Below are 57,671 nucleotides of genomic sequence, written 5' to 3' on the forward strand. Positions count from 1 at the left end.
GACGCTTCCGCCGCGGCGCTGGCGTCCCTCGCCGCGGCGTCCGGAGCCGGAATGTCCCGCTCGGACGCGCGTCGCCACGCGGACCGGCTGAAGGAGTTGGAGAAGCTGGCGGGACCAGTGCTTCCGGCACTGCGAAAGGCGGTCGCGGGTCGCCGGGCAGCCCGGATCGCGGCGTTCTCCGGCGGTTCCGGCGGCTGACCGACAGTTCGGCCGCCGCCGAAGCGTGGACGTCGTACCGTGGCGGACATGACCTCCTTCGCCGCGTTGCACGTCCCGGGCCGTCCGCTGTTGCTGCCGAACGTCTGGGAGTTCGGCTTCGCCGCCGCCCTCGCCGCCGCGGGACACCCGGCGGTCGGCACCACCAGCCTCGGCGTCTCGGCCGCCGCCGGGCTCGCCGACGGGGCCCCGGAATCCCGCGCAGCGACCGTCGCGCTGGCGAAATCGCTGACACCGCTGGACATCCTGGTCAGCGTCGACCTCGCCGACGGCTTCAGCACCGACCCCGAGGAAGTGGCGGACCTCGTCGCGGAACTCGCCGACGCGGGAGTAGTCGGCATCAACCTGGAAGACGGCCGAGCCGACGCGCTCGCTCCGATCGTCGTCCAGGCCGCGCTGCTGGCCAAGGTGCGCGAACGCGTCCCGGGCATGTTCCTCAACGCCCGCACCGACACGCATTGGCTCGGCGTCGGCCCGGTCGCGGACGCCATCACCCGGGTCCGCGCGTACGCCGACGCCGGTGCGGACTGCGTCTTCGTCCCCGGCCTGCACGAGCCAGCGGACGTGGCGGAGCTCGTCGAAGCGGTCGAGGTGCCGGTGAACCTCCTGCACCTGCCCGGGAAAGCCACTTTCTCCGAATTGGCCTCCCTCGGCGTGGCGCGGGTCAGTCTCGGCTCAACTCCCTACCGGGTAGCACTTTCCGCCGCACTGTCCACAGTAGACGCAGCGCGGGAAGGGACCGAACTGCCGATGAAGCCGCCTTCGTACGGCGAAATCACCGCATTGCTCCCGTAATCTGGGGGACATGATCTTCGGAGGAAACACCGACTTCGCTGTCCCCGCCGGATACCTCAACACCCCCAGCATCGGAATCCCGCCGACGCCGGTCGCCGACGCGGTCGAGGCCGCGGTCAGCCGGTGGCGCACCGGCAAGGACACCCCGTCGGACTTCGACGAGGCGGTCTCCCGCTCCCGCGCCGGATTCGCGCGGCTCGCCGGGGTCCCGGCGGACCGGGTCGCGATCGGCGCCTCGGTGTCGCAGCTGGCGGCGAACGTCGCGGGCGGACTGGCCCCGGACGCCCGCGTCCTGGTCGCCGAGGGCGAGTTCACCAGCGTGACGTTCCCGTTCGCGCAGCGGGCGAACGTCACCGAAGCGCCGCTCGCCAAGCTGGCGCAGCACGTCGAAGGCCACGACCTCGTCGCGGTCAGCCTCGCGCAGTCCGCCGACGGCGCGCTCCTCGACACCGCCGCGCTGCGGGCCGCCTCCGAAGCCGCGGGCGTGCCGGTCATGATCGACGTCACGCAAGCCGCGGGCTGGCTTCCGCTGGACGTCGGGTGGGCGGACTGGATCGTCTGCGCGGGCTACAAATGGCTGTTCTCGCCACGCGGCTGCGCCTGGCTCGCGGTGCACCCGCGGGCGCACGAACGGACCCGCCCGGTCGCCGCGAACTGGTATGCCGGCGACGATCCGTGGTCCTCGGTATACGGAATGCCACTGCGCCTGGCCGGAAACGCGCGCGGATTCGACCTTTCGCCGGTGTGGCTGTCGCACGTCGGCGCCGCGGAAGCGTTCGACTACTTCGCGTCACTGGACCTCGCCGCGGTGCGCGACCACAACGCCGGACTGGCCGATTCCCTGCGCACCGCGGCCGGACTGGAGCCGCAGGGGAGCGCGATCGTGGCACTGGAAGCCGATCCCGCGCGGCTCGCCGAAGCCGGGATCGTCGCGAGCGTCCGCAACGGGCGGGTACGGGTCGGTTTCCACCTCTACAACGGCCCTGACGACGTCGAACGCGTGCTGGACGCCCTGGGCGCAGCGTCTGGCTGAAGGCCGCACGGGCGGTGAACTACGGTGTTCGCGTGTCCCATCCGCACTTCACCCCCGGACCCTCGGACACGGCCCCGATCCCGGCCGTGCCCGCGCAGCCGGGTCCGCCGCCCGGGCCGTCGCGCAACCGCGCCCTCCTGCTGCGCGGCGCCGGGCTCGTGGCGATCGCCGTCGTGGCCGGGCTCGTCTGGTACCTGATCCGGCACGACAGCACGCCGGACGAGCCGGTCGCCGAACCCCCGGCGACCACGGCGAAGCCCGCGTTCGACTACAAACTGGCCGAAGGCCCGGTCAAGGCGACCGACTGCGCCGCCAACGCGTACTCGGGCGCGAAGAAGTTCTTCCAGGACAACCAGTGCAAGTCCTTGGCCCGGGCGCTGTACACGGTGCAGTCCGGGGACGCGAAGGCGCTGGTGTCGGTGGTGCTGGTGACGATGCCGGACGCGGCGAAGGCGACCGAGCTGAAACAGCTCACCGACCGCGACGGCACCGGCAACGTGAGCGACCTGGTCCGCGACGGCACCTTCCACGACACCGACGCCCCGAAACTGAGCGGCAACGAGGCGGAGTACGAGTCGAAGGCCACCGGAGCCGAGGTGACGATCGTGCTGACCGACTTCTACTACGGCCACCACGACAAGCAGCTGCTCAACCGGATCGCGAAGAACGCTCTGAAGCTGTCCGGGAAGCTCCGCTGAGCTTCTCGTGAAGCGCGCAGGCTCGGGTTCGGCCCGGCCTGCGCGCTTTTGCTACGAGGGCTGCCCAGGGAGGGCAACGGCAGCAGGCTTCAGGCCCGCCTCCTGCCGCCAGGGCATCCCACGCCGCGCCGCCGCGATCACCGCCTGCAAAGCCATCCCGCGCAGCCCCGAATCGTCGGTATGCGTAAGCACGGCAAGCCAAGCCGCCGCCGTGTCCGCCTCCGCGCTCGCCACCAGCGCAGCCGCCGAAGCGGTGTCGGTAACCGGCTTAGGCGGCACGTACGCCGCTTCAGGAGCCACCGGCGTCGCCGACACCGACGTGATCATCTGCGTGACCACGTCCCGCCGCGCGGTGTGTTCCGCGCGTCCGGCCTTCACCGCTTCCCCGAAATCACCCGGCAGGAACGCCGTCACCAACCCGTACACCCACAGCGACGCGTGCTCGGCCGCCAGCGCCTTCTGCAGCGAATCCACCGCTTCCTTCGGCACCGACGACGGCGCGGCCGCGGCCTTCGCGTCGGCCCCCGGCCCGAGTTCCGGCGCGACCCGCTGCAGCCCGGCGCAGCCGGCGGCCACCGACGCGACGAGCCCGGCCCGGTACGCCGGCAGCGCGGGCACCAGGTCCTCCGCCTGCTTGCGCGCGGCGGCGAGCCGGTCCTTGAACCCGGCGAGATCAGCCGGCGCGGCGGGGACGTCCGCCGCCTTCTTCGGCCGGTTCAGCCGGTCCACCTCGGTCTTCAGCGCGGCCGCCTGCGCGGCTCTGGCGTCGGCGACCTGTCCGGCCGCGTCGCCGCCCGCGGGCAGCTTCCTGGCCGCGGCGGCGTCCGCCTCGGCCGTCGCCAGCAGCGGGGCCAGGGGATCAGGGGCGTCGTCGTAGCCGCCGGAGCAGGCGGCGAGCGGCACAGCCGCGGCGACAGTGGCGCTCAGCGCGCCCAGACGCAGCACGGCGCGCCGGGAAAGGTCTGCGGTCACGTCGGCCCATCCTGCCAGGCCGCCCGGGTGCGCCGCCGCTCGCGCGTCTTCGCGGGGGCGCAGGATAAGCTTGACCTTCACCGACCAACAGGCCGAACAGGAGTGCTCCACGTGCCCAACGAACTCGCCAGCCGGCTGGAGCCGATCGTGGCCGAAGCCGTCACGACCGCGGGTTTCGACCTCGACTCGCTCGAGGTGCAGCAAGCCGGAAGGCGACAGCTGGTGAAGGTGGTCGTCGACTCCGACGACGGCGTCGGCCTGGACGAGGTCGCCGAGGTCAGCCGCACCGTCTCGGCCGCACTCGACGAGAACGAGCACGTCCTGGCGAGCGCCTACACGCTCGAGGTCACCTCGCCCGGCCTCGACCGGCCGCTCACCCAGCGCCGGCACTGGCGGCGCGCCCGGTTCCGCCTCGTCAAGATCACGCCCGTCGAGGGTTCGGCCTACCTCGGCCGCGTCGGCCACGCCGGCGAGAAGGGCGTGCGCGTCCTCGTCGACGGCCGGATCAAGGACGTGCACTACCAGTCCGTCGCGAAGGCCGTGGTGGAAGTCGAATTCAAGCAACCGCCCGCAGAAGACCTCAAAGCCCTGACCGCGGACGAGAACGAGAAGAAGGAGGAGTCGAAGTGAACGTGGACATCGCCGCGCTGCGGGCGATCGAACGGGACAAGGACATCCCCTTCGACACGGTCATCGAGGCCATCGAGACCGCGCTGCTCACCGCGTACAAGCACACCGAGGGCCACCAGCCGCACGCCCGGATCGACATCGACCGCAAGACCGGCCTCGTCCGCGTCCTCGCGCACACCCTCACGTCCGAGGGCGAGGTCGACGAGGAATGGGACGACACGCCCGAGGGCTTCGGCCGGATCGCCGCCACCACCGCGCGCCAGGTCATCCTGCAGCGGCTGCGCGACGCCGAGCACGAGAAGACCTACGGCGAGTTCTCCGCGAAGGAGGGCGAGATCGTGGCCGGGGTGGTGCAGCGCGACGCGCGCGCCAACGCCCGCGGCATGGTCGTGATCCAGGTCGGCGACACCGAGGGCGTGCTGCCGCAGGCCGAACAGGTCGCGGGGGAGTCCTACGAGCACGGCACCCGGATCAAGGCGTTCGTGTTCGGCGTGTCGCGCAGCAACCGCGGCCCGCAGATCATGCTGTCGCGCTCGCACCCGAACCTGGTGCGCAAGCTGTTCGCGCTGGAGGTCCCGGAGATCGCCGACGGCACCGTCGAGATCGCCGCGGTCGCCCGCGAACCGGGGCACCGGTCGAAGATCGCCGTGCGCTCCACCATCCCGGGCGTCAACGCCAAGGGCGCCTGCATCGGCCCGATGGGCGCGCGCGTGCGCAATGTGATGAGCGAGCTGGCCGGCGAGAAGATCGACATCATCGACTGGTCCGACGACCCGGCCAGGTTCGTCGGGAATGCATTGTCGCCGGCGAAGGTTGTTTCGGTACGTGTCGTGGACGAGCGCGCCAAGACGGCGAGGGTCGTCGTGCCGGACTTCCAGCTGTCGCTGGCGATCGGCAAGGAGGGCCAGAACGCCCGCCTCGCCGCCCGGCTCACCGGCTGGCGGATCGACATCCGCAGCGACGCGGCCCCCGCCGAGTCGGCCGGTCCGGCGCAGGGTGAGCAAGACCACGCCGGCCAGGCGCGGCCCGCCGCGGCGACCGGTTCGGCCGACTGAAGGTGCAGGCGCTAGACTCGACAACGGTTCAAGTCCCGCGAAGGGCCACTGGGGACACCCCCGACCTCCCGCGTCACCGGCACTCGCCGGTGCGCACGTGTGTCGGCTGCCGGAAACGGGACTTGACCGGCGAACTGCTGCGCGTGGTCGCGGCGGACGGGCGGCTGGTCGTCGACGAACGTCGGCGGCTGCCGGGACGGGGTGCGTGGCTGCACCCGGGACCGGGCTGCCTGGCCAAAGCCGAGCGGAAGCGGGCGTTCCCCCGGGCCCTCCGGGCCCAGGGCGCGCTCGAGGCCGCGGGACTGCACCGCCACGCGGCGTTCGCCGAGGACAACGACGCCGGGACGCTCCCGGGGTCGCGGGAAACAAGGAAGCAGGTCGACCCGTCATGAGTCAGCCGTGAAGCTGAAGCCATGAACGCGCGACGATAAGGACGAGGTCAGCGGGTCCCCGCCTGGCCTCCCCTAGATGAGGAGAGCTGTGCCAGGCAAGGCCCGTGTACACGAGCTCGCTAAGGAGCTCGGCATCACCAGCAAAGAAGTTCTCGCCAAGCTGAAGGAGCAGGGCGAGTTCGTGAAGTCCGCGTCGTCCACCGTCGAGGCGCCCGTCGCCCGCCGGCTCCGCGACGCGTACCCCGCCAAGGGCGGGAAGAAGCCCGGCCCCACTCCGGGACCGCGGCCCGCTCCGGCCCCGAAGCCGCCCGCTCCGCAGCAGCAGAGCGCCGCTTCGCAGGCCCCGTCCGCTCCGGCCCCCGCGCCGCAGCAGGCCCCGGCCGTGAAGCCGGGACCGCAGGCCGCCAAGCCGGCGGCGTCCCCGGGCCCGAAGCCCGGCGGCCCCCGCCCCGGCCCGCGTCCGCCCGCCCCGGCCCAGCCGGCCCCGGCGCAGGAGGTCCCGGCCGCCAAGGCCGAGCCCGCCGCGCCCAAGCCGGCCCCGAAGCAGCAGGACTCGTCGTCCGCCGGTTCGGTCGTGCCGCCCAAGCCGCAGGGCCCCAAGCCCGGCGGCCCGAAGCCCGGTCCGCGCACCCCGCGGGTCGGCAACAACCCGTTCGGCGTCGGTTCCGGTTCCCCGGCCCCGCGCCCGCCCGCCTCGCGTCCCGGCCCCGGCCAGGGCGGCGACAACCGTCCTCCGCGTCCGGGCGGCGGCCAGGGCGGCGGAGAGCGTCCGCCGCGTCCCGGCGGGCAGGGCGGCGGCAACCGGCCGAGCCCGGGCAACATGCCCCCGCGCCCGAACCCCGGCATGATGCCGGGCCGCGCCCGTCCGGCCGGACCGGCAGGCGGCCGAGGCGGTCCCGGCGGCGGCGGTCGTCCCGGTGGCGGCGGCGGTCGTCCCGGCGGCGGCGGTGGCGGCGGCTTCCGCGGCGGCCCCGGTGGCGGCGGCGGTGGCGGCGGTTTCCGTCCCGGTGGCGGCGGCGGTGGCGGCTTCCGTCCGGGCGGCGGCGGTGGCGCCCCGGCCGGCGGCGGCGGTTTCCGCGGCGGCGGCGGCGGTCGCGGCGGCCCCGGCGGTCGCGGCGGCACGGCCGGCGCCTTCGGCCGTCCCGGCGGGCCCTCGCGCAAGGGCCGCAAGTCGAAGCGGCAGAAGCGCCAGGAGTACATGGACAACATGCAGGCGCCCAGCGTCGGCGGCGTCCGCCTGCCCAAGGGCAGCGGCGAGACGATCCGGCTGCCGCGCGGCGCTTCGCTGACCGACTTCGCCGAGAAGATCGACGCCAACCCGGCTTCGCTGGTGCAGGTGCTCTTCCACCTCGGCGAGATGGTCACCGCGACGCAGTCCGTGTCGGACGACATCCTCGAGCTGCTCGGCGGCGAGATGAACTACGTCGTCCAGGTCGTCTCCCCCGAGGAGGAGGACCGCGAGCTGCTGGAGACCTTCGACATCACCTATGGCGAGGACGAGGGCGGCGAGGAGGACCTGCAGGTCCGTCCGCCGGTCGTCACCATCATGGGTCACGTCGACCACGGCAAGACCCGGCTGCTGGACACGATCCGCAAGACGAAGGTCCGCGAGAGCGAGGCCGGCGGGATCACCCAGCACATCGGCGCCTACCAGATCGAGACCGAGCTCGAAGGCGTGCCGCGGCTCATCACCTTCATCGACACCCCGGGTCACGAGGCGTTCACCGCCATGCGTGCCCGAGGCGCGAACTCGACCGACATCGCGGTGATCGTGGTGGCGGCCGACGACGGCGTCATGCCGCAGACGGTGGAGGCGATCAACCACGCGCAGGCCGCGAAGGCCCCGATCGTGGTCGCGATCAACAAGATCGACAAGGAGGGCGCGAACCCGGACAAGATCCGGCAGCAGCTCACCGAGTACAACCTCATCGCCGAGGAATACGGCGGCGACACGATGTTCGTCGAGATCTCCGCACGGGAGAACATCAACATCGACGGGCTTCTCGAGGCGATCCTGCTGACCGCGGACGCGGCTCTGGACCTGCGGGCCAACCCGGACATGGAGGCCCAAGGCGTCGCGATCGAGGCGCACCTCGACCGCGGCCGCGGCCCGGTGGCCACCGTCCTGGTCCAGCGCGGCACGCTGCGCGTCGGCGACTCGGTCGTGGCGGGCGACGCCTACGGCCGCGTCCGCCGGATGGTCGACGAGCACAACGAGGACGTCACCGAGGCGCTGCCCTCGCGTCCGGTCCAGGTCATCGGGTTCACCTCGGTGCCGGGAGCGGGCGACACCTTCCTGGTGGTCGACGAGGACCGCGTCGCCCGGCAGATCGCCGAGCGCCGCTCCGCTCGCACCCGCAACGCGCTCAACGCGTCGCGCCGCAAGCGGGTCAGCCTCGAGGACCTCGACTCCGCCTTGAAGGAGACGAGCAGCCTCAACCTGATCATCAAGGGTGACAACTCGGGTACCGTCGAGGCGCTCGAAGCGGCGCTGCTGCAGCTGGACGTCGGCGAAGACGTCGAACTGCACGTCGTCCACCGCGGCGTCGGCGGCGTGACCGAATCGGACATCGACCTGGCGACCGCGTCCGACGCGATCGTTCTCGGGTTCAACGTCCGGGCGCAGGGCAAGGCGACCGAGCGGGCCACCCGCGAGGGCGTCGACGTGCGCTACTACACGGTCATCTACCAGGCGATCGAAGAGATCGAGCAGGCTCTGAAGGGCATGCTCAAGCCGGAGTACGAAGAGGTCGAACTGGGCCGCGCCGAGGTCCGGGACGTCTTCAAGTCCTCCAAGATCGGCACGATCGCGGGTTGCCTGGTCATGTCCGGCGAGATCCGGCGCAACGCCAAGGCCCGCCTCCTGCGCGACGGCAACGTGGTCGCGCAGAACCTGCCGATCAACTCGCTGCGCCGCTTCAAGGACGACGTGGTCGAGGTCCGGGAAGGGTACGAGTGCGGTCTCACGCTGGGCTCGTACAGCGACATCAAGGTCGACGACGTGATCGAGACCTACGAACAGCGGGAGAAGCCCCGTAGCTGACGGCTTCCGCTGGGGGAGGGGCGTGCTCGCAGGCTGCGCTCGCCCCTCCCCGCCGTCAGCGTGTTGTGCGGGGGTCGAACCCCCGCGCCCCCGCCAGGGGGCAAGCCCCCTGGACCCCCGCGTGGGGTCCAGTCGGGCTGTCCGTCGAGTTTGGTAGGTGCTGACTAGCTTTGTTCGTTGGAGCTTTGGAGCTCGACTTGCTGCTCGACGACGTGCATTCGTTGAAGCAGAAACGATCCGTGGTGCGGCCGGTGGTGGCCGAACTGCGGAAACGCTTTTCCGTCTCGGTCGCCGAGGCGGGACATCTGGACCTGCACCGGCGCGCGCTCATCGGCGTCGCCGCGGTCGCCCCCGACGGCGAGCACATCCGGGACGTGCTCGACGCGTGCGAGCGGTTCGCGGCCGGCCGCCCCGAGTTCGAACTGCTGTCCGCGCGCCGCCGGCTGCTCGGCCCGGACGACTAGAACACCCGGAAATCCGGAGAAGGAGACCTCAGCCATGGCCGATCCCGCTCGGGCACGCAAGCTCGCCAAGCGGATCTCGCAGATCGTGGCCTCGGCGATCGAACACGACGTCAAGGACCCGCGACTGGGCTCGGTGACCATCACCGACGCCCGCGTCACTGCGGACCTGCACGACGCCACGGTGTACTACACGGTGCTCGGCGAAAGCCTCGACGCGGAGCCGGACTTCGCGAGCGCCGCGGCCGCCCTGGAAGCCGCGCGCGGCGTCCTGCGTACGAAGGTGGGACAGGGCACCGGCGTCCGCTACACCCCGACGCTCACCTTCGTCGCGGACAGCGTCCCGGACGACGCCCGCCGCATCGAAGAACTGCTCGCGAAAGCCCGCGAATCGGACGCCGAGGTGGCCCGCCGGGCGACCGGAGCCCAGCCCGCGGGCGAAGCGGACCCTTACAAAGCTCCTCGGACCGACGAGGACGAGGAGCAAGCAGAAGAGGAGACGCGCGGCTGAAGCGATGCGGTCAAAGCCCGGTGTCACGCGACGCGGCCTGCTGTTCGGCAGTGCCGCGGCGCTCGTCTCCGCCTGCACCGGGCGCTCCGCCCCGGTGGTTGCGCCGACCTCGGCTGCCCCGGCCTCCAGCCCGTCGCCCCTGAAGGCGTCCGTCACGATCCACCGCAGGCACTCCGCGGCCCGCGGCCGGGACGTCGACGTCGTGCTCATGACGCCCGACGACGTCCCCAGCACCGGCCTGCCGGTCTGCGTGGCACTGCACGGCCGCGGGTCGAACGCCCGCACGTTCCTGGACCTGGGCGTGCCCGCGGCCCTCACCGCCGCGGTCCGCTCGGGCGCCCCGCCGTTCGCGGTCGTCGCGGTCGACGGCAGCCACTACTGGATGCCCGACGGCGACGACGACCCGCACCGCATGCTCACCGACGAGCTCCCCGGCTGGCTGTCCGAGGCGGGACTCCGCCCGATGACCGGCCTCCTCGGCATCTCCATGGGCGGCTTCGGCGCCCTGAACCTTGCCCTCCACCGCCGCGACGTGACTACCGTGGCCACCTGCAGCGCGGCCCTGTTCCGCACGTGGCCAGAAGCCCGGTCGCGGCACATCTTCGCGTCCGAGGACGACTGGACCGCCGCCGAACCGCTGCGGCACGTCGACGAACTCCCGACCCGAGGCCTCGGCGTGTGGTGCGGCGACGGCGATCCGTTCCTGGCGGCCAACCGGAAGCTGATCACCAGCGCCAAGCCGGAGGTCTCGCGAATCACGGCGGGGAAGCACACGGCGGAGTACTGGCAGGGAGTCCTGCCGGAAGCCCTGCGATTCCTCGGGCCGCGGCTGGCGTAACGGGATCTGCCAGTCCGGCGCGAATTCAGACCGGCTTTCCCGCCACCACGAGATCCCGCACGATCGCCTGGTCCACCCGGTGCGCCAGCTCCTCGTACGGCCCGCCGGACCGCACCGCCAGCCCCGCCCGTTCCAGGATCGCCACCAGGTCCTCGCGCGGCAGCACATGCGTGTTCCACGAGATCCCGATGGCCCCGCCCGGCCGCAGCACTCGGTTCCACACCGGGATCGCCGCCGCGAGGAGGTCGCGCGGGCTGCGGGCCAGACCGGTCTCGCGGTGGCTGCCGTGCTGCACGCCGTACGGCGCGTCGGTCACGATCAAGTCCACTGACGCCGGGCGGAGGACCTCGTCCGTGGTCAGCGTGTCCGCGTTCAGGTAGCTGAGCCGGCGGGTGCGGCCGGACTTGTAGTCGTCCTTGTCGAACGCGTACTCGATGTCCAGCCGGCGGCCGAGGCGGACCTTGTTGCGGCGCAGCTGCCCGGATTCCGCGGTGTGCTTCACGCGCTTCGTGCGCAGCCACGTCTTCACGAACTGTTCGTACGCCTCGAAATCGCGCGCGTCGACGTCGAGGCCGGTCGCGTCGAAGCCGTACATCACGGCCTGGTTCAGCGTCGTCCCGCGCCCGCACAGCGGGTCGAGGACGTGCAGTTCGCGGTCCGGCCAGTCCGCGGGCCGCGAGGTCGCCAGGAGGGTGAGGTTGAGCAGCAGTTTCGTGAACTGCTCGTTGGTCTTGCCCGGGTACTTCTGAATGGTCAGCAGGTCGGAGTCCGCCTTCGCCAGCGGGTGCACGGCGACCGGCCGCAGCACGCCGTCGCCCAGTTCGAACAGGGCGTACAGCGAGGACAGGTTCGACAGCAGCGCCAGGTCGCGCTCGCCGAGCGGGGCGGCGCAGGCGAATTTCACGTACCCGACCCCGCCGAGTTCGATCTCTTCGATCGCCGACACCTCGGCGGACAGGCCGGCGCCGAAGGCCGCCAGTTCGGCGCGCAGCAGCGCCGGCGACGAGGCGGCGTACACGCGGTTGGCGGAAGGCAGAACGAGGATCGCGTACTCAGGCATCCCGCAGAGCGTAGCGTGACACTTCGTGACAGCTTCCCTGGTACAGGACATCGAGGCCGCCGCCGCACTGCTGGCCGGGGCCACCGACGTGACGCTGCTCGGCCACGTGCGCCCCGACGCGGACGCCCTCGGCAGCGCGCTGGCCCTCGGCCACGTGCTGCATCGCCGCGGCGCGAACGTGCGAGTCGCCTTCGGCGAGCCGGACGAGGCCCCGGAAACACTGGCGTGGCTGGACGTCGACGGCCTGATCACTCCCGTCGGCGCCCTCCCTCCGACGGACGGTCTGCTGGTCGCGTTGGACACCCCGACCTTGGCCCGCCTGGGCAGGCTCGCCCCGCGGGTCGCCGCGGTCCGCGACGCGGGCGGCTCGGTCCTGGTCGTCGACCACCACGCGACCAACGCCCGCTACGGCACCCACCACGTCGTGGACGACACCGCCGAAGCGACGGCGATCCTGGTCACGCGGATCGTCGAGGCGATGGGAGTCGAACTGGACGCGGCGGCTGCGCGCTGCCTGTATGCCGGGGTGGTCACCGATACGAGCGGCTTCCGCCGGGCGAGCCCCGAAACGCACCGGATCGCCGCCCGTCTCCTGGAAGCCGGGGCCGACCCGGGCGAGGTGGCCCGCCGCATCGTCGATGATCACCCGTTCGCGTGGCTGCCGATGCTGTCGACGGTCCTGTCCGAAGCCCGGCTGGAACCCGAAGGGGCGCAAGGATTCGGCTTCGTCCACACGGTGGTGCGCGCGGCCGCCGCGGCGACGGTGCGTCTCGAAGAGGTGGAGTCGGTGATCGACGTGGTGCGCGCGACCCGGGAGGCCGGCGTCGCGGCGGTGCTGAAGGAGGCCGGGCCGGGTCCAGTGTGGACGGTCTCGCTGCGCTCGGCCGGCGACATCGATGTGTCCGCGGCCGCCGCGGAGTTCGGCGGGGGAGGGCACCGGATGGCGGCGGGGTGCACGGCGGAAGGTCCGGCGGAGGAGGTGCTGGACCGGCTGCGGAAGGCCTTGGGACGGGCGCCGCTGTTGCGGGCTTCCTGAACCGGGCTGGGCGAGTTCGACGGCAGCATCAGCGCAGCCGCGTCCGGAAGCTTCGCTGGACCCGTGTCGTACTGCTGGCCGGGTCCAGCGCTCGCGGCCGTTCGCGCCTGGTCAGCCTGGTCGGCGCAGGCCGTCCAGCACGAGGGTGATGACGTCGTCGGCCTCGGCCCGCCACCGAGGACGGTCGTGGGCCGCGCCGATGCCGTGCAGAGCCATCATCACGGCCCCGGCATCCACGTCGTCGCGCACAGCACCGTCTCGCACAGCAGCGGCCACCAGGTCGGTGACGGCCTCCTCCAGCGCCTGGCTGCCCCCTGCCAGCGCGTTCGAGCGGTCGGCCATGAGTGTGGCCAGCGTCCGGGCCAGGCCCGCGTGGGCGTCGATGTGGTCGACCATGCCGCGCAGGAAGGTCGCCAGCGCCTCCGCTGCGGGAAGCGTGGCTTGCAACTCGCGGGCGCGGTCGCACAGCGCGGCGACTTCCCCGTGGTAGACCGCCTCGGCCAGCGCCTCCCTGGTGGGGAAGTGGCGGTACAGCGTGCCGGTGCCCACCCCGGCCAGGCTGGCGAAGTCGTCGAAGCGCAGGTCGAAGAACTCGCCCGCGTCGAAGATCTCGCGCGCTTTGGCGACCAGGAGGTCGCGGTTGCGCTGGGCGTCGGCCCGCAGCGGCTTGCCCGCGGTCATGCGCTGCCCTCCCGTCGGCAAGCGGAGATCGTCTCCAATTCAATCGTACTGCACGAGGTGGCGCGAAAACCCTGCTGTCCGGCCGTGGCTGAGACAGCCCGCCGCCCGTGCCGGAGCACGCCACAGAGGACTCCCGCCTCTCCGAGATTCCCTTGCCCGATAAGCGAATCTCGCGTCTTGCTTGCCCGCCTAGGAGTGTCCTCGCGGTCCGGGCCGCCGGAATTGTCGGTGCCGGTAGTTACTCTCCTCCCGTGTCCGAAAACGCCACGACCACCGCCGTAAGCGGTGACCGCATCCCGCCCCGCCGAGTGTTCGGCCTCGCCGTGCCCGCGCTCGGCGTGCTCGCTGCCGAGCCGCTCTACGTGCTGGTCGACACCGCCGTCGTCGGCCATCTCGGGGCGTTGCCGCTCGCCGGCCTCGCGCTGGGCGGCGTGGTGTTGTCGCAGGTCTCCACGCAGCTCACCTTCCTGTCCTACGGCACCACGTCGCGCACCGCGCGGCTGCACGGCGCGGGCAGGCGCGCCGACGCGGTCCGCGAAGGCGTGCAGGCCACGTGGCTGGGCGTGCTGGTCGGGCTGGTGCTGCTGGTGGCGGGGCAACTGCTGGCCGGGCCGATCGCCCGCGCGCTGTCGGGCAGCGACGAGATCGCCGCGGCGGCCGTGTCGTGGCTGCGGATCGCGTTGTTCGGCGCGCCGCTGATCCTCGTCACGATGGCGGGCAACGGCTGGATGCGCGGCGTGCAGGACGCCACCCGTCCGCTGCGCTATGTGCTGGCGGGCAACGGAATCTCCGCCGTTCTGTGTCCGGTCCTGGTGTATGTCGCCGATCTCGGGCTGGAGGGGTCGGCGATCGCGAACGTCGTCGCGCAGGTCGTGTCCGCGTCGATGTTCGTCGCCGCGCTGGTGCGGGAAAAGGTGCCGCTGCGGCCGGATTTCCCGGTGATGCGGGCACAACTGGGTCTCGGCCGGGACCTGGTGCTGCGCAGTTTCGCGTTCCAGGCGTGCTTTGTGTCCGCTGCCGCGGTGGCCGCGCGCACCTCGACCGAGGCGGTCGGGGCGCACCAGGTGGTCCTGCAGCTCTGGACGTTCCTGTCCCTGGTGCTCGATTCGGTCGCGATCGCCGCGCAATCGCTCGTCGGCGCGGCGCTCGGCGCGGGAGCGGCGCGGCAGGCGCGCGGGGTGGCCACGCAGATCACCGGATACGGCTTGATTTTCGGCTGTTTCCTCGGCGTGCTGTTCGCGGCGTTGTGGAGTGTCCTGCCGCACGCGTTCACGTCCGATCCGGGAGTGCTCGGCGAAATCCCGCACGCCTGGTGGTTCTTCGTGGCGCTGCAACCGATCGCGGGGGTGGTGTTCGCGCTCGACGGGGTCCTCCTCGGTGCGGGTGACGCCGCCTTCCTCCGCACCGCCACGCTCGTCAGCGCCGGGCTCGGGTTCCTGCCGCTGATCTGGCTGTCGCTGGCGCTGGGCTGGGGGCTGAGCGGGATCTGGAGCGGGTTGTCGCTGTTCATGGTGTTCCGGCTGGCGGCCGTGGTGGCGCGATGGCGGTCCGGGCGGTGGGCCGTGGTCGGCGCGGTGCGGGAGGCGTGATGGCGTAACGGCGAAACCCGCTCGCCGCCGGCGCCCGGCGGATGCGAGGGTGGGCGCATGCCGAAGTTCACCCAGGTCGACGTCTTCACCGACGAGCTCACCCGAGGCAACGCGCTCGCTGTCGTGCACGACGCGGACGGGCTGTCCGACGAGCGGATGGCGGCGTTCGCCCGCTGGACGAACCTCAGCGAGACCACGTTCCTGCTGGAGCCGTCCGACCCGGCCGCCGACTACCGCTTGCGGATCTTCACGCCGCACGGTGAGCTGCCCTTCGCCGGGCATCCGACGCTCGGGTCGGCGCGGGCGTGGCTGGCCGCCGGGGGAGAGCCGAAAGCCGGGCACCTCGTGCAGGAATGCGGGGCGGGGCTGGTCCGGGTGCGCCGCGACGGCGACCGGCTGGCGTTCGCCGCGCCTCCGCTGCGCCGCGGCGGTCCGGTGGACGAGGCCGACCTCGCCGCGGTGAAACGCGGTCTGCACCTCGGCGACGCCGACGTCCTCGACGCGCGCTGGGCGGACAACGGCCCCGGCTGGGTCGCGCTGCTGCTGCGCGACGCGGCGACCGTCCTCGCCATCGAGCCGGACTTCGCCGCGCTCGGCGAGTTCAAGGTGGGCGTCGCCGGTGCGCAGCCCGCCGGATCCGACACGGCCTTCGAGGTCCGCGCGTTCAGCGACACCGTCGAGGACCCGGTCACCGGCAGCCTCAACGCTGCGCTCGGCCAGTGGCTGATCGGCGACGGCATCGCGCCCGAGTCGTACGTCGCGGCGCAGGGAACGCGGCTCGGCAGGCGCGGGCGGGTGCACGTCGAACGGGACGGCGACGACGTGTGGGTCGGCGGCGAAACGGTCGTCGGAATCCGGGGCGAAGCGGATCTGTGGTGAAGCACACCCCGGTCACGGCTATGTCTCGAGGTTGCTGAGGCGATACAACTATCGAGGCGGCAGCGTCGTCGTCCTCCTAGCCCGACGCTCGCCTGCTTACTGGAGGAACTCTTGACGCCCGCCGGCCGCGCCCCTGTCCGGTCCTGGCTCATCTGGCTCACCGCGGTCACGGTGTACCTGCTCGCCGTTTTCCACCGCACTTCGTTCGGCGTCGCCGGGCTGAAGGCGGCCGAACGCTTCGGCGTCGGGTCCGCCGCGCTCGGCATCTTCACCGTCCTGCAGGTCGGCGTGTACGCGGCCATGCAGATCCCGACCGGCGTGCTGGTCGACCGTTACGGCCCGCGCCGCGTGCTCACCGCCGCCGTCCTGATCCTCGGCTCCGGGCAGCTGCTGCTCGGCGTCGCCGACACCTACGCACTCGGCCTGGTGGCCCGCGGCGTCCTCGGCCTCGGTGACGCGCTCACCTTCGTCAGCGTCCTGCGCCTCGTCGCGGCGCACTTCCCGGCGCACCGGTACGCGCTGCTCGCGTCGTTCACCTCCTGCGTGGGCTACATCGGAAACCTCGCCGCGACCGTCCCGCTCACCCTGCTCCTCGACGGTCCAGGATGGACAGTCACCTTCCTCGCCGTCGGCGCGGTGACGGTGCTCTATGCGGTGCCGGTCGCGCTGCGCGTCCGCGACACCCCCGAAGGCGTACCGGAACGCAAGCGCGAACCCGTGCGCCCGGCGGAACTCGGCAGGCAGGTCAAACTGGCCTGGCGGACTCCCGGCACCCGGCTGGGTTTCTGGGTGCACTTCTCGACGATGTTCGCGCCGAACGTGCTGACCCTGTTGTGGGGCGTGCCTTTCCTGGTGCAGGGCGAAGGTTTGCCCGCGGCGACCGCCAGCGCGCTGCTCACCGTCTTCGTATTCGGCTCCATGGCAGGCGGCCCGCTCCTGGGCGCGGTGATCGGCCGCGCCCCAGTGCTGCGGGTGCCGCTGGTCATCGGCTACCTCGCCGGAGCGGCGATCGTGTGGGCAGTGCTGCTCGGCTGGAACGGCCACATCCCGGTAGGCGTCCTCGTCCCCGCATTCGCCTTCCTCACCCTGGGCGGCCCGGCGTCGATGATCGGCTTCGCCATCGCCCGCGACTACAACCCGCTGTCCCGCGTCGGAACCGCGACCGGGGTGGTGAACGTCGGCGGCTTCCTGGCGACCACCGTGACCGCTCTGCTGATCGGCATCCTCCTCCAGGCCACCGGCGGCAACTTCCGGATCGCGCTGCTGGTCGTCGTGGCCATGCTGGCTCTGGGTGCTTCGCGCATGCTCGTGTGGTGGCGGCGGGCCCGCGCCCACGTTTTCGCCGCGGAAGCCCGAGGCGAAGAGGTGCCGGTCCGCATCCGGCGGCACCGCTGGGACCGCGCCCCGGAAGAGGCCGTGGCCGCCGCCTGAGCCACCCGCGCCGCCCGGTTCGACTGCCCCGGGCATGCGTCCGGGGCGGCCGCCCCGAGCCAGTCGCCCTGCTCAGGTGGCCAGGCCACTCACTGGGGGAGTCCATCTGCGGCGACCGCCCCAGGCTTCGGTCGCCCAGGGCGGTCGGCCGGGACACTCGCCCTGGCCGGTCGCGCAGATCGGCAGCCTTGAGTGCTCGCCCGGTCGGTTCCCAGGCCAGGTCGACTGCCCAGGGCACTTGCCCGGATCGTCCGCCCAGGCTGGTCGGCTGCCCAGGGCGCTCGCCCGAGCTGGTTGCTCGGGCACGTTGTGGCCCAGTCGGTTCGGCTCCCAGGGCGATCGTCCGGACCATCCGCCCGAGCCGGTTCGACCGCCGGGGCGCTTGCCGGGCTCATCCGCCCGAGCCGCCTGCCCAGGGCGCTTGCCCGGATCGTCCGCCCAAGCTGGTCGGCTGCCTAGGGCGAGTGCCCGGCTCATTCGCTGGAGCCGGTCAGCTGCCCAGGGTGCTCGCCCGAGCCGGTTGCTCGGGCACGTTGTGGCCCAGTCGGTTCGACTCCCAGCGCGATCGTCCGGATCGTCCGCCCGAGCCACCCGCCCAGGGCACTTGCCCGGACCACCCGCCCGAACCGCCCGCCCAGCCGACCAACCGCCCGGACCAGCCGCCGAACCCAACCCCCTCCAGCCCCCCCGCCACCCCGCACCCCCGCCCAGAACCGGGCGCCAGCCGCGGAATCCGGTCTAGGTAGGGTTTCCGCCGTGTCTCGCCCGAAAGAACCGCGTCGTCCCGCCCCTCCTCCCGGACTGCTCATCGTCGACAAACCGGCGGGCATGACGTCGCACGACGTGGTCGCGCGGGCGCGGCGGATCATGGGCACCCGCAAGGTCGGCCACGCCGGCACGCTCGACCCGATGGCGACCGGGGTGCTGGTGCTCGGCATCGAGCGCGCCACCAAACTGCTCGGCCACCTCGCCCTCGACCGCAAGACCTATCTCGCCACCCTGTCGCTCGGCCAGTCCACCACCACCGACGACGCCGAAGGCGAACCGCTCGGCGCCGAGGCCGCGCCGGAAACCCTCGCCGCTGTCGCCGACCAGCAGATCGCCGACGGGATCGCCGCGCTGACCGGGGACATCCAGCAGGTGCCCAGCGCCGTCTCCGCGGTCAAGATCGACGGCAAGCGCGCTTACGCCCGGGTGCGCGCGGGCGAGGACATCGTCCTCCCGCCGCGGCCGGTGACCGTGCACCGGTTCGACGTTCTCGGTCTCCGCCGCGAGGACGACCGGATCGAACTCGACGCGATCGTCGAATGCTCGTCCGGCACCTACGTCCGCGCGCTCGCTCGCGACCTCGGCGCCGGGCTCGGCGTCGGCGGGCACCTGAAAGCCTTGCGCCGCACCACAGTCGGGCCGTTCACGCTCGCCCGCGCGCGCACGCTCGACCAGCTCGAAGAGAAACCGGAACTGTCGCTGGACCTCGACGCCGCCGTCGCCGCCGCGTTCCCGCGCCGGGATCTCGACGCCGCCACCGCCAAGGCGGTCCAGTACGGCAGGCGCATCCCGGCCGCCGGGATCACCGGCACGTACGGCCTTTTCGCGCCGGACGGCCACGTGCTCGCGCTGGCCTCCGACACCGAGGGAGTGACCCGTTCGGTGGTGGTCCTCCTGCCCGCATAGGGTGGGAGGCAAAGGCACCTCGCTCGGGGAGAGTTGACAACAGTGCAGCGGTGGCGTGGGCTCGGGGACCTCCCGGGCGGCTGGGGACGGTGCGTGGTCACCATCGGCGTGTTCGACGGCGTGCACCGCGGGCACCAGGAACTGATCAAGCGCACCGTCGCGACGGCCGCCGAACGCGGCGTGCCCAGCGTGGTGCTCACCTTCGACCCGCATCCGTCCGAGGTGCTGCGGCCGGGCAGCCATCCCGCGCAGCTGACGACTCTGCGGCGCAAGGCCCAGCTGGTCGAGGGGCTCGGCGTGGACGTGTTCTGCGTGCTGCCCTTCACCCTGGAGCTGTCCCGGCTCAGCCCGCACGAGTTCGTGCACGAGGTGCTGGTCGACCGGCTGCACGCGGCCGCGGTGCTGGTCGGCGACAACTTCACCTTCGGGGCCAAGGCCGCGGGCAACGTCGCGCTGCTGCGCGAACTCGGCCGCCGCTTCGGGTTCGTCGCCTACGGCGCGGAGCTGCAGGGCCGTTCGCTCGACGACGACCGCGGCGCCAACGACATCACCTTCTCCTCGACGTACGTGCGCTCGTGCATCGACGCGGGCGACGTGGTGGCCGCGGCCGACGCGCTCGGCCGCCCGCACCGGCTGGAAGGCATCGTCGTGCGCGGCGACGGACGGGGCCACGACCTCGGCTACCCGACGGCCAACCTGTCCACCGCGCGGTTCGCCGCCGTGCCCGCGGACGGCGTGTACACGGCCTGGTTCACCCGGCTGTCCGATCCGGACCGGCGCCTGCGCGCGGCGGTGTCGGTCGGCACGAACCCGACGTTCTCCGGGCGCGAGCGCACCGTCGAGGCGTTCGTGCTGGACGTCGACGAGGACTTCTACGGCCAGCACGTCGCGCTGGACTTCGTCACCCGGTTGCGGGATCAGGCGCGGTTCGGCGCGCCGGCCGATCTCGTGCGGAAGATCGACGAGGACGTGGCCCGGACCAGGGAAGCGCTCGGCTCGGACAGCTGAGCGGACCCGGTCCCGGGACAGGCCGGGCGCGGGGCGAATCGGGCGTTCCGGCCCGCGGGGGACGCCCGGAGTGGCAAGATGGGCCGGCGGCGCCGGGCCGGGGAAGCGAAGTGGGCCGGCAGCACCGGGCCGCGGGGACGACAGCGCTAGGGGAGCGGAGCTAGGTGGAGGACCACAAGATCGTCCAGCGGAACATCGCGCTGCAGCGGGAGTGGTACGGGGAGCCGCTGGGCGATCGGGTGCGCAGGCTGGTCGTGGCCTTCGACGTGTCGCAGGCGTTCCTGGCCGAGGTGCTGGGGATCAGCGCGCCGATGCTGAGCCAGGTGATGAGCGGGCGGCGGGCGAAGATCGGCAATCCGGTCGTGCTGGCCAGGATGATCATGCTCGAGCGCAAGATCCTGGTGCCCGAGGTCGCCGCGGGCGACCGCGACGCGATGCAGGCCGCGCTCGAGGACGTGCGCGATTCGCGGCCCACCGTCGGCCGCGACAACATCCCGGTCAACTCGGACGAGAAGATCGTGCTCGCGGGCATCCGGGACGTCGCCGAGGACGAGAACCTGGCCGAGGCGGCGAAGCTGCTCGACGAGGACTTCCCGGCGATCGCCGACCTGCTCCGCCGCGCGGGAGCCGCGGGCCAGTAGCCGATGCAGCTGTTCGCCGCACTGCGCCCGCCCGCCGACGTCGCGGCGGAAATCGCCGACGCGCTCGGCGAACGGGACCGGCTGCTGCGCTGGTCCGATCCGGCTGGCTGGCACATCACGCTGGCCTTCTACGGCGAGGCGGACCCTGCCGGATGCGCCGCCTTCCTCGACCGGGCACTGGACGGCCGAAAATCCGTTGACGTCCGGCTCTCCGGTTCGGGAACATTCCCGGGAGTGCTGTGGTTGGGAGTGGCGGGGGAGGACCTCGCCGACCTCGCCGCGGCCGCCACCATGGGCTCCGGCGAACAACGCCCGTACCGGCCGCACCTGACGCTGGCGCGATGCTCCCGCACGCGGCCGCCGACGGCGTGGACGGAACACCTCGCCGGCTTCCGCGGCCGGGCCTGGACCGCGGACCGGGTCGAGCTGATGGGCGGCGGCAGCCCGTACCGCACGCTGCGGTCCTGGCCGCTGCGCCGCGCGGGAGCCGGCCGCGAGCCGACGCTGCCCAGCTAGCCGCACGCGGCTGAAGCCGCAGTTCAACCGGCTGGTAACCTCGCAATCGGGTCCGGCTGCAGTCCGTGGCGGCCGTGACCGTCTCACCCGGCCGCGTGGCGCGGTGCGGGCCTCACGGCACTAGATGCACAAGGAGCACCACCAGTGGCGCTGTCCACCGATGAGAAGAAGACGATCCTCGCCGAGTACGGGCTGCACGACTCGGACACCGGATCCCCCGAGGCCCAGGTCGCGCTGCTCACCAAGCGGATCATCGGCCTCACCGAACACCTGAAGACCCACAAGCACGACCACCACTCCCGTCGCGGTCTCCTGCTGCTGGTCGGCCGTCGCCGCCGGCTGCTGAACTACACGGAAAAGGTGGACGTGGCGCGGTACCGGGACCTGATCAAGCGTCTCGGCCTGCGCCGATAGCGTGCTGACGAGGGGGAGCGGCTTCGGCCGCTCCCCCTCGCCGCAAGCACACCCCCCCACACGGCGCGAGCGCGCTGGAGGAACGATCTCGCCGGTCCTCGGTAGTGGTTCCCGGGCAACGGACCCGGGGGCTTCGATCGAAGACCGGCCTCACACCTCCTCGAGCGTCCTCGGGCGAACCGGGTCCCACAGTGGGAGACTCTCGCCGTACGAAGGAACCAAAGAGGAGATTGACCATATGACCGACTCCACCGGAGTCACCGTGTTCGAGACCGAAGCCGTTCTGGACAACGGCCGGTTCGGCACCCGCACCGTCCGGTTCGAGACCGGCCGGCTCGCCAAGCAGGCCGCCGGCGCCGTCGTCGCGTACCTGGACGAAGAGACCATGCTGCTGTCGGCGACCACGGCGTCGAAGCACCCGAAGGAGCACTTCGACTTCTTCCCGCTGACCGTGGACGTCGAGGAGCGGATGTACGCCGCCGGCCGCATCCCGGGCGCGTTCTTCCGCCGCGAGGGCCGCCCGTCGACCGACGCCATCCTCACCGCCCGCCTGATCGACCGCCCGCTGCGCCCGTCCTTCGCCGACGGCCTCCGCAACGAGATCCAGGTCGTCATCACCGTCCAGAGCCTCAACCCGGACGACCCGTACGACGTGCTGGCGATCAACGCCGCGTCGGCCTCCACCCAGATCGCCGGCCTGCCGTTCTCCGGCCCGGTCGGCGGCGTGCGCGTCGCGCTGATCGAGGGCCAGTGGGTCGCGTTCCCGACCTGGCCGCAGCTCGAGAAGGCCACCTTCAACATGGTGGTCGCGGGCCGCATCGTGGGCGACGACGTCGCGATCATGATGGTCGAGGCCGAGGGCACCGAGCACACGCTCGACCTGATCGCCGACGGCGGCACCGCGCCCGACGAGACCACCGTCGCGCAGGGCCTCGAGGCCGCGAAGCCGTTCATCCGCGTGCTGTGCGAGGCGCAGCAGCGCCTGGCCGCCGACGCCGCGAAGCCGACCGGCGAGTTCCCGCTGTACCCGGCCTACCAGCCGGACATCTACGAGGCCGTCGCCGCGATCGCGTCCGACGAGCTCGCCAAGGCGCTGCAGATCGCCGGCAAGCAGGAGCGCGACGCCGCGACCGACGAGGTCAAGGCCGCCGTCCTGGAGAAGCTCGGCCTCGGCGAGGGCGAGGCCTTCGAGGGCCGCGACAAGGAGGTCGGCGGTGCGTTCAAGGCGCTGACCAAGAAGATCATGCGCACCCGCGTCCTCACCGAGAAGATCCGGATGGACGGCCGCGGCCTGACCGACATCCGCCAGCTCTCGGCCGAGGTCGCCGTGATCCCGCGGGCGCACGGTTCGGCGCTGTTCGAGCGCGGCGAGACCCAGATCCTGGGCGTCACCACGCTGAACATGCTCCGCATGGAGCAGCAGATCGACTCGCTGTCCCCGGAGACGACGAAGCGCTACCTGCACCACTACAACTTCCCGCCGTTCTCCACCGGCGAGACCGGCCGCGTCGGTTCGCCGAAGCGGCGCGAGATCGGCCACGGCATGCTCGCCGAGCGCGCCCTGGTCCCGGTGCTGCCGAAGCGGGACGAGTTCCCGTACGCGATCCGCCAGGTCTCCGAGGCGCTGGGCTCCAACGGCTCCACCTCGATGGGCTCGGTCTGCGCGTCCACCATGGGCCTGTTCAACGCCGGCGTGCCGCTGAAGGCTCCGGTCGCGGGCATCGCCATGGGCCTGGTGTCCGACGAGGTCGACGGCGAGACGCGTTACGTCGCGCTCACCGACATCCTCGGCGCCGAGGACGCGCTGGGCGACATGGACTTCAAGGTCGCCGGCACGAAGGACATCATCACCGCGCTGCAGCTGGACACCAAGCTGGACGGCATCCCGTCCGAGGTGCTCGCGGCCGCGCTGAAGCAGGCGAAGGACGCTCGCCTCACCATCCTGGAAGTCATCGCCGAGGCGATCGACGGCCCGGACGAGATGAGCCCGTACGCCCCGCGCGTCACGTCGGTGAAGATCCCGGTCGACAAGATCGGCGAGGTCATCGGGCCGAAGGGCAAGATGATCAATTCGATCACCGAGGAGACCGGCGCCGACATCTCGATCGAGGACGACGGCACGATCTACGTGGGCGCGGCCGACGGCCCGTCGGCGGAGGCGGCGATCGGCAAGATCAACGCCATCGCCAACCCGCAGCTGCCGAAGGTCGGCGAGCGCTTCCTGGGCACCGTGGTGAAGACGGCCGCGTTCGGCGCGTTCGTCTCGCTGCTGCCGGGCAAGGACGGCCTCGTGCACATCTCGAAGCTGGGCAACGGCAAGCGGATCGCGAAGGTCGAGGACGTGGTGAACGTCGGCGACAAGATCCGCGTCGAGATCGCCGACATCGACAACCGCGGCAAGATCAGCCTGATCGTCGTCAAGGAAGAAGAGGCGGCGAAGCCCGCCGAGGGCGACGCGGAGGCGGAGAAGGCCGAAGCCAAGTAAGGCTCGCGCCCCGCACAGCTTGGTCCGTGAAGGCCCCCTCTCCGGCCGGGGAGGGGGCCTTCACCGCATGTGAGCAAAGGAATCCATTGGCACGGCAGGTTTCCGGGCACGAGCAGCCCGTCGGCACCACCCGTACGCTCGAGTCCACTTCGGACGGTGCGGTCGTCAAGCGGAGCGTCCTTCCGGGCGGCCTGCGGGTGATCACCGAGCACGTCCCGGCGTCCCGGTCGGCGACGGTCGGGCTGTGGGTCGGGGTCGGTTCGCGGGACGAGCCGTCGCCGGTCGCGGGCGCGGCGCACTACCTGGAACACTTGCTGTTCAAGGGAACCGCCCACCGCGACGCCACCCAGATCGCGGAGGAGATCGACGCGGTCGGCGGCGAATTCAACGCCTTCACCGCGAAAGAGCACACCTGCTACTACGCCCAGGTCCTGGACGCGGATCTGCCGCTGGCGCTCGACCTCGTCACCGACGTGGTCTTCGAAGCGCAGTGCACCGATCGCGACATGGACATGGAGCGCAGCGTCGTCCTCGAAGAGATCGCGATGCGCGACGACGACCCGGAAGACCTGCTGCACGAGGAGTTCGTCAGCGCGATCCTCGGCGACCACCCGCTGGGCCGTCCGGTGCTGGGCACGGAAAAGTCCATCACCGAGATGTCGCCGGTCGCGCTGCGCGGCTTCTACCGCCGTCGCTACACCCTGCCGCGGATGGTGCTCGCGGTCGCCGGGAACGTCGAACACGCCCAGGTGCTGCGGCTGGTCAAGCGCGCACTGAACGATCGCCTGGGCGGCACGGCGACGCCGGTCGCGCCGCGGTCCGGCCGTGCGCGGCTCAAGACGGTGCCGAAGCTGGCGCTGCACCCGGACGACACCGAACAGGCGCACGTGATGCTCGGCTTCCGCGCGCTGCCGCGGCACGACGAGCGCCGGTTCACCCTGTCGGTGCTCAACGCGGCGCTCGGCGGCGGCATGAGTTCGCGGCTCTTCCAGGAGATCCGGGAGCGGCGAGGCCTGGCGTACCAGGTGTATTCGTCGGTGGCGAGCTACGCCGACCTCGGGCACATGTCGGTGTACGCGGGCTGCCAGCCGGAGCGCCTCGGCCAGGTCGCCGGGGTGATCCGCGAGGTGCTCGATTCGGTCGCCGCGGACGGGCTGTCCGACGCCGAGGTCGCGCGCGCCAAGGGACAGCTGCGCGGCGGGCTCGTGCTGGGCCTGGAGGACACGTCGTCGCGGATGTCCCGGATCGGCAAGAACGAGCTGAACTATGCCCGGTACCTGGGCGTGGACGACACGATCGCGCGGATCGACGCGGTCACGACCGAAGACGTGTGTGCGCTCGCTCGCACTCTGCTGCGGCGCCCCGGCGGGGTGTCGTCCGCGGCGGTGGTGGGGCCGTACGCTCACGCCGACGACCTGCCGGACGATCTGCACGAGGTGATCGCGTCATGACCGAGTCCCCGATCCGCGTCGGCGTGCTGGGCGCACGCGGCCGCATGGGCGCCACCGTGGTGAAAGCCGTGGAAGGCGCCGCGGACCAGGAACTGGTGGCCGCGCTGGACGCGGGCGACGATTTCGCCGCGCTCGAGAACGCCCAGGTGGTCGTGGACTTCACGCATCCGGACGCGGTGATGGACAACCTGCGCTGGCTGATCGCGCACGACCTGCACGCGGTCGTCGGGACTACTGGCTTCAGCGAGGAGCGGCTGGCCGAACTGCGCGGGCTGCTGGCGGACAAGCCGTCGGTGGGCGTGCTGATCGCCCCGAACTTCGCGCTGGGCGCGGTGCTGGCGATGCGGTTCGCGGCGCAGGCGGCGAAGTTCTACGCCTCGGCCGAGATCATCGAACTGCACCACAACCGCAAGGCCGACGCCCCGTCCGGCACCGCCGCGCACACCGCGCGGATGATCGCCGCCGCGCGGGCCGAGGCCGGGGTCACTCCCGGCTCGGACGCCACTACGTCCGAATTGGACGGTGCCCGCGGCGCGTCCGTCGAGGACGTCCACGTGCACTCGGTGCGGCTGCCGGGCCTGGTGGCGCACGAGGAGATCCTGTTCGGCGGCGAGGGCGAAACCCTGACCATCCGGCACGATTCGCTGGACCGGACGTCGTTCATGCCCGGCGTCCTGCTCGGCGTGCGCTCGGTGGTGTCGCGTCCCGGCCTGACGGTCGGCCTGGAGAACGTGCTCGACCTGTGAAAGCTCGCAATTTCGCGCTGCTGATGACGGCGGCGCTCGTGGTGTACCTCGTCCTGCTGGCGGACCGGGCCGTGGCGCTGCTGCAGACCGGGACGCCCGCCGGGATCGCGCTGGGCATCGGCGTGTTCCTGCTGCCGCTGCTGGGCGTGTGGATCGTCGTGGTGACGTGGCGCTCCGGCATGCAGATCCAGCGGCTGTCGCGGCGATTGGACGCCGAGGGCGGCCTGCCGGACGTGTCGGACCTGCCGCGCCGCCCGTCCGGCCGCGTGGACCGCGACGCCGCGGACGCGTGGTTCGACGAACGCCGCGCGGAGGTCGAGGCGGACCAGGAAAACTGGCGGCCTTGGTACCGCCTGGCGTACGCGTACGACATCGCGGGCGACCGGCGGCGGGCGCGGGCGACCATGCGCAAGGCGATCGAACTGGAAGCGGCGGAACAGAAGTAGCGCTGGCACCCCACTCCCGCTGATGTTCGTGAGGGGCACCCTGAGGGAATCAGATTCCCTCAGGGTGCCCCTCACGTACGTCTAGTCGCTTATTGCAGCCAGCCGGCGAACATCGCGGGCGAAGCCGCCAGCAGGCTGAACCGCACCCACCGCCCGGCGAGGCCCGCGGCGAGGAACGTCGTCAGCCGCATCCGGACCATCCCGGCGAGCACGCTCGTCGCCATGAACGGCGGCAGCCCGACGAGCGAGCTGACCCCGTAGGTGCCGGTCATCCAGTGCGGATGGCGCTGGCAGCGTTCGCGCAGCGCCTCGATCTTGCCGCGGATCACCTTGGTGCGCAGCTGCCAGCGGACCCGTCGCGGCGTCATCGGGCGTTCGCGGTGCAGCCGGTCGTGGAGGAATTTCGGGAGCCGGATCGAGCCGCGCGCGGCCAGGTAGTACATCAGTTTCCCGGCGATCTGCCCGACCGCTACCGCGCCGCCCAGCCACAGCCAGGGCACGCCGGGCTGGCTCGCGCAGAGGCCGATGACGAAGAGCTCGGCGTTGATCAGCGGCACGATCGCCGAGCCGAAGGCGACGCCGAGGGTGATGAGCACCCATCCCATCGCGCCACCCCCTCCGTGTCCGTGCTCACTCCAAGCTATCAGCCATCACGAAAAGATCACGGGGGTTAACCCCACTCTTTCCCCGGGAGCCAACCCCAGAAGATCACCTGGCCGACCGGTCTCGGACACCTTCTGCTGCCACTCTCGAACCCGTGCCTGAGGTGCCGATCGCCGACCGTTTCGCCGGGTTGTGTGCCGCCGTCGTGCGCGTGCTGCCGTTCGGGTTGCCGCGGATCGTCGCGCCGAGTTTCCTCGGTTTCGCGGTGATCAACGGCTTCACCTTCGGTGTCGATCTTCTGCTGCTGACGCTGTTTCACGGCGGGTTGAAGTGGCCGGTGTGGCTGTCGATCAGCGTCGCGTACGTGGTCGCGTTCGGGTTGAGTTTCGTGCTGAACCGAGCGCTCAACTTCCGTTCGCACGCGCCGGTGGGCCGCCAGGCGGTGCTGTACGTGGTGGCGATCGCGGTGAACTACCTGGCGTTTTTGCTCGGGCTGGGCGCTGGATTGGCCGCGCTGGGCGTCGAATACCACCTGTCGCGGCTGATCGCCGGGGCGTGCGAGGGCGTGTTCATGTACTCGGTGATGCGCTGGGTGGTCTTCGCGAAGCGCGAAGAGCCGGTCAGTGTGTGAGTTCCAGTTCCAGGGTGCCGGTGAGCCGGACCTCGCGCAGCGTGCCGCGGCCGGTGTCGAGGGTGCGGACGGTGCCGTCGGGAGACCAGCCGGCGCGGCGGTAGAAGCCGAGCGTCGCGTGGTCGGACTGCGCGACCCAGGTGATGCCGCGGCTGAGCCCGTTCGCGCGCAGGTCGGCGGCGGCGGTCGCGAGCAGCCGCCCGGCGTGCCCGCGACGGCCCCAGCGCGGCTCGACCACCAGCGACGCGATCAGGCCGGGTGCGTCCTCGGGCGCTGACCCGTCGGCCGCGGCGGCTTCGTCCTGCGGGGCCGGGCCCGCGACGCAGTAGCCGACCGTGAAGGAGCCCTCGGTGGCCAGGTAGACGCGGGAGCCGGGGTACTCGATCGTCTCCGCCCAGGTGCCTTCGAGGTCGGCCTTGTCGAGTTCGTCGATGGCTTCGTCGCCCAGCAGGCCGGCGTAGGCGGCCCGCCAGGTCAGCCGCTGGATGCGGGCGATCTCCGCGGCGTCGGACGGGTTCGCGGGACGGACTTCGGCGGCACTCACGCGGGCAATGTACCGAAACTGTCGGGGGTGGCTGGCACCATGGCGGAATCATGCAGACGATCAGCCTTTCCGCCGCCCGCCGCACCGCTCTGGCCGCGCAGGGGTTCGCCGACCCGCGGCCCGCCTCCGACCCGACCCGGCGGCACCTCGCCAAGGTGCTGTCGCGGGTCCAGTTGCTGCAGCTGGACTCGGTCAACGTCGCCGTGCGCGCGCACTACATGCCGCTGTTCTCGCGACTGGGCGCGTACGACCCGGCGCTGGTCGACGACGCCGCGTGGAGCCACCGCGCACGACGGCCGCGGCTGCTGGTCGAGTCGTGGGCGCACGAGGCGAGCCTGCTGCCGATCGAAGACTGGCCGCTGCTGCGGTCCGGCGCGAAGCGGGACGGCTGGTGGCGGAACTACACCAAGGTGGTCGACACGATGCCCGGCCTGCTCGACGACGTGCTGGCGGTCGTGAAAGAGCACGGCCCGATCGGCGCCGGAGCGATCGAGAAGGAACTGGAGACCGAGGCGGTCCGGCGCGGGCCGGGTGCGTGGTGGGAACGCTCGGTGGTGAAGAAGGCGTGCGAGTACCTGTTCGGCGTAGGCCAGCTGAGCACCGGAACGCGGCGGTCCTTCGAGCGGCTGTACGACCTGACGGAGCGAGTCGTGCCGCCGGAGATCCTGTCTCGCAAGGTGTCTGCGGAGGAGGGCGCGCGCGGCCTGATCGACCGTTCGGCGCGAGCACTGGGCGTGGCAACGGAAACCGATCTGCGCGACTACTACCGCCTTGGCCCGGACGTCTCTCGGCAGGCTGTCCAGGAGCTGGTCGAGGAAGGCGTCCTGGAGCCGGTCCAGGTGGCCGATTGGCGCGCGGTCGCGTACCGGCACGCCGACGCGCGGACGCCGCGGGCCGTGTCCGGGCGGGCTTTGCTGTGCCCGTTCGACCCGCTGATCTGGGAACGCGCGCGGACGGAGCGGTTGTTCGGATTCCGGTACCGCATCGAGATTTACGTGCCGGAACCGAAGCGGGAGTACGGGTATTACGTGTTCCCGTTCCTGCTGGACGGCGCGCTGTCCGCACGAGTGGACCTGAAATCCGACCGGGCGGCCGGGGTGCTGCGCGTGCAAGGCGCGTTCGCCGAACCCGGCGCCGACCAGCCGCGAGTGGCAGCGGAACTGGCCGGAGAACTGCGGACGATGGCGGAATGGCAAGGCCTGGACGGCGTGGCGGTGGGGGAGCGGGGTGACCTGGCCCGGGCATTGCGGCGAGCGGTGAAGTAAGCAGGGGCTAGTGGGTGTTGGTGCTTACCGGAATTGCCACTCACGACGGCCGCGGAAGTCTTTGCCGCGGCGGGTGAGGTTGGCGGGCGCGGAGGTCTTTGCCTGGCATGCGGGAGGTTCCCGGCGGCTCGCGGAAGTTCCCGGTGGTTATGGCGTGGCGCGCGGAAGTTTGCGGCAGCTGCCGGGCGTGAGAAAACGTGCTCGGCTGCGGAGGACTCGCAGGCCAAAACGGCCGCCGAGCTTAGACCCGGCTGAATGAAGCAGACCTCGCGCCCGCAGGACAACCCTGACCCGTCCTGAACCCATTGCGGGACCCAGCATCCAGCCCATCACCGCCAGAAACGCTTTGCCCCGCCAGGAAAACCCAGTGCAGCACGAAGCGGCGGGCCGCCCCGGGATGCCTCCGGTGCGGCCCGCCGCCTCCCCCTTGCATCCGTCTGCTCGGCGCACTCGGGGTAGTGGAGTGTGCAGGCCAAAGCAGACGGGATGTCAGCCCGCCGCGCGGGTCACCACTGCGTTGCCGGTTCCGGTGCGGGCGCGGACTTTCAGCGCGACGGCGCCCTCCGGCGGCGTTTCCGAGACTTCCAATTCGCTCGAAACCCGCCCGGCCGCCGACGCCAGTTCCACTTCCGCTCGCACTCCGCTCCGGATGCCGACGCGCACCTCTCCCGAGCCGGTGATCAGTTCGAGCGAGCCGGACGCCGCGTCGGCCACCGAGAGGTCGCCGCTTCCGGTGCGGGCCATGACGTCGCCCTCGACCGCGCCCAGCCAGACGTTTCCGGTGCCGGTTCCGAGCGTCGCCGGTCCGGCGATCGACGCCGCTTCGACGGAGCCGCTTCCGCTGCGCAGCTGCAGTCCGGCCAGGGTCGGGCCGAGTTTCACGGCTCCTGTTCCGGTCCGGATGGTGGCCGCGCCGTCCGCGCGTTCCAGCGACACTTCGCCGGACCCAGTGAGGATGTCCGCGCGGCCCGCGGCTCCGGTCACCGTGACGTCCGCCGATCCCGCGCGCACTTCGAGGTGCGACCCGGCCGGCGCGTGCACCGTCACCGCCACCGGGACGTTCCGCAGCTGCCACGCCTTGGCCGCCCGAACGACGACCCGGTTGCCCGTCTTCTCGATCCGCGCCTGGCGCACCGCGTCGGCGACCGAGAACTCCGGCACGCCGCCGAACTGGTCCCCGAACTTCTCGCCGACCCACGACAGCAGGCTGCTGACCCCGTTCACCCACGACGGCTGATCGCCCGCGTCGTGCTGCAACCGCACCGTCACCCCGGACTCCCGCCCGAGCACGACCTCGACCCGTCCGATCGTGACGCCCAGGTCCAGTTCGACCGGACCGTCCGCCTCGAAGTCCTGCAGCCGCACGTACGGGCCCGGTTCCGCGCTGTCGGCACCCGCCGAAGCGTCGTCCGCTGGACCGTCCGAAGTGGACGCAGCCTCGCCCGCCGGAGCAGCAGATTCGCTGGCCGCCTCCGAAGCGCCGTCGCCCGCCGAACTGTCCGGAGCGGATGCAGCTTCGCCCGCCGGAGCGGCAGATTCGGCGGATGTCGTCGAAGCAGTGTCGGCGCTGGCCGCTTCCTCCGTCCCGAAGCCAGGTTCCCCAACCCGGTCTTCGGCGTTCTTCCCCTGGTCTTCCCGGTTTTCGCCCATGGTGGTGCCCCCTTCTAGCCTTCGACCCAGCCGTGCAGCTTGGTCTCGGTGCGGCCCCCGCCGCTGCTGCTGTCGTGCCAGCGCTGGTGCCGTTGCTGGTGCTGCTGCGCCTGGCCGAGCGCCCCCTGCACGGCCTGCGCCACGAACGTGTTCAGCGAAACCCCCTGCGCGGCGGCCGCCTGTTCGGCCTGGCCCTTGATCTGCTCGACCAGCCGCAGCGTGATCCGCGAGATGTCGCCGCCGTCGATCGGCGGGGCGGGCGGCGGCGGGGGAGGCGGGGGAGGCGCGGACGAAGAACGGTCCTCGCCGCCAGTCACGACCACGCGCACGTCCCGGCCGTCGAGCCGGACGTCCACGACCTGGCCGGGCAGCGCGGCGGTCACCTCGGCCGCCAGGTCGGCCAGCGCGTTCATCAGCGTCAGCCGGACCGCCGGCTCCAGAGCAGACGACAGCAGTGCGGCCGCCCGCCGGGTCTGCTCGTCCCCGGCGGAGGCCGTGTTCGCGAGGTCTTCGCGAAGGTTCGCGATATACGGCGTCAAGTCCATGACACCATCATGGCGTCACGAGTGACGTCACGTCAAGGCGCGGTGATGTCACCCGTGCCGCCGGGTTAGGCTGGCGGAGCCGACATGAGGGGAGCGAGACCGGTGCCGCCCAAGGTGCAGCTGATCGCGAAAACCGAGTTCTTCCCGCCCGAGGACGTGCCCTGGTCCACCGACGCCGACGGAGGCGAAGCGCTCGCCGAGTTCGCCGGGCGCGCCTGCTACCAGTCCTGGGAGAAGCCGAACCCCGCGACCGCGACCAACGCCGGATACCTCGAGCACGTCATCGACGTCGGCCACCTGGCCGTGCTGGAGCACGGCTCGGTCACCTTCTACCTGTCCGGGATCTCCCGCTCGCTCACCCACGAGCTGATCCGGCACCGGCATTTCTCCTACTCCCAGCTCTCCCGGCGCTACGTTCCCGAGCGCGACGCCGAGTTCGTCGAGCCGGACGTCATCGCCGAAGACCCGGTGCTGCACGAGAAATTCGTCAAGGCCACGCAGGCCAGCGCGGCCGCGTACGACGAGCTGCTCGCCGGGCTGGAGGAGAAGTTCGCGGACACGCCCAGCGCCACCCTGCGCCGCAAGCAAGCGCGCCAGGCGGCCCGCGCCGTGTTGCCGAACGCGACCGAAACCCGCATCGTCGTCACCGGAAACTACCGAGCCTGGCGGCATTTCATCGCGATGCGCGCCACCGAGCACGCGGACGTCGAGATCCGTTCGCTGGCCATCGAATGCCTGCGGCAGCTGCACAAGGCGGCGGCCAACGTGTTCGCCGACTTCACGATTTCGACCCTGCCCGACGGCACCGAGATCGCCTCGAGCCCGAAAGTGCTGGAAGGCTGACAACGCACTGATGAAACACCTGACGATCGACCTCCGCCCCGGCCCCTACTCGGTCGTGCGGCTGCCCGCCGACGCCGCCGTTCCCGCCGAACTGCTCGAACCCGGCGAGCCCGCGCTCGTGTCGGTCACCCGCACGCCCGACGAGCTGTCGGTGATCTGCCCGACCGGCCGTGAACCCGAAGGCGGCACCATCGAGGACGGCTGGCGGCTGTTCACCGTGCGGGGGCCGCTGGAATTCACCCTCACCGGCATCATCTCCGCGCTCGCCTCGGAGCTGGCGGCGGCGGGCGTCGCGCTGTTCTCGCTGTCCACCTTCGACACCGATCACATCCTGGTGCGCTCGGACGACCTCGACCGCGCCGTGGCGGCGTTCCGCGACGCCGGGCACGAAGTGCTCCTGCCTGCCTGACGAAAGTCCGTGAAGGGCTCCTTGAAGGAATCTGATTCCCTCAAGGAGCCCTTCACGGACCGCCCCGCCGCGCCCGACGCGCGATGCCGACGTCTGCGAGGGCCGGCGCGGCGTGGCGCAGCACACCCTTGCCCCGCAAAGTTCGGCATGCCTAAACTTCGAGTTGGGGCGACCGATACCAGGGAGTGGCGCACATGGCGGTGGCGGAAGCGGCACGTCCGCGCGGCGTGGCCCGGCTGCGCGCCGGCTGGGCGCTGCTCGGACCGGCGTTCGTCGCCGCGATCGCCTACGTCGACCCGGGCAACGTGGCGGCCAACGTCAGCGCCGGGGCGCGCTACGGCTACCTGCTGGTGTGGGTGATCGTCGCGGCGAACCTGATGGCCGTGCTGGTGCAGTACCTGTCGGCGAAGCTCGGTCTCGTCACCGGCCAGTCGCTGCCCGAGGCACTGCGCGACCGGTTGTCCGGCCGGGCGCGGCTCGCGTACTGGGCGCAGGCGGAGATCGTCGCGATCGCCACCGACCTGGCCGAGGTCGTCGGCGGCGCGATCGCGCTCAACCTCCTTTTCGGGCTCCCGCTGGTCGCGGGCGGGCTCATCACCGGGCTCGTGTCGCTGGTGCTCCTCGCGGTGCAGGACCGCGGCGGACAGCGCCCGTTCGAACGCGTCGTGACCGGCCTGCTGGTGGTGATCGCGGTCGGGTTCCTGGCGAGCTTGTTCGTCGAATCGCCGTCGGCCGCCGGGATCGCGAACGGCCTGATCCCTCGTTTCAGCGGCGGCGACAGCGTGCTGATCGCGGCCGCGATGCTGGGTGCGACGGTGATGCCGCACGCGGTGTACCTCCACTCCGGACTGGTCCGCGACCGGCACGGCAAACCGGAACCCGAACGGCGCAGGCGGCTGCTGCGGGCGACCCGCTACGACGTCGGGTTCGCGATGCTGCTCGCCGGCGCGGTGAACCTCGGCATGCTGCTCGTGGCCGCGACGAATCTCCAAGGCCAGCAAGGCGTTGACACCATCGAAGGCGCACACGGCGCGGTCGCCGCCGCGCTCGGGCCGGGGGTCGCGCTGCTGTTCGCGATCGGGCTGCTCGCGTCCGGGCTGGCGTCCACGTCGGTCGGCGCGTACGCGGGCGCGATGATCATGCAAGGCTTGCTGCGCAAGAGGATTCCGATCGTGGTGCGGCGGCTCGTCACGCTCACTCCGGCGATCGTCGTGCTGGCGCTGGGCGCCGATCCGAGTGCCGCGCTGGTGGTTTCGCAGGTGGTGCTGTCGTTCGGCATCCCGTTCGCGCTCGTGCCGCTGATCCGGCTCACCGCCGACCGCGGACTCATGGGCACGGACGTCAACCGCCGGACCACCACGGTGCTCGCCGCCGTCATCGCGGCGGTGATCATCCTGCTCAACGTCGTGCTGATCGTGCTCACCTTCACCGGCTGACGCCGTCCTAACCGGACGGAACCGGCAAGGCTGCCGGACGGTCGGACTAGCATCTGCGCGAAGCCGACCGAGGAGCCCGACCCCGTGACCGACGAACAGACCCGCCCGCACGACCCGAACCGCACGGCCCCCGCCGGCCGCGTGGTGGCCGGCCGCTACCTGCTGCTCGGCGAACTGGGCCGCGGCGGCATGGGCATCGTGTGGCGCGCGCAGGACCAGGTGATCGGGCGGCAGGTCGCGATCAAGGAGCTGCGGCTGCCCGAAGCAGAAGGCGCCGCGGTGTTCTCGGAGCGGATCCTGCGCGAAGTGCGCGCGGGCGGGCGGCTCAACGACCCGGCCGTCGTCACGGTCTACGACGTGGTCACCGACCAGGGCACCACCTGGATCGTGATGGAACTGGTCGAGGCGCCCACGCTCGCCGATCTGGTGCGCACGCACGGCCCGATGCCCGAGCAGCAGGCCGCGGTGATCGGGGAGCGGGTGCTGTCGGCGCTGCAGGCCGCGCACGCCGCCGGGATCGTGCACCGCGACGTCAAACCGGCCAACATCATGGTCGCGCCCGACGGCCGGGTGAAGCTCACCGACTTCGGCATCGCGCACGCCATCGACGACCCGCGGCTCACCACGAGCGGGATGATCGTCGGCTCGCCCGCGTTCATGGCCCCGGAGCGGGTCGAGGGCCGCGAGGCGATGCCGGAATCGGACCTGTGGTCGCTCGGCGCGACGCTGTACTTCGCGGTCGAGGGGATCGTCGCGTTCGAACGGCCCACCACGGCCGCCACGCTGCACGCGATCATGACCGAGGTGCCGTACCTGACCCGCGTGCAGGGTCCGCTCGGCGCGGTCATCCTCGGCCTGCTGGTGGCGAACCCGGAAGCCCGGCTCACCGCGGCGCAGGCGCGGGCGCAGCTCGCCCACGCCACCGGTCCGCAGCAACGGCCGGCCACCGCGGTCCTGCCGCAGCAGGAGACCCGCGTCGGCGGGCAGCCGACCCGGATGGCGGCGAAGCCGGAGGGCAAGAGCAGGCGCGGCCTGTGGGCGGGCGCTGTCGCGGTGCTGGTGGTCGCGGCGCTGGCCGGCGGGTTCTTCCTCGGCAAACCGGTGTGGTCGCCGAAGAAGGACGAGCAGCAGGCCGAAACGGTCACCTACGGTCCCGACGGCTACCTCAAAGCCAAGTTCTCCTCGTACGAGATCTGCTACAACGCCGTGGTCCAGCCGGGCGTGGTGATCAGCTCGGACAACAACGTCGACTGCAAGAAGAACCACACGCTCGAGGTCTACGACACGGCCGACCCGCTGCCGCTGGAGAACTGGAGCAACGACGACGCGGCCGTCGCCCCGTATCCCGGCCTGGAGGACATCAGCCGGGCCGCCGAGGCCCGTTGTGCGGCGACGTTCCACTCCGCGGTGGTGCCGCCGCAGCAGCGGACCGGGCTGTCGTACCGGGCGATCGTGCCGACCCAGCAGGGGTGGCAGGTGCAGCCGGAGAGCGACAGCAGCAGCGGCCCGAACCGCAAGATCTACTGCGTCCTTTCGCGCACGAACAACGACCAGATCCCGGCGCAGATCACCGCCAAGGTCAAGTAGCCGCGCGAGATGTTCCGCCGCGAGCGGCGCGGCGGCGGAAATTCTCCGAAGTTGCCGGTGGCACACCAGGTCGAGGCCGGGTTCGGCGCTCCGACGAGGTACCGTCGTGGCCATGTCCACCTCACCTGCCGCCGCGCCCGGACGTCCGTTCGGCCGCGTGCTCACCGCGATGGCGACCCCCTTCGACCGAGCCGGGGCGCTGGACGTGAAGCGGGCCCAGGAACTGGCCGAGTACCTCGTGGACCTCGGCAACGACGGCCTCGTCGTCAACGGCACCACCGGCGAGAGCCCGACCACCTCCGACGAGGAGAAGGCCGCGCTGATCCGCGCCGTCGTCGAGGCGGTCGGCGACCGCGCGACCGTCGTCGCGGGGGCGGGGACCAACAACACCGCGCACAGCATCGAGCAGGCACAGGCCGCCGCCGAAGCGGGCGCGCACGGCCTGCTCGTCGTCACGCCCTACTATTCGCGGCCGAGCCAGGCCGGGCTGTACGCGCACTTCACCACGGTCGCGGACTCGACCGAGCTGCCAGTGATGCTCTACGACATCCCGCCGCGCTCGATCGTGCCGATCGAGGTCGACACGCTGCAGCGGCTGGCCGAGCACCCGCGGATCGTCGCCGTGAAGGACGCGAAGGGCGACCTGATCGCCGGTTCCGAGGTCATCGCGAACACCCACCTCGCCTACTACTCCGGCGACGACGGCCTGAACCTGCCGTGGCTGTCGGTCGGCGCGGTCGGCGTGGTCAGCGTGATCGGGCACGTCGTGGCGGGCCGGATCCGCGCGATGATCGAGGCCTACGAGGCGGGCGACACCTCCACCGCGCGCACGAACCACCGCGCGATGCTGCCGGTGCTGCGGGCGATGTCGCGGGTCGGCGGCGTGGCGTTCAGCAAGGCTTCGCTGCGGCTGCGCGGGTTCGACATCGGCGACCCGCGGCTGCCGATCGTGGCCCCGTTCGACGACCAGTTCGAGCAGATCGCGGCCGATCTCGCCCAGGGCGGCGTGCCGCTGGAGGACAGCGCGGCCTCGGACTGGCATGGTGCACGGGTGGCACAAGCAGATTCGCAGGCGGCCTACACCGCCCCCACCTCGCACACCAGCGTTGGGACAATGCCCCGGTGACCTCACTTCCCGCCGGACCCGGCCCGACGCACCTCCCGCCCGCCCTTCCCGAGGGAGCCCTGCGCGTCGTCGCGCTCGGCGGCATCGGCGAGGTCGGGCGCAACATGACCGTCTTCGAATACGACGGCAGGCTCCTGATCGTCGACTGCGGCGTCCTCTTCCCCGAGGACGACCAGCCGGGCGTCGACCTGATCCTGCCCGACTTCCGCGCGATCGAGGACCGGCTCGACGACATCGACGGCCTCGTGCTCACCCACGGGCACGAGGACCACATCGGCGCCGTCCCGTTCCTGCTCCGGCTGCGCCCGGACGTCCCGATCTACGGTTCGCGCTTCACCAACGCGCTGCTCGCGGCCAAGGCCAAGGAGCACCGCCAGCGGCCGAAGCTGATCGAGGTGCGCGAGGGGGAGAAGCGCAAGGTCGGCGCGTTCGACCTCGAGTTCTTCGCGGTGAACCACTCGATCCCGGACGCGCTCGCGGTCGCCATCCGGACGCCGGCCGGCGTCGTGCTGCACACCGGCGACATCAAGCTCGACCAGCTGCCGCTCGACGGCAGGCTCACCGACCTCGCGGGCTTCTCGCGCCTCGGCGACGAGGGCGTGGACCTGTTCTGCGTGGACTCGACCAACGCCGAGGTGCCCGGGTTCGTCATGCCCGAGCGCGACATCGGCCCGGTGCTCGACGACGTCGTCCGGCGCGTGGACCAGCGCGTCATCGTCGCCTGCTTCGCGAGCCACGTGCACCGCGTGCAGCAGGTGCTGGACGCCGCGGTACGGCACGGCCGCCGGGTGGCGTTCGTGGGCCGGTCGATGGTCCGGAACATGGGCATCGCGGCCGAACTTGGCCTGCTGAACGTGCCGGAAGGCCTGCTCGTGGACCTGGACCAGGCGAGCAACCTGCCCGAGAGCAAGGTGCTGTTCGTGTCGACCGGTTCGCAGGGCGAGCCGCTGTCGGCGCTGTCGCGGATGGCCCGCGGCGAGCACCGGCAGATCTCGATCCGCGCGGGCGACACCGTCGTGCTGGCCAGCTCGATGATCCCGGGCAACGAGACCGCCGTGTTCGGGGTCGTGAACGGCCTGACCCGGCTCGGCGCGAACGTCGTGCACCAGGGCAACGCGAAGGTGCACGTGTCCGGCCACGCGTCCGCGGGCGAGCTGCTGTACCTGTACAACGCGGTCCGGCCGAGCAACGTCATGCCGGTGCACGGCGAGTGGAAACACTTGCGCGCCAACGGAGAGCTCGCGATCCGCACCGGCGTCGCGCCGGACAACGTGGTGATCGCCGAGGACGGCGTGGTCGTGGACCTGGTCGACGGCAAGGCCTCGCGCACCGGCCGGGTCGAGGTCGGGCACGTGTACGTGGACGGGCTGTCCGTCGGCGACGTCGGCGAGTCGACCCTGTCCGACCGGCTCGTGCTCGGCGAGGGCGGGTTCATCGCGATCACCGTGGTGATCGACTCGAACACCGGCCGCGCGGTCAGCAGCCCGACGATCTCCGGCCGCGGCTTCTCCGACGACCCGAAGGCCCTGCACGCCGTCGTGCCGCTCGTGGAGATGGAGCTGGCGCGGACCGAAGCCGAGGGCATCACCGACACCCACCGCATCGCGCAAGCGGTGCGCCGGGTCGTCGGCCGGTGGGTCGCCGACACCTACCGCAGGCGGCCGATGATCGTGCCGACGGTCATCCCGGTCTGATTCAGCGCCGCGCGCCCGCCAGCAGCAACGCCATCACGACGATCGCTGCCTGGCGGGCGAGCGCGTTGCGGGCTCTGCGCTGTTCGGCCCGGCTCGGTCGGTGGTCCATGAGATCCCCCAGGTGTCTCGTGCGGCTCGCTCCAGTGTGGCGGGCCCGCGGATAGGACACATCCCGCGCGAGGTTGGTTCCCGTCTCCGTCCGCAGAGGGAGTCAGGCGACCTCGGCGGTCTGTCGTTGGACCAGGTAGGCACCGCCGAGCAGCAGCGCGGCGCCGACCGCTTGCGGCCAGGCGAGGGCTTCGCCCAGCAGCGCCCACGCGAACGCCGCGGCAGCGACGGGTTCGAGCAGCCCGACCACGCTCGCCACCGAGGCGGGCAGGTGGCGCAGCGCGGAGATCCCCGCGACGTACGGGATCGCCGTCGACAGGATCACCAGGCCGAGCAGCAGCAGCCACAGCGGCGGCGTCCACGTTCCGAAGGGGACGGTCTGGCCCGCCATCCCCAGCGGCAGCGTCCACGGCGGCGCGGCGACGCTCACGAGCACCCCGCCGATCACCATGCCCCAGGTGACCAGCCCGAGCGGTTCGCGGTCGGCGACCGCGCGTTCGCCGAGCAGGAAGTACCCGGCCGAACAGAGCGCCGCGCCGAGGCCGGCCAGCAGCCCGATCGCGTCGAGCCGCAGCCCCTGCCAGACCTGCGCGACGAGCGCCAGTCCGGCCATCGCGACCGCCATCCCGAACCACAGCATGCGCGGCAGCCGCTTCTTGCGCACCACGCGCACCCACAACGCGATCAGCACCGGCGACAGGAACTCCAGCAGGATCGCGATGCCGACCGGGATCCGTTGCGCGGCAATGAAATACAGCAGCTGCGTACCGGCCACGCCGAGCGCCCCGTACGCCAGCAGCATCGGCCATTCCCTGCGCCGGACGCGCAACGTGTGCGGCGCGAACAGCGCGGTGCCGATGAGCAGCAGGATTCCCGCCGTCCCGATCCGCAGCACCGCCACCTGTTCCGGCGTCATGCCCGCGCCCATGACCGGTTTCGCGAGCGTCCCGGAGGTGCTGAAGAAGACCGCCGCGAGCAGGACGAGCGACAGCCCGCGGCCGCGGTGGATCACCCGGGGTTGTTCCAGGACGGGGAGTTCGGTGGTCACGCGCGCGACATTACGGAGCGGGACGACCGAGCGAAACTGAGTTATTCCCCGGTTTTACTAATCCGACCAAAAGTAGGCCGACCCCGACCGCGGCACGTAACCGTTGCTACGAAAGCCATTCGGCCGTGGCTGTGGTCGGATTAGTAATGATCGGCACAGTCAGGCCCGTCGCGACGTGTGTCGTGATCGTCGCCAGCCGCCGCCCCTGAATCCGCAGTGCCTGCAGTGCGGTGGCATCCGGCGCCGCGGATTTGCGCGAGACGAACGAGCCGCCGTACGGGTTGCCGGACTCCATGAGGTGCGGGTCCGCGTAGCCGAGGGGGAGGACGATCGCGCCCCAGTGGTAGAAGATGTTGTTGATGGCCAGCACGGTCGCTTCGAGGCCGCCGTGCGCGGTCGACGCCGACGTGAACGACGTCGCCACCTTGTCGGCCAGTTTCCCTTGCGCCCACAGGCCGCCCGTGGTGTCCACAAAGGACTTCAGCTGCGCGGCGGGCCCGCCGAACCGGGTCGGGCTGCCGAGCGCGAGCCCGTCCGCCCACTCGAGATCGGCCAGGGTGGCGAGTTCGTGGTGCGGCCCGGAATCGACCCAAGCCTGCCAGCGCCGGTTGCTCGCGATCGCTTCCGGCGGCGCGGTCTCGGCCACGGTGCGGACGCGGACCTCCGCCCCGGCTTCGCCCGCCCCCTCGGCGAGCGCGCCGGCGAGGACAGCGGTGTTCCCGGTGGCGCTGTAGTAAACGACCAGAATGCGGGTGCTCACACCTCGCGACCCTAGCCGGGCTCAGCGAGGCGTCCCACGATCCGGACTCAGCGCTGCGGCTTCCAGGGACTGACCGTGTCGGTCGGCCGGGTCGGATCGTGGAAGCGCGGCCGGATGGGTTCGTGGCGGCGCAACGGAACCAGGCCGTCCGTGATGGCCTGCATGATCTTGGCGTGCGCGCGAACGCCCGCGCCCGGCCGCTCCGGCTCGACGTCGGAGAGGTCCACCGGCGCGCCGAAATGCACCTTGAACCGGGGCCGCCGCAACGGAGCGCTCAACCCGGATTTCGCCAGCGGCAGCAGGTCCGCGGGCCCGTTCACCGTCTCCGTGCCCCAGTAGACGGCCTCGTGCGCGCCCCACTGGCTGATCGGGATCACCGGCACGCCCGCAGCGAGCGCGAGCCGCGCCGCCCCGGTCTTGCCGCGCTCGGGCCACAGCCCCGGGTCGTGGCTGATCCGCCCCTCGGGATAAACGACGATCGGCTCGCGCGTGGTCCGCAACGCCTCCGCGGCTTCGGCGAACTGCCCGATCGCGGTCGCCGCCTTGGCCCGGTCCACGCGCAAATGCCCGCTGACCTTGAGCGCGGGCCCGATCACCGGCGCGTCGAGAATCCCGCCGGCGAGCATGAACCGGGGATTGATGCCGATCCGCTTGCACGCCGCCATGAGCACGAAGGCGTCGAACACGCCGATGTGATTGGCCGCCATGAGCAACGGCTTCCCCCGGAGCTCCCGCGGCACCGCCCCGGTGACCGTGAGCCGCCCGACGAGATTCACCAGCCCTCGGTCGAGGTTGAGCATCGTCCGCCAGATCGCGGGGGCACGGCGCGGAGCCTCGTCCTGTTGGAGCGCGAACATGAGCAGAGCATTTCACGGGCGGAGCCACCTGCGGCAACGCGGTTCTCGGTGCGGTGGGGGCGGGGCGGGTTTTGGATGCTGTTGTGGCTGCTCAGAGCGCGTGTGGAGGGGCTCGGCCTGGTTCGTGGTCAGTAGTCCCATTCCCAGCCGAGGCTGCCGTTCAGGAACCCGTTGGCAGCGGTGAGCAGGAGCGTGCCGTGCGGATTGGGGGTTTCGACCACGAGCTGACCCGTGTACTTGCTGCTGGGCGCGAACTGGAACGGGAGCTCCTTGACCCGCCATTTGCATGGACTGTTGTACTCGGCCTGGTTGGTGAAGCCGTCCTCGCCGCGGGTCGAGAACCGGGTCTCGTTGAGCACGTCATTGCCGAAGGCGTAGATGTCGGACGGGTCGCCGCCGGCGGCGGGCATCTGGACGGTGAAGTCGAGCACCAGCGTGTGCATGCCCGGCTTGCGCGTTCCGGGCCGGTCGCAGGCCGGGTCGACGGTGATTTTGGTCAGCCACGCGGTGATGCGCGGTTCGCCGGTGCCGGGGTCGCGGGTGCCCCAGACCTGCCCGACGGATTTCTTCAAGTAGGTGTCCGCTGCCATCGCGCTGGTGGTCGGCACCGCCGCGACGCTCGCGGGCGCAGGGGAGTCGGCCACGGGGGACGCTGGTTCGGAAACCGACGGACGGGAAGTCGGCACCTCCGCGTCCTCCAAGACCAGCCCGGGCTGGTCCGCCAACCACAAGAGCAGCAATCGCTGCAGCTCAGGCGTCACCACCTGAGTCAGCCACACAGTGCTGAAAGCCTTGACCACTCCAGCCGGACTAATCCGCCGCCGCAGCTCTGCGCTCACCGACGGCAGATCCCGGCCCCGCAGGAAGTCGCCCATCAACCCGCCCGGCGGAAAGTAGCCGCTGGGCCGCACAGGCGTCCCATCCTGCGTCACCAGCAACCGCCCCGAACCGTCCGCGGCGATCCAGTCCTCGCGCTCGAAGAACCGAGTGCTCGCCGACAGAACCCGCCCCGAAGCGGTCCGGTCGCTATGCCCGGCCCAGCCGGACTTGCGAAGGTAGTGGTACCGCCCCGTACCCCGAGGTGCCGCAGCGAAAACGGTCCGTTCGGCAAGCAGGCGCACGATCTCGGCAGGGCTGGGCATGGAGGGACCTCGCCTTCCCAGGAGACCCCCGATGCTTCCACAAGATCCACTGTGATCCGGGACGATTGTTTCGGGTGCGCTGCGAGTGGCACATGTGACTATCGGTCCTCGCCCGTTACCGTGGAGGCATGGCTGGGTCGGCGACGAGAAAGCGGAGCACTGCGGGAAGCGGCGGGAAGGCACCGGCGCGTAGTTCGCGTACGCCGGCGAAGTCTCGGGCCGCCGCGTCGAGCAGGTCGTCGAAAGGCCGTTCGACCAGGGGCAGTTCGCGGCCGCGGACGTCCAGTGCCCGGCGTCCGGCGCCTCGGCGCAAGAACGGTGTGTTCGGGCGCGGCGTGCGCAGCACCTGGAACCTCGTGGCCAAGGGCGTCGGTTCGCTGGCCCGCACGGTCGGGCGCACGCGGGAGCTCGAGGCCGAGCACCGGCGCGACGGGCTCGCTCTCGGGCTGATCGCGCTGGCCATCGTCGCCGCGGTCGGCGTCTGGTGGCGGGCGGCCGGGCCGATCGGGGCCGGGGTCGAGATCGCGACGCGGACGGTGCTCGGCGCGGGAGCGGTGACGCTGCCGCTGGTGCTGCTCGTGGTCGCCGTTGCGTTGATGCGGTCCGAACCTAGCCCGGAGACCCGGCCGCGGATGGTGATCGGCACACTGCTGGTCGTGCTGTCCGTGCTCGGGATGCTGCACATCTTCACCGCGCTCCCGGACACCAACGACGGCCGCATGTACGCGGGCGGCATTCTCGGCGCGTTCTCCGGCGGGCTGCTCACCAAGGGCGTCACCACCTGGGTCGCGGTGCCGTTGCTGATTCTCGCGCTGCTGTTCGGCGTCCTCGTGTTCACCGGCACGCCGGTGCGCGACATCCCGCACCGCTTGCGCACCTGGGGCCTCGACGAGCACGAGCTGGCCGAATACGAGGCCGGTCAGCACGACGACGAGCCCGAACCCGAGCCTGAGGCCGACCCGAAGTCCGTTCGGCTGCGCAAACCGTCGCGCCGCCGCCAGGCCAGTGCCGACAAGGACGGCGAGCAGCTCGACATCGACGCCGCGCTCGCCGAACCGGCCACGCCGATCCGGCCGCCGAAGCCGGTCGCGCCGCCTGCCGACGTGCCGGAGAAGAAGCCGAAGAAGGCTCCGGAACCCGCGTTGTCGGTCACCCGCACCGTCGAGGGCGACTACGCGCTCCCGCCGCCCGACCTGCTGAAGCTCGGCGACGCGCCGAAGTCCCGCAGCAAGGCCAACGACCAGATGATCGAGGCGATCACCGGCGTCCTCGACCAGTTCAACGTCGACGCGCAGGTCACCGGCTTCACCCGCGGCCCGACGGTCACCCGGTACGAGGTCGAGCTCGGCCCGGGTGTGAAGGTCGAGAAGATCACCGCGCTGACCAAGAACATCGCCTACGCGGTGGCCACCGACAACGTCCGCCTCCTGGCGCCGATCCCGGGCAAGTCCGCGGTCGGCATCGAGGTGCCGAACTCCGACCGCGAGATGGTGCGCCTCGGCGACGTGCTGCGCGCGCCGACCACGGTCAAGGACAACCACCCGATGCTGATCGGGCTGGGCAAGGACATCGAGGGCGAGTTCGTCACCGCGAACCTCACGAAGATGCCGCACTTGCTGGTGGCGGGTTCGACCGGTTCCGGTAAGTCGAGCTTCGTGAACTCGATGCTGGTGTCGCTCCTGGCCCGGTCGACGCCCGCGGAATGCCGGATGATCCTGATCGACCCGAAGATGGTCGAGCTGACCCCGTACGAGGGCATCCCGCACCTGATCACGCCCATCATCACGCAGCCGAAGAAGGCCGCCGCCGCGCTGGCCTGGCTCGTCGAGGAGATGGAGCAGCGCTACCAGGACATGCAGGCCAACCGGGTCCGGCACATCGACGACTTCAACGCCAAGGTCCGCTCCGGCGACATCACCGCGCCGCCGGGCAGCGAACGCGAGTACCAGCCGTACCCGTACATCATGGCGATCGTCGACGAGCTGGCCGACCTGATGATGACCGCCCCGCGCGACGTCGAGGACGCGATCGTCCGGATCACCCAGAAGGCCCGCGCTGCGGGCATCCACCTGGTGCTCGCGACGCAGCGGCCGTCGGTCGACGTCGTCACCGGCCTGATCAAGACCAACGTGCCGTCGCGGCTCGCGTTCGCCACGTCGTCGCTCACCGACTCGCGGGTCATCCTCGACCAGCCGGGCGCGGAGAAGCTGATCGGCATGGGCGACGCGCTCTACCTGCCGATGGGCGCCGGGAAACCGGTCCGCATCCAGGGCGCGTTCGTCGGCGACGAGGAGATCGCCGCGGTCGTCAACTTCGCCAAGGAACAGGCGCAGCCGGACTACAACGAGGGCGTCACCAGCGCCAAGGCGGGCGAGAAGAAGGAGATCGACCCGGACATCGGCGACGACCTCGACGTCCTGCTGCAGGCCGCCGAACTGATCGTCACGTCGCAGTTCGGCTCCACCTCGATGCTGCAGCGCAAGCTCCGCGTCGGCTTCGCCAAGGCTGGCCGGCTGATGGACCTGCTGGAAAGCCGCGGCGTGGTCGGCCCGTCGGAGGGTTCGAAGGCCCGCGACGTGCTGATCAAGCCGGAGGAACTGGAGTCGGTGCTGTTCATGATCCGCGGCGGCTCCGACGCGGGCGGCTCGCCCGCCGGCGGCGAGGACGAAGACTTCTGAGCCGCGCGTGCAACCCGGCGGCGCGTCCGGCCCGTCCACTGCGCATGGACCTCAAGAAGCTCGCACTGGGTATCGGGACGGCCGCCGCGCTGGCCGGGTGCGCGGGCGGAACGGCCGCCATCGCGCAGACACCGTCGCGCCCGCCGGCCGCTGATCCGGGCGGAAACGTGGCGCTCACGCCCGGCCAGGAGGTGCAGGTCGCCGGACGGGACCTGACCGTGCGCTACCGCCAGCTGGTCTCGGATTCGCGCTGCAAGCCGGGCAGGCAGTGCTTCGTGGCAGGGGAGGCCGTGGTGGCCCTGGTCCTCACTGAACCGGGTCGCGGCGAGCACACGTCCGTCCAGCTGCACACCGGCCGTCAGGGTCCGGACACGACCACGTTCGCCGGGACGACGGTGAAGCTGGCCGCGGTGGACGGGTCGGGGAACCACATCCTGGTGCGGTTCTCCTGACGGCGCTCAGAACTCGAGCAGCATCCGCGAGTTCCCGAGGGTGTTCGGCTTGACGTAGGGCAGGTCGAGGAACTCCGCGACGCCCGGGTCCAGCGACCGCCGCATCTCCTCGTACACCTCGTGCGACACCGGGGCGCCGTCGATCTCGACGAATCCGTGCCCGGAGAAGAACGACGTCTCGAACGTCAGCACGAACAGCCGCTTGAGCCCCAGCTCGCGGGCCTCTTCGACGAGCCTGCCGACCAGCGCGCGGCCGATCCCTCGGCCGCGCGCCGCTTTGTCGACCACCACGGTGCGCAGTTCGCCGATGTCCTCCCACAGCACGTGCAGCGCGGCCGCGCCCAGCACGTCGTCGGTGCCGTTCTCCTCGTCGGTCGCGACCCAGAACTCCTGCACCGCCTCGTAGAGCGTGACCAGATCTTTCTCGAGGAGCACGCGGCCCGCGTCGGAATCGACGAGGGCCTTGATCTTGCGGACGTCGGCGATCCGCGCGCGGCGGACGGACGGGGAGCGGGAATCGGGCACCTGGTCAAGATAACGACCGCGAGGACCGGCCGCGCCGAGCGGCTCCATCGGGGGACCCCGGATGCGTGACGCCGCGAGCCGTCACGTATAGCTAGTGGACGCACATGACCAGTAGTCGGCGGCCCGGCCCGCCGCCGGCCCCCGGGAGGAACCTGCATGTCCGGCACCACGGTGGCTGCCCCGGAACGGCCCGGCAAACCTCCCGCCGGGCCGAGCGCGCAAGCGCGGTTCCGGCCCGAGCTGCAGGGCGTGCGGGCGCTGGCCTCGGTGCTGGTCGTGGTCTACCACGTGTGGTTCGACCGGATCTCCGGCGGCGTCGACGTGTTCTTCCTCGTCTCCGGGTTCCTCATCACCGGGCAGCTCTACCGGGCGCTGCTGCGCGGCCGCATCGAGCTGCGCGCCACCTGGGCCCGGATGATCAAACGGCTCTTCCCGGCCGCGATGACCGTGCTGCTCACCGTCGTGGTCGTGTCCCAGCTGCTGCTGCCGCAGGACCGCTGGTTCCAGACCATCCGCGAGGTCGTCGCGTCGGCGCTGTTCTACGAGAACTGGCAGCTCGCGGCCGATTCGGTGGACTACTTCGCCCAGCACAACAGCGCGAGCCTGGTACAGCACTTCTGGTCGCTGTCCATCCAGGGCCAGTTCTACGTGCTGTGGCCGCTGCTGTTCGTCGGCCTCGGCCTGCTCGTGCGCCGGCTCGGCTGGTCGCTGCGGCGCACGGTGAACCTGCTGCTGATCGTCCTGTTCGCCGCCTCGCTCGCGTACTCGGTGTACCTCACCGCCGCCGACCAGCCGCTGGCCTACTTCCACGGCCTTACCCGGGTGTGGGAATTCGCGCTCGGCGGCCTGATGGCGATGTTCCTCGACCAGGTCACGCTGCCGCGCCTGCTGCGCATCGTGCTCGGCTGGGTCGGCGTCGCGGGGCTGGTGCTGTGCGGCGTGCTGCTCGAGGTCGACAGCGTGTTCCCCGGCTGGATCGCGCTGTGGCCGACCGTCTCGGCGGGCCTGGTGCTGGTCGCCGGGCAGACCGGCAGCGTGCTCGGCGCGGACCGCTGGCTCAGCTCGAAATTCCTCGGCTACGTCGGCAACCTCAGCTTCTCGCTGTACCTGTGGCACTGGCCGGTGCTGGTGTTCTACCTGATCGTCCGCGACCGGGTCGCGGTCGGCCTGCTCGGCGGCGCGTTCGTGGTCGGCGTGTCGTTCCTGCTCTCGATCCTGACCTACCACCTGATCGAAAACCCGATCCGGCTGTCGAAGATCGGCACCGCGAAACGCTGGGGCGCCTACCGGTTCGGCGTGCTCGCGCTGGCCCCGGTGCTCGTCGCGAGCGGCGTCTGGCAGGGCGTGAGCAGCGCGCGGGCGAACTACGAGATCGCGATCGGCGACCCGGACCACCCGGGCGCGGTCGCGCACGCGCCGGGCTTCGTCTACCGCGGCACGCCGTCGCCGTCGATCGTGCCGCCCACGGTGAAGCTGGCCGACGACTGGGCCCGCACGCCGCTGGACCAGTGCTCGATCTCGCCGCGCAACAAGGAACTGCAGATCTGCTCGGAGTTCCCGGAGGGCCCGCCGACGAAGCGGGTCGTGCTGGTCGGGGATTCGCACATCCAGCAGTTCCTCGCGTCTTTCCGGCCCGCGATCGTCTCGGACGGCTGGGAAGTCTCGACCATGCTGAAGGGCGCGTGCCCGTACTCGTCCGGCTCCGAGCTGATGCCCGGCGACCAGCCCTGCCTCGACTGGAACAAGGCCGTCACCGACGAACTGCTCGACACGCGCCCGGACGCGGTGATCATGCTCGGCACCATCAACTCGAAGCCGGGGCCGCACGAGACGACGCCGAAGGGCTTCGCCGACGTCTGGTCCACTTTGGACAAGGCGGGCATCCCGGTCGTGGCCGTGCGCGACAACCCGCGCTACACGTTCAACATGGCCAGCTGCGTCGCGCAGAAGAGCCCGGCCGACCCGTCGTGCTCGGTGCCGCGGTCCGCCGCGGTGGCCGCGACGCCGTCGTGGGAGCAGATCGAGGACGTCCCGGACAACGTGACCTTCCTGGACTTCACCGACTACTACTGCGACCAGAAGCGCTGCCGCGCGGTCGTCGGGAACGTGCTGGTCTACATGGACGACAACCATCCGTCCGCGACCTTCAACACGACACTCGCGCCGATCGCGGTCAAACAGCTCAAACAAGCCCTGCGGTGGTGACCGCGCGCGGGGCGGGAAGGGACGAGTTCGGCGGCTAGCTGTGATGTCCAGGGACGTTGTCCCGGGTTAAGGCGGTGACCGGCCTGTCGTGCTGACAGGTGAAGGCCCCGGGGGTGAAGTGGAGCTGTCTAGGAACCGCTTCGCCCGCCGGAGGCCTTCGTGTCCCACCCTAACGCCGCCCTGACCCCGCGCACCCGCCTGCGCCTCGCCCGCCTGATCGTCGAGCAGGGCTGGACCTGCACCGCCGCCGCGAAAATGTTCATGGTCGCCACCAAGACCGCCGCGAAGTGGGCCGACCGCTACCGCGCCGAAGGCACGGCCGGGATGACCGACCGCAGCTGCCGCCCGCACCACAGCCCCGCCCGAACGTCCCCGCAACTGACCCGCCGGATCGTGCGGCTGCGGTGGCGCCAGCGGCTGGGCCCGGCCCAGATCGCCGGCCGGCTCGCCATCCCTGCCTCGACCGTGCACGCCGTCCTGACCCGCTGCCGGATCAACCGGCTCTCCCGCATCGACCGGGCCACCGGCGAACCGCTACGCCGCTACGAGCACGACCACCCCGGCTCGCTGATCCACGTCGATGTCACCAAGTTCGGCAACATCCCCGACGGCGGCGGCTGGCGCCACGTCGGCAAGCAGCAAGGCAAAAAGAACAGATCAGCGACCTCCCGCCGCACCGGAACCTGGAGCACCGACCGGCACGCCCGCACCGGCACCGCGTTCGTGCACACCGTGATCGACGACCACTCCCGCGTCGCCTACGCCGAGATCTGCGCCGACGAGAAAGCCGACACCGCCGTCGGTGTCCTGCACCGCGCGGTCGCCTGGTTCGCCGACCGCGGCGTCACCGTCGAACGCGTGCTTTCCGACAACGGTGCCTGCTACCGCTCGTCGGCCTGGCGCGGGACCTGCACCGAGCTGGGCATCACCCCGAAACGGACCCGGCCTTACCGGCCGCAGACCAACGGCAAGATCGAACGGTTCCACCGCACCCTGGCCGAGGGATGGGCTTACGCCCGCTTCTATCCCAGCGAACACGACCGCCGGGCAGCGCTGCCGGGATGGCTGCACTTCTACAATCACCACCGGCCCCACACATCCACCGGAGGCAAACCACCCGTCACCCGGCTGACCAACCTCCCTGGACATCACAGCTAGCCGTCGCGGAGCGTCCCGGGTTGGGCACAATGGGGCGGCGGCGGGATCGCCGCACGGGCACCTGAGGGGGAGCTGGTCTTTTTGACGCGCGCAGGGTGGGACGCATTCCAGGCCGCACAGTCCGAGGCGGCGGCGGGCCGGACGGCCGCGCTGACCGGCCCGGACGGCGTCGGATGGCTGCTCGTCCCCGGCCAGGCGTGGCAGCGCAGGCTGCCGGACGGGAACTGGCAGTACACGCAGCCGCCCGCGGATCCCGGCTACCGCGGCGCGGCCCGTCTCGTGCCGCCGCCCGCTCCCGGCACACCCGCGCCGGGCTACGGCGCGCCGCAGCAGTACCCGGGCGGCCAGCCGGGCTACGCCGGTCCCGGCAACGGGGGTCCCCGGCCGCCGTATCCGGGTCCGCCGAGCAATCCGGGCGGTTTCGCCGCGCCCCAGGGCAATCCCGGCGGGTACGCGGGGCCGCCGCAGGGCTATCCCGGACCGCAGGGCGGGCCCGGCGGCTATCCCGGACCCGCCGCGCCGCAAGGCAACGGATTCGGCGGCCCGCCTCCCGCTCCGCAGGGCTACCGGCCGCCGCCGCCCGGCTACCAGCCGCCGCAGGGCGGCCCGTGGTCCGGACAAGTGCCCGCGCAGCCGCCGCCCGCCACGCCTCCGGGACCGCAGCCGCCCGCCGCGCCCGCGGGGCCTCCGCCGCTGCCCGCGGCAGGTCCTCCGGGATCGGTGCCGCCGGTCCCCGCGAGCGCCCCGAATCCCGCTCAGCCGCCGCAGATCCGGGTAGAGAGCCTCGGTCAGGCGGGGATGTTCGTCGCCGGGACCGAATCGATGGCCGAGTTCGTCACGCGCGCCACCCGGGTGGTCGCCTGGGCGGACGCCACCCGGCACGGCACGGCGAACGGCCCCGGCGAACCGCCGCCGCCCGAACCGGAACGGCCGGGTTCGGACGGCAACGGCAACAACGTGCTCGGCGACATGGCGCGGCACAGCCGGTCGGTCACGCTCGACCTGCTCGCCGCGGGCAACCGCATGTGGCAGCGCAAGGAGCAGTCCCGCTACGAAAAGGCCTACGAGGAGTGGCAGAAGGCCTACGCCGAATGGGAGAAGCGCGAAGCGGCGCGGATGACCGCGGGCACCAAGCAGCCGAACCCGTTCATCCTGCTGATCGGCGAGGCGAACACCGGCCAGCGCCGGTTCACCCGGGCGCTGAAGGCGTCGCTGACCGAGGCCGAAGTCGGGTTCGACAACGCCGAGTTCTTCGACTGCGCCGTCCTGGTCGCCGAGTACGGCGACGACCCGATCGAGCGTTCCGTGCCGACGACGATCAACGAGATCGAGAACGGCGGCTCCGCGCTCATGCTCGCGGAGCGGGTCGACGCGCTCTTCGAGAAGGACCTCGCCGGCACCGTCCGGCTGCTCCGCAACTACGCGCGCGACCAGGACAGCTGCCGCCTGATCGTCTTGGACGGCACCGAAAAGGTCCTCGAACAGCTCAGCGCCGAGGCCCCCGACCTGGTGCAGAACATGCTGCAGTACCGGCTGCCCCGGTTCGACCGGCCCGCCGAAGCGGCCGCGCTGCTCGACGTCCTCGCCCGGGAACGTTCGTTCGGCCTGCCCGCCGACGTGCGCGACCGCCTCGCCGCGCTCGTCAAGGAACCCAGCGCCCGCACGGTGGAGGCGCTGCTGGACGCGGCCTCGCGGCAGGCGATCAGCCGGGGCGCGATGCCGGGCACCCGGATCGAGATCGGCCACCCGGACATCGAGCCGCTCGTCGCCGCGGCCGGCCAGCGCGGCGGGTCCTCGATCGAGGAGCTGCTCGCCGAACTGGACGGGATGATCGGCCTCGCCGCGGTCAAGGAGCGGGTCCGTTCGCTGACGTCGGAGATGACGATCGACGCGCGGCGCCGCGAAGCGGGCATGAAGGTCGCCGTGCGCAGCCGCCACCTGCTGCTCACCGGCAATCCCGGCACGGCGAAGACGACTGTCGCCCGGCTGCTCGGCAAGATCTACCAGGCGCTCGGCGCGCTGCCCAAGGGCCACGTCGTCGAGGTGACCCGCACCGACCTGGTCGGCGAGTACGTGGGCCAGACGTCGCTGAAGACCCGCGCGGCGGTCCAGCGGGCCGTCGGCGGCGTGCTGTTCCTCGACGAGGCCTACAACCTCGTGAACGACAAGGACGACGACTTCGGCCGGGAAGCGGTCGCGGAACTGCTGGTGCAGATGGAGAACCACCGCGAGGACCTGGTGGTCTTCGCGGCCGGCTACCCGAAGGAGATGGACGCCTTCCTGGAGTCCAACTCCGGTCTGCGCTCGCGGTTCGCCGGGTCCATCGAATTCCCGGACTACTCCAACGACGAGCTGGCGCAGATCTTCCGTGCGATGGCCAAGGGGCAGGGCTACGAGCTGTCCGCGGACCTGCTCGCGGCGCTGCCCGAGGCGGTCCGGCGGATCCCGCGCGGGCGCGGCTTCGCGAACGGCCGGTCCGCGCGCGTGCTGCTGGAAGCGGCGATCGGGAAGCAGTCCACCCGGTTGACCACCGACGGCGGCGCGGACCTGGTCACGCTCGTCGCCGCCGACCTCCCGCAGCCCGGCGAATCCGGGGTGGGCGCGGTGGACGACACCGGGCCGCGGCGCAGTCTGCCGGAGCTGCTGGCCGAACTGGACGCGATGATCGGGCTCGGCTCGGTGAAGCAGCGCGTGCGGTCCATGGTGGACGAGATGGCCGTCGACGCGCGGCGGCGCGAAGCGGGCATGAAGGTCGCCGTGCGCAGCCGTCACCTGCTGTTCACCGGCAATCCGGGCACGGCGAAGACGACCGTGTCGCGGCTGGTCGGGCAGATCTACCGCGAACTGGGCGTATTGCCGTCCGGGCACCTCGTCGAAGTCGGCCGCGGCGATCTCGTCGCCGAGTTCACCGGCCAGACCGCGCCGAAGACCCGCGAAGTGTGCGAACGGGCCGCGGGCGGCGTGCTGTTCATCGACGAGGCGTACAACCTCGTGCGCGACGACAACGACGACTACGGCAAGGAAGCCGTCACCGAACTGCTGGTGCAGATGGAGAACCACCGCGAGGACCTGGTGGTCTTCGTCGCGGGCTATCCCAAGCAGATGGACGAGTTCCTCGAGTCCAACCCGGGCCTGCGGTCGCGGTTCTCCGGCCGGATCGAGTTCCCGGACTACACCAACGAGGAACTCGCCGGGATTTTCACCGTGATGGCGAAGAGCCAGGGCTACGAGCTGTCCACCGACCTCGCCGCGGCGCTGCCCGAGGCGATCCGCCGCATCCCGCGCGGCCGCGGGTTCGCGAACGGCCGGTCCGCGCGCGGCCTGCTGGAAGCCGCGATCAGCGGGCAGTCCAGCCGGCTCGCCGCCGCCCCGGACACGCCGCCGGACCAGCTGGCCGTCCTGGTGGCCGCGGACCTGCCGGGCGAGGCCGGGGTCGCGGTCAGCGACGACGCCGGACCGCGCCGCGGACTGGACGACCTGCTGGCCGAACTCGACGGCATGATCGGCCTGGACGGGGTGAAGGAGCAGGTCCGCGCGCTGGTCGCGGAAACGCGGCTGGACGCGCGCCGCCGCAAGGCCGGGCTGCCGGTCGGGGCGCGCAGCAGGCACCTGGTGTTCACCGGCAACCCCGGCACGGCGAAGACGACCGTCGCGCGCCTGATGGGCCAGCTCTACCGGGAGCTCGGCGTGCTGCCGTCGGGGCACCTCGTCGAGGTCGCGCGGCCGGACCTGGTCGGCGAGTACATCGGCCAGACCGCGCCGAAGACCCGCGAGGTGTGCGAGCGGGCGATCGGCGGGCTGCTGTTCATCGACGAGGCGTACAACCTGGTCCAGAGCTACTCGAACGGCACCGACTTCGGCAGCGAGGCGGTCGCCGAACTGCTGGTGCAGATGGAGAACCACCGCGAGGACCTGATCGTGATCGCCGCGGGCTACCCGGCGGACATGGACCGCTTCCTCGACGCCAACGCGGGCCTGCGGTCCCGCTTCGGCGCGACGGTGCACTTCGCCGACTACGACAACGACCAGCTGGCCGCGATCTTCACCGCCATGGCGGGCAAACAGGGTTACCGGCTCGACCCCGGGCTCGTCGAAGCGCTGCCCGGGTTCATGGCCGGTCTCGACCGCGGAACGGGTTTCGCCAACGGCCGCTCGGCCCGCGGCCTGCTCGAACGCGCGATCCGGGCGCAGGCGATGCGGCTGGCCGGCCCGGACGTCGACCTGGAGGCGCTGGACGACGCGGAGCTGACCCTGCTGACAGTCCCGGACGTCTCCGCCGCGGAATGATCCGCTCGGACGACCGGGGCCGCCGGTCCGTGAAGGACTCCTTGAAGGAATCTGATTCCCCCGAGGGGCCCTTCACGGACGGCGAACCCGGCGCCGGCGGAGACCGCGTCACCGCACTGGGCGACTCCGTCTCGGGGCGGTCCGGACGCGACGGCTACCCTGAACGTCGTGCCTTCTCCAGCCGCTGACTCCGCTCGCGCCCGCCGTGTCTCCCTCGTGACCTTGGGCTGTGCCCGCAACGAGGTCGATTCCGAGGAGCTGGCGGGCCGGCTGGCCGCGGGCGGCTGGGAACTGGCCGCCGAACCGGAGGACTCCGACGTCGTCGTGGTCAACACGTGCGGGTTCGTCGAATCGGCCAAAAAGGACTCGGTCGACACGCTGCTCGCCGCCGCCGACACCGGCCGCAAGGTCGTCGCGGTCGGCTGCATGGCCGAGCGCTACGGCAACGAGCTCGCCGACAGCCTCCCCGAGGCCGACGCGGTGCTCGGCTTCGACCACTACGCCGACCTTTCCTCGCGGCTGGACGACGTGGTCGCCGGCCGCGCGATCGCCTCGCACACCCCGTCCGACCGCCGCAAGCTGCTGCCGATCAGCCCGGTGCAGCGGCCCGCCGCGACCGCCGAGGTCGAGGTGCCCGGGCACGCGCAGCACGGCTGGGGCCCGCGCGTCCTGCGCACGCGGCTCGACGATTCCCCGGTCGCCGCGCTGAAGATCGCCTCCGGCTGCGACCGGCGCTGCTCGTTCTGCGCGATCCCGTCGTTCCGCGGGTCGTTCGTGTCCCGCCAGCCCGACGAGATCGTCGCCGAGGCCGCCTGGCTCGCCGAGAACGGCGCGAAGGAACTGTTCCTGGTCAGCGAGAACTCCACGTCGTACGGCAAGGACTTCGGCCGCGACGGCACCCGCGCGCTCGAACTGCTGCTGCCGCGGCTCGCGGAGATCGACGGCATCGAGCGCGTCCGCGTCTCCTACCTGCAGCCCGCCGAAACGCGGCCGCAGCTGGTGCAGGCGATCGCGACCACGCCGGGCGTCGCGGACTACTTCGACCTGTCCTTCCAGCACTCCAGCGAGCAGGTGCTGCGCCGGATGCGCCGGTTCGGGTCCACCGACTCGTTCCTCGCGCTCACCGAGCAGATCCGCGAGTACTCGCCCGAAGCGGGCATCCGCACCAACGTGATCGTCGGCTTCCCCGGCGAGACCGAGGACGACCTGGCCGAGCTGGAGCGGTTCCTCACCGGGGCGCGGCTCGACGCGGTCGGCGTGTTCGGCTACTCCGACGAGGACGGCACCGAGGCCGAGACCTTCGAGGGCAAGCTCGACCCGGCCGTGGTCGCCGAGCGCGTCGCGCGCATTTCGGCGCTGGTCGAGGAGCTGACCGCGCAGCGCGCCGAGGACCGCATCGGCACCTTCGTGGACGTGCTGGTCGAGCACGACGGCACGGACGGCGACGACGCGGTCGGCCGCGCCGCGCACCAGGCCCCTGAAGTCGACGGGGAATGCGTCATTCTCGAGGACGAAGAGACCAAGCCGCTCTCGGTGGGCGACATCGTCCGCTGCGAGGTCGTCGACTCCGCCGGCGTCGACCTGGTCGTCCGTCCGGCACCGGACGCCGGCCGGTGAGTGCCGCGCCCAGCGGGGCTGGCGAGGGCGTGCCCCGCGCCGCGTCGGAGGGCGGGGCTCAGCTGCCCGAGGCGACTCCGGTCCCGACGCTGAACCTGGCGAATCTGCTCACCATCTCGCGGCTCGTCCTGGTCCCGCTGTTCGTGGTCGCGCTGTTCACCGGCCACGGCGAGGACACCACGTGGCGCGCGATCGCCACCGGGCTGTTCGCCATCGCCTCGGCTACCGACCAGGTCGACGGCTGGGTCGCCCGCCGCTACGGGCTCATCACCGACTTCGGCAAGATCGCCGACCCGATCGCGGACAAGGCGCTCATCGGCGCCGCCCTGGTCGGGCTCAGCGCGCTGGGGGAGCTGTCCTGGTGGGTCACGATCGTGATCGCGGTGCGCGAGATCGGCGTGACCCTGCTGCGGTTCTGGGTGATCCGGCACGGCGTGATCCCGGCCAGCCGCGGCGGCAAGGCGAAGACGATGGCGCAGATCATCGCGATCGTGACCTATCTGCTGCCGCTGCCGGCCGGCGCGGACCCGGTGCGCTGGGCGCTCATGGGCCTCGCGGTGGCGCTGACCGTGATCACCGGCGTCGACTACCTGATCCGCGCGATCCGCCTGCGCGCCGCCGGCCGGCGCGCGATGGGCTCGTGATGACCGAAGCGCGCGAACTGGTCGCGACCCTCACCCGCCGGGGGGAAACCGTGGCCGCCGCGGAGTCGCTTACGGCCGGTCTCGTCTGCGCCACGCTCGCCGAGGTGCCGGGTGCGAGCGCGGTGCTGCGCGGCGGTCTGGTGGTCTACGCCACAGAGCTGAAGGCCGCGCTCGCCGGGGTCGACGAACAGCTGCTGGCCGAGCACGGTGCGGTGCACCCCGACGTCGCCGCGCAGCTGGCCAGGGGCGCGCGGGAGCGGTGCGGGGCGACCTGGGGCCTCGGCCTGACCGGCGTCGCCGGGCCGGATCCGCAGGACGGCGTGGCCCCGGGAACGGTGTACGTCGGGCTCAGCGGACCCGGCGTGGACACGGTGCGTGAGCTGGCCGAGACCGGTGACCGGGACACGATCCGGACCGCGTCGGTGCGCGCCGCGTTCGCGCTGCTCGGGGAACAACTAGACTGAAAACGGCGTTCGCCCTTGGCGTACGTACGTGTCAAGTCCTGCACTCGGGGTACCGCTCTGGGTAACGTAGGAGGCACCAGTTCGGGAAGGGAGGCGCGTGATGACCGTGCTGTTGCGCGAGGCGATCGGTGATCGGCTCCGTCATGCCCGCACCAACCAGCGTCGGACGCTGCGTGACATCTCCCGCGCCGCCCGGGTGAGCCTCGGCTACCTGTCCGAGGTCGAGCGCGGCCAGAAGGAAGCTTCCAGCGAGCTGCTGGCGTCGATCTGCGAGGCGCTGGAGCTGCCGCTGGGCGAGCTGCTGCACAAGGTCGCCGCCGACGTGTCAGCCCTCGACAAGGTCGAGGTCGCGCCGGTCGAAGAGGTGGAGACCGCGCCGGGCCAGACTGTTGCGGACCGGGGCGAGGCCGGGTTCGAAGGCGGCCGCCTGGTGTCGGAGCTGATCGGCGACGACCTCTCCGACCTGCGGCTTCAGCCCGCGCCGCGGATGAACACGACGTTGCGGACCACGATCGGCGCGCCCAAGCTCGCGTCCACGATCGCGGCGTAACGCCGGCGCTGTTTCGCTGCACGGCCCCGGGGATCTCCCCGGGGCCGTCGGCGTGCGCGGGGTTCCCCTCCGGGCCGGTCCCGGCCGCCGGTCAGGGCTGACCCTGAATTCCCCCGGGGTCGCCTGGAACGGCGGCGGCCGA

General features: G+C 71.5%; 53 protein-coding genes (1 of these 53 running past the window's edge). 41 read left to right on the top strand and 12 right to left on the bottom strand.

The features are described from left to right. The 4 genes in view from FKO37_RS20010 to FKO37_RS20025 are tightly spaced (at most 48 nt apart) and all read left to right on the top strand, a layout consistent with a single transcriptional unit that may run on beyond the window. Window positions 1-198: the end of a GPP34 family phosphoprotein gene (locus FKO37_RS20010; RefSeq protein WP_238605422.1), read on the top strand. The gene continues 432 nt to the left of window position 1, outside the view; only the last 198 of its 630 coding nucleotides appear in the window; its start codon lies off the left edge, out of view; its stop codon occupies window positions 196-198. Window positions 199-246: 48 nt separating this feature from the next. Next, window positions 247-1,011 (top strand): isocitrate lyase/phosphoenolpyruvate mutase family protein, encoded by a 765-nt coding sequence (locus FKO37_RS20015; protein WP_238605423.1) that lies wholly within the window; start codon window positions 247-249, stop codon window positions 1,009-1,011. Window positions 1,012-1,021: 10 nt separating this feature from the next. After that, entirely contained in the window at window positions 1,022-2,044 is a 1,023-nt protein-coding gene (locus FKO37_RS20020) for an aminotransferase class V-fold PLP-dependent enzyme (protein ID WP_238605424.1), read from the top strand. 32 nt (window positions 2,045-2,076) lie between these two features. Further along, window positions 2,077-2,742, top strand: a complete 666-nt coding sequence (locus tag FKO37_RS20025) for a hypothetical protein (protein ID WP_107051038.1) — start codon at window positions 2,077-2,079, stop codon at window positions 2,740-2,742. A 51-nt stretch (window positions 2,743-2,793) separates the two neighbouring features. Here FKO37_RS20025 and FKO37_RS20030 read toward each other — a convergent pair whose 3' ends face one another. After that, complete coding sequence (locus tag FKO37_RS20030; RefSeq protein ID WP_238608296.1) at window positions 2,794-3,687, bottom strand: DUF4439 domain-containing protein; 894 nt, start codon at window positions 3,685-3,687, stop codon at window positions 2,794-2,796. Between the two features lie 138 nt (window positions 3,688-3,825). On the opposite strand from FKO37_RS20030, the gene rimP reads away from it, so the two are divergent. The 7 genes from rimP (at window position 3,826) to FKO37_RS20065 (ending at window position 10,644) form a co-directional block, all read left to right on the top strand. Continuing rightward, window positions 3,826-4,344: a ribosome maturation factor RimP gene (gene rimP / locus FKO37_RS20035; protein WP_238605425.1), complete on the top strand. Its 519-nt coding sequence runs from the start codon at window positions 3,826-3,828 to the stop codon at window positions 4,342-4,344. Beyond that, complete coding sequence (gene nusA / locus FKO37_RS20040) at window positions 4,341-5,399, top strand: transcription termination factor NusA (RefSeq protein WP_238605426.1); 1,059 nt, start codon at window positions 4,341-4,343, stop codon at window positions 5,397-5,399. The genes rimP and nusA overlap by 4 nt, the downstream gene beginning before the upstream one ends. A gap of 89 nt (window positions 5,400-5,488) precedes the next feature. After that, window positions 5,489-5,791 (top strand): YlxR family protein, encoded by a 303-nt coding sequence (locus FKO37_RS20045; protein ID WP_238605427.1) that lies wholly within the window; start codon window positions 5,489-5,491, stop codon window positions 5,789-5,791. Window positions 5,792-5,879: 88 nt separating this feature from the next. Next, entirely contained in the window at window positions 5,880-8,834 is a 2,955-nt protein-coding gene (gene infB, locus FKO37_RS20050) for a translation initiation factor IF-2 (protein WP_238608297.1), read from the top strand. Window positions 8,835-9,004: 170 nt separating this feature from the next. Further along, entirely contained in the window at window positions 9,005-9,298 is a 294-nt protein-coding gene (locus FKO37_RS20055; RefSeq protein ID WP_037812533.1) for a DUF503 domain-containing protein, read from the top strand. A gap of 34 nt (window positions 9,299-9,332) precedes the next feature. Further along, a complete protein-coding gene (gene rbfA, locus FKO37_RS20060; RefSeq protein ID WP_238605428.1) occupies window positions 9,333-9,806 on the top strand; it encodes a 30S ribosome-binding factor RbfA in 474 nt (157 codons plus the stop codon). A gap of 4 nt (window positions 9,807-9,810) precedes the next feature. Further along, window positions 9,811-10,644: an alpha/beta hydrolase family protein gene (locus tag FKO37_RS20065; RefSeq protein WP_238605429.1), complete on the top strand. Its 834-nt coding sequence runs from the start codon at window positions 9,811-9,813 to the stop codon at window positions 10,642-10,644. 25 nt (window positions 10,645-10,669) lie between these two features. Here the strand turns inward: FKO37_RS20065 and FKO37_RS20070 are convergent, their stop codons facing one another. After that, window positions 10,670-11,704 (bottom strand): TRM11 family methyltransferase, encoded by a 1,035-nt coding sequence (locus FKO37_RS20070; RefSeq protein WP_238605430.1) that lies wholly within the window; start codon window positions 11,702-11,704, stop codon window positions 10,670-10,672. 25 nt (window positions 11,705-11,729) lie between these two features. On the opposite strand from FKO37_RS20070, the gene FKO37_RS20075 reads away from it, so the two are divergent. Next, window positions 11,730-12,740 (top strand): bifunctional oligoribonuclease/PAP phosphatase NrnA, encoded by a 1,011-nt coding sequence (locus FKO37_RS20075; RefSeq protein WP_134734480.1) that lies wholly within the window; start codon window positions 11,730-11,732, stop codon window positions 12,738-12,740. A 111-nt stretch (window positions 12,741-12,851) separates the two neighbouring features. Here the strand turns inward: FKO37_RS20075 and FKO37_RS20080 are convergent, their stop codons facing one another. After that, the gene (locus FKO37_RS20080; RefSeq protein ID WP_238605431.1) at window positions 12,852-13,421 is read right to left on the bottom strand and encodes a TetR/AcrR family transcriptional regulator; all 570 of its coding nucleotides are present in this window, start codon (window positions 13,419-13,421) and stop codon (window positions 12,852-12,854) included. A gap of 251 nt (window positions 13,422-13,672) precedes the next feature. Here FKO37_RS20080 and FKO37_RS20085 point away from each other — a divergent pair, with 251 nt between their 5' ends. The 12 genes from FKO37_RS20085 to FKO37_RS20140 all read left to right on the top strand — a co-directional run bounded on the left by FKO37_RS20085 (window position 13,673) and on the right by FKO37_RS20140 (window position 26,701). Continuing rightward, entirely contained in the window at window positions 13,673-15,010 is a 1,338-nt protein-coding gene (locus FKO37_RS20085; protein ID WP_037812524.1) for an MATE family efflux transporter, read from the top strand. A 57-nt stretch (window positions 15,011-15,067) separates the two neighbouring features. Continuing rightward, window positions 15,068-15,889, top strand: coding sequence for a PhzF family phenazine biosynthesis protein (locus tag FKO37_RS20090; protein WP_238605432.1), 822 nt, complete (start codon window positions 15,068-15,070; stop codon window positions 15,887-15,889). Window positions 15,890-16,000: 111 nt separating this feature from the next. Further along, a complete protein-coding gene (locus FKO37_RS20095) occupies window positions 16,001-17,320 on the top strand; it encodes a nitrate/nitrite transporter (protein ID WP_134670175.1) in 1,320 nt (439 codons plus the stop codon). A 756-nt stretch (window positions 17,321-18,076) separates the two neighbouring features. After that, window positions 18,077-18,994 (top strand): tRNA pseudouridine(55) synthase TruB, encoded by a 918-nt coding sequence (gene truB / locus FKO37_RS20100; RefSeq protein WP_238605433.1) that lies wholly within the window; start codon window positions 18,077-18,079, stop codon window positions 18,992-18,994. 42 nt (window positions 18,995-19,036) lie between these two features. Further along, window positions 19,037-20,002 (top strand): bifunctional riboflavin kinase/FAD synthetase, encoded by a 966-nt coding sequence (locus tag FKO37_RS20105; RefSeq protein ID WP_078870440.1) that lies wholly within the window; start codon window positions 19,037-19,039, stop codon window positions 20,000-20,002. A gap of 164 nt (window positions 20,003-20,166) precedes the next feature. Next, complete coding sequence (locus FKO37_RS20110) at window positions 20,167-20,643, top strand: helix-turn-helix transcriptional regulator (RefSeq protein ID WP_037812516.1); 477 nt, start codon at window positions 20,167-20,169, stop codon at window positions 20,641-20,643. Between the two features lie 3 nt (window positions 20,644-20,646). Further along, window positions 20,647-21,159 carry an RNA 2',3'-cyclic phosphodiesterase gene (gene thpR / locus FKO37_RS20115; RefSeq protein WP_238605434.1) on the top strand — a complete coding sequence of 171 codons (513 nt, stop codon included), beginning with the start codon at window positions 20,647-20,649 and terminating at the stop codon, window positions 21,157-21,159. 144 nt (window positions 21,160-21,303) lie between these two features. Next, window positions 21,304-21,573 (top strand): 30S ribosomal protein S15, encoded by a 270-nt coding sequence (gene rpsO, locus FKO37_RS20120; RefSeq protein WP_037812514.1) that lies wholly within the window; start codon window positions 21,304-21,306, stop codon window positions 21,571-21,573. A gap of 238 nt (window positions 21,574-21,811) precedes the next feature. Then, window positions 21,812-24,058: a polyribonucleotide nucleotidyltransferase gene (locus FKO37_RS20125; protein WP_037812512.1), complete on the top strand. Its 2,247-nt coding sequence runs from the start codon at window positions 21,812-21,814 to the stop codon at window positions 24,056-24,058. Window positions 24,059-24,144: 86 nt separating this feature from the next. Further along, the gene (locus FKO37_RS20130) at window positions 24,145-25,509 is read left to right on the top strand and encodes a pitrilysin family protein (protein ID WP_134734476.1); all 1,365 of its coding nucleotides are present in this window, start codon (window positions 24,145-24,147) and stop codon (window positions 25,507-25,509) included. Beyond that, the gene (gene dapB / locus FKO37_RS20135) at window positions 25,506-26,255 is read left to right on the top strand and encodes a 4-hydroxy-tetrahydrodipicolinate reductase (RefSeq protein WP_037812509.1); all 750 of its coding nucleotides are present in this window, start codon (window positions 25,506-25,508) and stop codon (window positions 26,253-26,255) included. Before FKO37_RS20130 ends, dapB begins: the two co-directional genes overlap by 4 nt. Next, entirely contained in the window at window positions 26,252-26,701 is a 450-nt protein-coding gene (locus FKO37_RS20140) for a tetratricopeptide repeat protein (protein WP_167754467.1), read from the top strand. The genes dapB and FKO37_RS20140 overlap by 4 nt, the downstream gene beginning before the upstream one ends. 89 nt (window positions 26,702-26,790) lie before the next feature. Here the strand turns inward: FKO37_RS20140 and FKO37_RS20145 are convergent, their stop codons facing one another. Further along, the gene (locus tag FKO37_RS20145) at window positions 26,791-27,306 is read right to left on the bottom strand and encodes a membrane protein (RefSeq protein WP_037812507.1); all 516 of its coding nucleotides are present in this window, start codon (window positions 27,304-27,306) and stop codon (window positions 26,791-26,793) included. A gap of 152 nt (window positions 27,307-27,458) precedes the next feature. Here FKO37_RS20145 and FKO37_RS20150 point away from each other — a divergent pair, with 152 nt between their 5' ends. Beyond that, entirely contained in the window at window positions 27,459-27,935 is a 477-nt protein-coding gene (locus FKO37_RS20150) for a GtrA family protein (RefSeq protein WP_238605435.1), read from the top strand. Here FKO37_RS20150 and FKO37_RS20155 read toward each other — a convergent pair. After that, the gene (locus FKO37_RS20155; RefSeq protein ID WP_043827028.1) at window positions 27,925-28,479 is read right to left on the bottom strand and encodes a GNAT family N-acetyltransferase; all 555 of its coding nucleotides are present in this window, start codon (window positions 28,477-28,479) and stop codon (window positions 27,925-27,927) included. The genes FKO37_RS20150 and FKO37_RS20155 overlap by 11 nt on opposite strands. Window positions 28,480-28,529: 50 nt before the next feature. Between FKO37_RS20155 and FKO37_RS20160 the strand changes: the two genes are divergently transcribed. Beyond that, a complete protein-coding gene (locus tag FKO37_RS20160) occupies window positions 28,530-29,744 on the top strand; it encodes a winged helix-turn-helix domain-containing protein (protein ID WP_037812500.1) in 1,215 nt (404 codons plus the stop codon). A gap of 489 nt (window positions 29,745-30,233) precedes the next feature. Here the strand turns inward: FKO37_RS20160 and FKO37_RS20165 are convergent, their stop codons facing one another. Both FKO37_RS20165 and FKO37_RS20170 read right to left on the bottom strand, forming a co-directional pair. Further along, entirely contained in the window at window positions 30,234-31,109 is an 876-nt protein-coding gene (locus FKO37_RS20165; RefSeq protein WP_238608298.1) for a DUF4097 family beta strand repeat-containing protein, read from the bottom strand. A gap of 299 nt (window positions 31,110-31,408) precedes the next feature. Further along, entirely contained in the window at window positions 31,409-31,939 is a 531-nt protein-coding gene (locus FKO37_RS20170; protein ID WP_134669123.1) for a toxin-antitoxin system HicB family antitoxin, read from the bottom strand. An 84-nt stretch (window positions 31,940-32,023) separates the two neighbouring features. On the opposite strand from FKO37_RS20170, the gene thyX reads away from it, so the two are divergent. The 6 genes from thyX to FKO37_RS20200 all read left to right on the top strand — a co-directional run bounded on the left by thyX (window position 32,024) and on the right by FKO37_RS20200 (window position 39,034). Beyond that, on the top strand, window positions 32,024-32,782 hold the full coding sequence (gene thyX / locus FKO37_RS20175; RefSeq protein WP_037812497.1) for an FAD-dependent thymidylate synthase: 759 nt from the start codon (window positions 32,024-32,026) through the stop codon (window positions 32,780-32,782). A 10-nt stretch (window positions 32,783-32,792) separates the two neighbouring features. Beyond that, on the top strand, window positions 32,793-33,191 hold the full coding sequence (locus FKO37_RS20180) for an ACT domain-containing protein (protein ID WP_037812496.1): 399 nt from the start codon (window positions 32,793-32,795) through the stop codon (window positions 33,189-33,191). A 194-nt stretch (window positions 33,192-33,385) separates the two neighbouring features. Continuing rightward, window positions 33,386-34,627 (top strand): Nramp family divalent metal transporter, encoded by a 1,242-nt coding sequence (locus tag FKO37_RS20185; protein ID WP_051728914.1) that lies wholly within the window; start codon window positions 33,386-33,388, stop codon window positions 34,625-34,627. Window positions 34,628-34,711: 84 nt separating this feature from the next. Continuing rightward, complete coding sequence (locus tag FKO37_RS20190) at window positions 34,712-36,214, top strand: serine/threonine-protein kinase (protein WP_238605436.1); 1,503 nt, start codon at window positions 34,712-34,714, stop codon at window positions 36,212-36,214. 112 nt (window positions 36,215-36,326) lie between these two features. After that, window positions 36,327-37,340: a 4-hydroxy-tetrahydrodipicolinate synthase gene (gene dapA / locus FKO37_RS20195; RefSeq protein ID WP_238605437.1), complete on the top strand. Its 1,014-nt coding sequence runs from the start codon at window positions 36,327-36,329 to the stop codon at window positions 37,338-37,340. 104 nt (window positions 37,341-37,444) lie between these two features. Continuing rightward, a complete protein-coding gene (locus FKO37_RS20200) occupies window positions 37,445-39,034 on the top strand; it encodes a ribonuclease J (RefSeq protein WP_235146553.1) in 1,590 nt (529 codons plus the stop codon). A 211-nt stretch (window positions 39,035-39,245) separates the two neighbouring features. Here the strand turns inward: FKO37_RS20200 and FKO37_RS20205 are convergent, their stop codons facing one another. From FKO37_RS20205 to FKO37_RS20220, 4 genes are all read right to left on the bottom strand, one after another. Then, entirely contained in the window at window positions 39,246-40,190 is a 945-nt protein-coding gene (locus tag FKO37_RS20205; protein WP_037812492.1) for a DMT family transporter, read from the bottom strand. Between the two features lie 106 nt (window positions 40,191-40,296). Then, window positions 40,297-40,950 (bottom strand): NAD(P)H:quinone oxidoreductase, encoded by a 654-nt coding sequence (gene wrbA, locus FKO37_RS20210; protein WP_238605438.1) that lies wholly within the window; start codon window positions 40,948-40,950, stop codon window positions 40,297-40,299. A gap of 47 nt (window positions 40,951-40,997) precedes the next feature. Beyond that, a complete protein-coding gene (locus FKO37_RS20215) occupies window positions 40,998-41,807 on the bottom strand; it encodes a 1-acyl-sn-glycerol-3-phosphate acyltransferase (RefSeq protein ID WP_238605439.1) in 810 nt (269 codons plus the stop codon). Window positions 41,808-41,935: 128 nt separating this feature from the next. Continuing rightward, the gene (locus FKO37_RS20220) at window positions 41,936-42,949 is read right to left on the bottom strand and encodes a hypothetical protein (protein ID WP_238605440.1); all 1,014 of its coding nucleotides are present in this window, start codon (window positions 42,947-42,949) and stop codon (window positions 41,936-41,938) included. Window positions 42,950-43,077: 128 nt separating this feature from the next. On the opposite strand from FKO37_RS20220, the gene FKO37_RS20225 reads away from it, so the two are divergent. After that, complete coding sequence (locus FKO37_RS20225) at window positions 43,078-45,627, top strand: DNA translocase FtsK (RefSeq protein WP_238605441.1); 2,550 nt, start codon at window positions 43,078-43,080, stop codon at window positions 45,625-45,627. Between the two features lie 44 nt (window positions 45,628-45,671). Further along, a complete protein-coding gene (locus FKO37_RS20230) occupies window positions 45,672-46,079 on the top strand; it encodes a hypothetical protein (protein WP_238605442.1) in 408 nt (135 codons plus the stop codon). A 6-nt stretch (window positions 46,080-46,085) separates the two neighbouring features. Here the strand turns inward: FKO37_RS20230 and FKO37_RS20235 are convergent, their stop codons facing one another. After that, a complete protein-coding gene (locus FKO37_RS20235; protein ID WP_037812807.1) occupies window positions 46,086-46,604 on the bottom strand; it encodes an amino-acid N-acetyltransferase in 519 nt (172 codons plus the stop codon). Between the two features lie 156 nt (window positions 46,605-46,760). On the opposite strand from FKO37_RS20235, the gene FKO37_RS20240 reads away from it, so the two are divergent. From FKO37_RS20240 to FKO37_RS20270, 7 genes are all read left to right on the top strand, one after another. After that, window positions 46,761-48,809, top strand: coding sequence for an acyltransferase family protein (locus FKO37_RS20240; RefSeq protein WP_134728558.1), 2,049 nt, complete (start codon window positions 46,761-46,763; stop codon window positions 48,807-48,809). A gap of 159 nt (window positions 48,810-48,968) precedes the next feature. Then, a complete protein-coding gene (locus FKO37_RS20245; RefSeq protein WP_037820819.1) occupies window positions 48,969-49,967 on the top strand; it encodes an IS481 family transposase in 999 nt (332 codons plus the stop codon). An 81-nt stretch (window positions 49,968-50,048) separates the two neighbouring features. Beyond that, window positions 50,049-54,254 (top strand): AAA family ATPase, encoded by a 4,206-nt coding sequence (locus FKO37_RS20250; RefSeq protein ID WP_238605443.1) that lies wholly within the window; start codon window positions 50,049-50,051, stop codon window positions 54,252-54,254. A gap of 168 nt (window positions 54,255-54,422) precedes the next feature. Further along, window positions 54,423-55,871 (top strand): 30S ribosomal protein S12 methylthiotransferase RimO, encoded by a 1,449-nt coding sequence (rimO, locus tag FKO37_RS20255; RefSeq protein WP_238605444.1) that lies wholly within the window; start codon window positions 54,423-54,425, stop codon window positions 55,869-55,871. Beyond that, entirely contained in the window at window positions 55,868-56,515 is a 648-nt protein-coding gene (gene pgsA, locus FKO37_RS20260; RefSeq protein ID WP_037812484.1) for a CDP-diacylglycerol--glycerol-3-phosphate 3-phosphatidyltransferase, read from the top strand. Before rimO ends, pgsA begins: the two co-directional genes overlap by 4 nt. Further along, entirely contained in the window at window positions 56,515-56,979 is a 465-nt protein-coding gene (locus FKO37_RS20265) for a CinA family protein (RefSeq protein WP_238605445.1), read from the top strand. Before pgsA ends, FKO37_RS20265 begins: the two co-directional genes overlap by 1 nt. A gap of 100 nt (window positions 56,980-57,079) precedes the next feature. Then, window positions 57,080-57,529 carry a helix-turn-helix domain-containing protein gene (locus FKO37_RS20270; protein WP_238605446.1) on the top strand — a complete coding sequence of 150 codons (450 nt, stop codon included), beginning with the start codon at window positions 57,080-57,082 and terminating at the stop codon, window positions 57,527-57,529. Window positions 57,530-57,671: the final 142 nt, after the last annotated feature.

It is taken from the genome of Amycolatopsis sp. Poz14, from assembly GCF_006704225.1.
Classification (GTDB): Bacteria; Actinomycetota; Actinomycetes; order Mycobacteriales; family Pseudonocardiaceae; genus Amycolatopsis; species Amycolatopsis nivea.

What these genes read in the sequence shown, in the direction of transcription:
- FKO37_RS20015 (WP_238605423.1), top strand. Translation starts at nt 247, where the DNA reads ATGACCTCCTTCGCCGCGTTGCACGTCCCGGGCCGTCCGCTGTTGCTG.
- FKO37_RS20020 (WP_238605424.1), top strand. Translation starts at nt 1,022, where the DNA reads ATGATCTTCGGAGGAAACACCGACTTCGCTGTCCCCGCCGGATACCTC.
- rbfA (WP_238605428.1), top strand. Translation starts at nt 9,333, where the DNA reads ATGGCCGATCCCGCTCGGGCACGCAAGCTCGCCAAGCGGATCTCGCAG.
- FKO37_RS20065 (WP_238605429.1), top strand. Translation starts at nt 9,811, where the DNA reads ATGCGGTCAAAGCCCGGTGTCACGCGACGCGGCCTGCTGTTCGGCAGT.
- FKO37_RS20070 (WP_238605430.1), bottom strand. Translation starts at nt 11,704, where the DNA reads ATGCCTGAGTACGCGATCCTCGTTCTGCCTTCCGCCAACCGCGTGTAC.
- FKO37_RS20080 (WP_238605431.1), bottom strand. Translation starts at nt 13,421, where the DNA reads ATGACCGCGGGCAAGCCGCTGCGGGCCGACGCCCAGCGCAACCGCGAC.
- FKO37_RS20090 (WP_238605432.1), top strand. Translation starts at nt 15,068, where the DNA reads ATGCCGAAGTTCACCCAGGTCGACGTCTTCACCGACGAGCTCACCCGA.
- thpR (WP_238605434.1), top strand. Translation starts at nt 20,647, where the DNA reads ATGCAGCTGTTCGCCGCACTGCGCCCGCCCGCCGACGTCGCGGCGGAA.
- FKO37_RS20125 (WP_037812512.1), top strand. Translation starts at nt 21,812, where the DNA reads ATGACCGACTCCACCGGAGTCACCGTGTTCGAGACCGAAGCCGTTCTG.
- dapB (WP_037812509.1), top strand. Translation starts at nt 25,506, where the DNA reads ATGACCGAGTCCCCGATCCGCGTCGGCGTGCTGGGCGCACGCGGCCGC.
- FKO37_RS20145 (WP_037812507.1), bottom strand. Translation starts at nt 27,306, where the DNA reads ATGGGATGGGTGCTCATCACCCTCGGCGTCGCCTTCGGCTCGGCGATC.
- FKO37_RS20160 (WP_037812500.1), top strand. Translation starts at nt 28,530, where the DNA reads ATGCAGACGATCAGCCTTTCCGCCGCCCGCCGCACCGCTCTGGCCGCG.
- FKO37_RS20170 (WP_134669123.1), bottom strand. Translation starts at nt 31,939, where the DNA reads ATGGACTTGACGCCGTATATCGCGAACCTTCGCGAAGACCTCGCGAAC.
- thyX (WP_037812497.1), top strand. Translation starts at nt 32,024, where the DNA reads ATGAGGGGAGCGAGACCGGTGCCGCCCAAGGTGCAGCTGATCGCGAAA.
- FKO37_RS20180 (WP_037812496.1), top strand. Translation starts at nt 32,793, where the DNA reads ATGAAACACCTGACGATCGACCTCCGCCCCGGCCCCTACTCGGTCGTG.
- FKO37_RS20185 (WP_051728914.1), top strand. Translation starts at nt 33,386, where the DNA reads ATGGCGGTGGCGGAAGCGGCACGTCCGCGCGGCGTGGCCCGGCTGCGC.
- dapA (WP_238605437.1), top strand. Translation starts at nt 36,327, where the DNA reads ATGTCCACCTCACCTGCCGCCGCGCCCGGACGTCCGTTCGGCCGCGTG.
- FKO37_RS20200 (WP_235146553.1), top strand. Translation starts at nt 37,445, where the DNA reads ATGACCGTCTTCGAATACGACGGCAGGCTCCTGATCGTCGACTGCGGC.
- FKO37_RS20215 (WP_238605439.1), bottom strand. Translation starts at nt 41,807, where the DNA reads ATGTTCGCGCTCCAACAGGACGAGGCTCCGCGCCGTGCCCCCGCGATC.
- FKO37_RS20220 (WP_238605440.1), bottom strand. Translation starts at nt 42,949, where the DNA reads ATGCCCAGCCCTGCCGAGATCGTGCGCCTGCTTGCCGAACGGACCGTT.
- FKO37_RS20225 (WP_238605441.1), top strand. Translation starts at nt 43,078, where the DNA reads ATGGCTGGGTCGGCGACGAGAAAGCGGAGCACTGCGGGAAGCGGCGGG.
- FKO37_RS20230 (WP_238605442.1), top strand. Translation starts at nt 45,672, where the DNA reads ATGGACCTCAAGAAGCTCGCACTGGGTATCGGGACGGCCGCCGCGCTG.
- FKO37_RS20240 (WP_134728558.1), top strand. Translation starts at nt 46,761, where the DNA reads ATGTCCGGCACCACGGTGGCTGCCCCGGAACGGCCCGGCAAACCTCCC.
- FKO37_RS20265 (WP_238605445.1), top strand. Translation starts at nt 56,515, where the DNA reads ATGACCGAAGCGCGCGAACTGGTCGCGACCCTCACCCGCCGGGGGGAA.
- FKO37_RS20270 (WP_238605446.1), top strand. Translation starts at nt 57,080, where the DNA reads ATGACCGTGCTGTTGCGCGAGGCGATCGGTGATCGGCTCCGTCATGCC.